Origin of the sequence: Parahaliea maris (assembly GCF_008064665.1) — a bacterium.
GTDB classification, from domain to species: Bacteria; Pseudomonadota; Gammaproteobacteria; order Pseudomonadales; family Halieaceae; genus Parahaliea; species Parahaliea maris.
Genome location: NZ_VRZA01000003.1, coordinates 343918 through 400420, shown reverse-complemented (window position 1 = coordinate 400420; position 56503 = coordinate 343918). Strand labels below are relative to the sequence as shown.

56 protein-coding genes (2 of these 56 running past the window's edge) are annotated in these 56503 nt (G+C 63.2%); 26 read left to right on the top strand and 30 right to left on the bottom strand.

The annotated features are described in order from the left end of the window. The 5 genes in view from gorA to FV139_RS10195 are tightly spaced (at most 44 nt apart) and all read left to right on the top strand, a layout consistent with a single transcriptional unit that may run on beyond the window. On the top strand, positions 1–1150 hold the 3' portion of the coding sequence (gene gorA / locus FV139_RS10215) for a glutathione-disulfide reductase (RefSeq protein ID WP_148068332.1). Its footprint begins 209 nt before the window's first position; 1150 of the gene's 1359 nt are visible here — the last part of the coding sequence; its start codon lies off the left edge, out of view; it ends in the stop codon at positions 1148–1150. 44 nt (positions 1151–1194) lie between these two features. After that, complete coding sequence (locus FV139_RS10210) at positions 1195–2127, top strand: ABC transporter ATP-binding protein (protein WP_148068331.1); 933 nt, start codon at positions 1195–1197, stop codon at positions 2125–2127. Then, complete coding sequence (locus tag FV139_RS10205) at positions 2124–4955, top strand: Gldg family protein (RefSeq protein ID WP_148068330.1); 2832 nt, start codon at positions 2124–2126, stop codon at positions 4953–4955. Before FV139_RS10210 ends, FV139_RS10205 begins: the two co-directional genes overlap by 4 nt. Continuing rightward, entirely contained in the window at positions 4952–5893 is a 942-nt protein-coding gene (locus FV139_RS10200; protein WP_187276476.1) for a DUF4340 domain-containing protein, read from the top strand. Before FV139_RS10205 ends, FV139_RS10200 begins: the two co-directional genes overlap by 4 nt. Positions 5894–5905: 12 nt before the next feature. Then, a complete protein-coding gene (locus tag FV139_RS10195; protein WP_148068328.1) occupies positions 5906–6091 on the top strand; it encodes a hypothetical protein in 186 nt (61 codons plus the stop codon). Positions 6092–6098: 7 nt separating this feature from the next. On the opposite strand, the gene mmsB is transcribed toward FV139_RS10195, so the two are convergent. From mmsB to FV139_RS10165, 6 genes are all read right to left on the bottom strand, one after another. Further along, complete coding sequence (gene mmsB, locus FV139_RS10190; protein WP_187276475.1) at positions 6099–6983, bottom strand: 3-hydroxyisobutyrate dehydrogenase; 885 nt, start codon at positions 6981–6983, stop codon at positions 6099–6101. Between the two features lie 21 nt (positions 6984–7004). Continuing rightward, positions 7005–8117 carry an enoyl-CoA hydratase/isomerase family protein gene (locus tag FV139_RS10185; protein WP_148068326.1) on the bottom strand — a complete coding sequence of 371 codons (1113 nt, stop codon included), beginning with the start codon at positions 8115–8117 and terminating at the stop codon, positions 7005–7007. Between the two features lie 9 nt (positions 8118–8126). Then, the gene (locus tag FV139_RS10180; RefSeq protein WP_148068325.1) at positions 8127–8915 is read right to left on the bottom strand and encodes an enoyl-CoA hydratase; all 789 of its coding nucleotides are present in this window, start codon (positions 8913–8915) and stop codon (positions 8127–8129) included. Further along, entirely contained in the window at positions 8912–10072 is a 1161-nt protein-coding gene (locus tag FV139_RS10175) for an acyl-CoA dehydrogenase family protein (protein ID WP_148068324.1), read from the bottom strand. The genes FV139_RS10180 and FV139_RS10175 overlap by 4 nt, the downstream gene beginning before the upstream one ends. A gap of 102 nt (positions 10073–10174) precedes the next feature. Further along, on the bottom strand, positions 10175–11674 hold the full coding sequence (locus FV139_RS10170) for a CoA-acylating methylmalonate-semialdehyde dehydrogenase (protein WP_148068323.1): 1500 nt from the start codon (positions 11672–11674) through the stop codon (positions 10175–10177). 170 nt (positions 11675–11844) lie between these two features. Next, positions 11845–12231 (bottom strand): cupin domain-containing protein, encoded by a 387-nt coding sequence (locus FV139_RS10165; RefSeq protein WP_148068322.1) that lies wholly within the window; start codon positions 12229–12231, stop codon positions 11845–11847. A gap of 191 nt (positions 12232–12422) precedes the next feature. Here FV139_RS10165 and FV139_RS10160 point away from each other — a divergent pair, with 191 nt between their 5' ends. Further along, entirely contained in the window at positions 12423–13304 is an 882-nt protein-coding gene (locus FV139_RS10160; protein ID WP_148068321.1) for an AraC family transcriptional regulator, read from the top strand. A gap of 10 nt (positions 13305–13314) precedes the next feature. On the opposite strand, the gene FV139_RS10155 is transcribed toward FV139_RS10160, so the two are convergent. Further along, positions 13315–14298, bottom strand: coding sequence for a LysR family transcriptional regulator (locus FV139_RS10155; RefSeq protein ID WP_148068320.1), 984 nt, complete (start codon positions 14296–14298; stop codon positions 13315–13317). A 157-nt stretch (positions 14299–14455) separates the two neighbouring features. Here FV139_RS10155 and FV139_RS10150 point away from each other — a divergent pair, with 157 nt between their 5' ends. Further along, the gene (locus FV139_RS10150) at positions 14456–15034 is read left to right on the top strand and encodes a DUF4136 domain-containing protein (RefSeq protein WP_148068319.1); all 579 of its coding nucleotides are present in this window, start codon (positions 14456–14458) and stop codon (positions 15032–15034) included. Between the two features lie 22 nt (positions 15035–15056). On the opposite strand, the gene FV139_RS10145 is transcribed toward FV139_RS10150, so the two are convergent. After that, positions 15057–16025 (bottom strand): 2-hydroxyacid dehydrogenase, encoded by a 969-nt coding sequence (locus FV139_RS10145; protein WP_148068318.1) that lies wholly within the window; start codon positions 16023–16025, stop codon positions 15057–15059. A 569-nt stretch (positions 16026–16594) separates the two neighbouring features. Here FV139_RS10145 and FV139_RS10140 point away from each other — a divergent pair. Next, positions 16595–17323: a cupin domain-containing protein gene (locus FV139_RS10140; RefSeq protein WP_148068317.1), complete on the top strand. Its 729-nt coding sequence runs from the start codon at positions 16595–16597 to the stop codon at positions 17321–17323. 9 nt (positions 17324–17332) lie between these two features. On the opposite strand, the gene FV139_RS10135 is transcribed toward FV139_RS10140, so the two are convergent. Together FV139_RS10135 and FV139_RS10130 are read right to left on the bottom strand one after the other, a co-directional pair. Continuing rightward, positions 17333–18097, bottom strand: a complete 765-nt coding sequence (locus tag FV139_RS10135) for an SDR family oxidoreductase (protein WP_148068316.1) — start codon at positions 18095–18097, stop codon at positions 17333–17335. Between the two features lie 94 nt (positions 18098–18191). Continuing rightward, complete coding sequence (locus FV139_RS10130; protein WP_148068315.1) at positions 18192–19364, bottom strand: MFS transporter; 1173 nt, start codon at positions 19362–19364, stop codon at positions 18192–18194. Between the two features lie 169 nt (positions 19365–19533). On the opposite strand from FV139_RS10130, the gene FV139_RS10125 reads away from it, so the two are divergent. Continuing rightward, positions 19534–20055 carry a GNAT family N-acetyltransferase gene (locus tag FV139_RS10125; RefSeq protein ID WP_148068314.1) on the top strand — a complete coding sequence of 174 codons (522 nt, stop codon included), beginning with the start codon at positions 19534–19536 and terminating at the stop codon, positions 20053–20055. Positions 20056–20100: 45 nt separating this feature from the next. Here the strand turns inward: FV139_RS10125 and FV139_RS10120 are convergent, their stop codons facing one another. From FV139_RS10120 to FV139_RS10110, 3 genes are all read right to left on the bottom strand, one after another. Next, positions 20101–22191 (bottom strand): TonB-dependent receptor, encoded by a 2091-nt coding sequence (locus FV139_RS10120; RefSeq protein ID WP_148068313.1) that lies wholly within the window; start codon positions 22189–22191, stop codon positions 20101–20103. A 42-nt stretch (positions 22192–22233) separates the two neighbouring features. Beyond that, positions 22234–22533 (bottom strand): hypothetical protein, encoded by a 300-nt coding sequence (locus FV139_RS10115; protein ID WP_148068312.1) that lies wholly within the window; start codon positions 22531–22533, stop codon positions 22234–22236. A 74-nt stretch (positions 22534–22607) separates the two neighbouring features. Next, positions 22608–23423 carry a YbaY family lipoprotein gene (locus FV139_RS10110; protein WP_148068311.1) on the bottom strand — a complete coding sequence of 272 codons (816 nt, stop codon included), beginning with the start codon at positions 23421–23423 and terminating at the stop codon, positions 22608–22610. Between the two features lie 186 nt (positions 23424–23609). Here FV139_RS10110 and FV139_RS10105 point away from each other — a divergent pair, with 186 nt between their 5' ends. From FV139_RS10105 to FV139_RS10075, 7 genes are read left to right on the top strand one after another with little or no spacing between them, the layout of a single operon-like run. Then, positions 23610–24551, top strand: coding sequence for a mitochondrial fission ELM1 family protein (locus FV139_RS10105; RefSeq protein WP_148068310.1), 942 nt, complete (start codon positions 23610–23612; stop codon positions 24549–24551). Further along, the gene (locus tag FV139_RS10100) at positions 24517–25641 is read left to right on the top strand and encodes a glycosyltransferase family 4 protein (RefSeq protein ID WP_148068309.1); all 1125 of its coding nucleotides are present in this window, start codon (positions 24517–24519) and stop codon (positions 25639–25641) included. The genes FV139_RS10105 and FV139_RS10100 overlap by 35 nt, the downstream gene beginning before the upstream one ends. Then, positions 25641–26660 carry a glycosyltransferase family protein gene (locus FV139_RS10095; protein WP_148068308.1) on the top strand — a complete coding sequence of 340 codons (1020 nt, stop codon included), beginning with the start codon at positions 25641–25643 and terminating at the stop codon, positions 26658–26660. The genes FV139_RS10100 and FV139_RS10095 overlap by 1 nt, the downstream gene beginning before the upstream one ends. Then, the gene (locus FV139_RS10090) at positions 26657–27709 is read left to right on the top strand and encodes a glycosyltransferase (RefSeq protein WP_148068307.1); all 1053 of its coding nucleotides are present in this window, start codon (positions 26657–26659) and stop codon (positions 27707–27709) included. Before FV139_RS10095 ends, FV139_RS10090 begins: the two co-directional genes overlap by 4 nt. Further along, positions 27706–28410 carry a YrbL family protein gene (locus FV139_RS10085; protein ID WP_148068306.1) on the top strand — a complete coding sequence of 235 codons (705 nt, stop codon included), beginning with the start codon at positions 27706–27708 and terminating at the stop codon, positions 28408–28410. The genes FV139_RS10090 and FV139_RS10085 overlap by 4 nt, the downstream gene beginning before the upstream one ends. Then, the gene (locus tag FV139_RS10080; RefSeq protein ID WP_148068305.1) at positions 28410–29717 is read left to right on the top strand and encodes an O-antigen ligase family protein; all 1308 of its coding nucleotides are present in this window, start codon (positions 28410–28412) and stop codon (positions 29715–29717) included. Before FV139_RS10085 ends, FV139_RS10080 begins: the two co-directional genes overlap by 1 nt. After that, a complete protein-coding gene (locus FV139_RS10075; RefSeq protein ID WP_148068304.1) occupies positions 29714–30616 on the top strand; it encodes a glycosyltransferase in 903 nt (300 codons plus the stop codon). Before FV139_RS10080 ends, FV139_RS10075 begins: the two co-directional genes overlap by 4 nt. Here the strand turns inward: FV139_RS10075 and FV139_RS10070 are convergent, their stop codons facing one another. Then, complete coding sequence (locus tag FV139_RS10070) at positions 30617–32167, bottom strand: S10 family peptidase (protein ID WP_148068303.1); 1551 nt, start codon at positions 32165–32167, stop codon at positions 30617–30619. It lies immediately after the preceding gene. A 79-nt stretch (positions 32168–32246) separates the two neighbouring features. Between FV139_RS10070 and FV139_RS10065 the strand changes: the two genes are divergently transcribed. Further along, positions 32247–33305, top strand: coding sequence for a mechanosensitive ion channel family protein (locus FV139_RS10065; RefSeq protein ID WP_148068302.1), 1059 nt, complete (start codon positions 32247–32249; stop codon positions 33303–33305). An 8-nt stretch (positions 33306–33313) separates the two neighbouring features. On the opposite strand, the gene FV139_RS10060 is transcribed toward FV139_RS10065, so the two are convergent. Continuing rightward, the gene (locus FV139_RS10060; protein ID WP_235898613.1) at positions 33314–33745 is read right to left on the bottom strand and encodes a hypothetical protein; all 432 of its coding nucleotides are present in this window, start codon (positions 33743–33745) and stop codon (positions 33314–33316) included. Between the two features lie 213 nt (positions 33746–33958). Here FV139_RS10060 and FV139_RS10055 point away from each other — a divergent pair, with 213 nt between their 5' ends. Further along, the gene (locus FV139_RS10055; RefSeq protein WP_148068301.1) at positions 33959–35419 is read left to right on the top strand and encodes a coniferyl aldehyde dehydrogenase; all 1461 of its coding nucleotides are present in this window, start codon (positions 33959–33961) and stop codon (positions 35417–35419) included. 495 nt (positions 35420–35914) lie between these two features. On the opposite strand, the gene FV139_RS10050 is transcribed toward FV139_RS10055, so the two are convergent. After that, positions 35915–36100, bottom strand: coding sequence for a hypothetical protein (locus tag FV139_RS10050; protein WP_148068300.1), 186 nt, complete (start codon positions 36098–36100; stop codon positions 35915–35917). After that, complete coding sequence (locus FV139_RS10045) at positions 36097–37032, bottom strand: VOC family protein (RefSeq protein ID WP_148068299.1); 936 nt, start codon at positions 37030–37032, stop codon at positions 36097–36099. Before FV139_RS10045 ends, FV139_RS10050 begins: the two co-directional genes overlap by 4 nt. A gap of 164 nt (positions 37033–37196) precedes the next feature. Here FV139_RS10045 and FV139_RS21230 point away from each other — a divergent pair, with 164 nt between their 5' ends. The 5 genes from FV139_RS21230 to glk all read left to right on the top strand — a co-directional run bounded on the left by FV139_RS21230 (position 37197) and on the right by glk (position 41994). Beyond that, positions 37197–37466 carry a DUF3012 domain-containing protein gene (locus FV139_RS21230; protein WP_148068298.1) on the top strand — a complete coding sequence of 90 codons (270 nt, stop codon included), beginning with the start codon at positions 37197–37199 and terminating at the stop codon, positions 37464–37466. A 101-nt stretch (positions 37467–37567) separates the two neighbouring features. Continuing rightward, entirely contained in the window at positions 37568–38377 is an 810-nt protein-coding gene (locus FV139_RS10035) for a transporter substrate-binding domain-containing protein (RefSeq protein ID WP_235898612.1), read from the top strand. A gap of 3 nt (positions 38378–38380) precedes the next feature. Continuing rightward, positions 38381–39412, top strand: a complete 1032-nt coding sequence (gene glpQ / locus FV139_RS10030; RefSeq protein ID WP_148068297.1) for a glycerophosphodiester phosphodiesterase — start codon at positions 38381–38383, stop codon at positions 39410–39412. 171 nt (positions 39413–39583) lie between these two features. Next, positions 39584–41032 carry a pyruvate kinase gene (gene pyk, locus FV139_RS10025; protein WP_148068296.1) on the top strand — a complete coding sequence of 483 codons (1449 nt, stop codon included), beginning with the start codon at positions 39584–39586 and terminating at the stop codon, positions 41030–41032. Continuing rightward, positions 41029–41994, top strand: coding sequence for a glucokinase (glk, locus tag FV139_RS10020; RefSeq protein WP_148068295.1), 966 nt, complete (start codon positions 41029–41031; stop codon positions 41992–41994). The genes pyk and glk overlap by 4 nt, the downstream gene beginning before the upstream one ends. Here glk and FV139_RS10015 read toward each other — a convergent pair. Then, positions 41986–43386 (bottom strand): ATP-binding protein, encoded by a 1401-nt coding sequence (locus tag FV139_RS10015; protein ID WP_148068294.1) that lies wholly within the window; start codon positions 43384–43386, stop codon positions 41986–41988. The genes glk and FV139_RS10015 overlap by 9 nt on opposite strands. Then, positions 43386–44042, bottom strand: a complete 657-nt coding sequence (locus FV139_RS10010) for a response regulator (protein ID WP_187276474.1) — start codon at positions 44040–44042, stop codon at positions 43386–43388. The genes FV139_RS10015 and FV139_RS10010 overlap by 1 nt, the downstream gene beginning before the upstream one ends. A 271-nt stretch (positions 44043–44313) precedes the next feature. Between FV139_RS10010 and cspE the strand changes: the two genes are divergently transcribed. Further along, complete coding sequence (cspE, locus tag FV139_RS10005) at positions 44314–44520, top strand: transcription antiterminator/RNA stability regulator CspE (protein WP_148068293.1); 207 nt, start codon at positions 44314–44316, stop codon at positions 44518–44520. Positions 44521–44599: 79 nt separating this feature from the next. Here cspE and FV139_RS10000 read toward each other — a convergent pair whose 3' ends face one another. The 9 genes from FV139_RS10000 to lgt all read right to left on the bottom strand — a co-directional run bounded on the left by FV139_RS10000 (position 44600) and on the right by lgt (position 52110). After that, the gene (locus FV139_RS10000; protein ID WP_328592280.1) at positions 44600–45934 is read right to left on the bottom strand and encodes a tetratricopeptide repeat protein; all 1335 of its coding nucleotides are present in this window, start codon (positions 45932–45934) and stop codon (positions 44600–44602) included. Between the two features lie 21 nt (positions 45935–45955). Next, the gene (locus FV139_RS09995; protein ID WP_148068291.1) at positions 45956–46564 is read right to left on the bottom strand and encodes an energy transducer TonB; all 609 of its coding nucleotides are present in this window, start codon (positions 46562–46564) and stop codon (positions 45956–45958) included. A 9-nt stretch (positions 46565–46573) separates the two neighbouring features. Further along, entirely contained in the window at positions 46574–46978 is a 405-nt protein-coding gene (locus FV139_RS09990) for an ExbD/TolR family protein (protein ID WP_148068290.1), read from the bottom strand. Positions 46979–46991: 13 nt separating this feature from the next. Then, on the bottom strand, positions 46992–47519 hold the full coding sequence (locus tag FV139_RS09985; protein ID WP_148068289.1) for a MotA/TolQ/ExbB proton channel family protein: 528 nt from the start codon (positions 47517–47519) through the stop codon (positions 46992–46994). A gap of 1 nt (position 47520) precedes the next feature. After that, positions 47521–48915: a MotA/TolQ/ExbB proton channel family protein gene (locus FV139_RS09980; RefSeq protein WP_148068288.1), complete on the bottom strand. Its 1395-nt coding sequence runs from the start codon at positions 48913–48915 to the stop codon at positions 47521–47523. Then, complete coding sequence (locus FV139_RS09975; protein ID WP_148068287.1) at positions 48915–49700, bottom strand: DUF3450 domain-containing protein; 786 nt, start codon at positions 49698–49700, stop codon at positions 48915–48917. Before FV139_RS09975 ends, FV139_RS09980 begins: the two co-directional genes overlap by 1 nt. A 243-nt stretch (positions 49701–49943) precedes the next feature. Further along, complete coding sequence (locus FV139_RS09970; RefSeq protein ID WP_148068286.1) at positions 49944–50471, bottom strand: dihydrofolate reductase; 528 nt, start codon at positions 50469–50471, stop codon at positions 49944–49946. Beyond that, positions 50468–51301 carry a thymidylate synthase gene (locus FV139_RS09965; protein WP_148068285.1) on the bottom strand — a complete coding sequence of 278 codons (834 nt, stop codon included), beginning with the start codon at positions 51299–51301 and terminating at the stop codon, positions 50468–50470. The genes FV139_RS09970 and FV139_RS09965 overlap by 4 nt, the downstream gene beginning before the upstream one ends. Next, complete coding sequence (gene lgt, locus FV139_RS09960; protein WP_148068646.1) at positions 51298–52110, bottom strand: prolipoprotein diacylglyceryl transferase; 813 nt, start codon at positions 52108–52110, stop codon at positions 51298–51300. Before lgt ends, FV139_RS09965 begins: the two co-directional genes overlap by 4 nt. Before the next feature lie 167 nt (positions 52111–52277). Here lgt and FV139_RS09955 point away from each other — a divergent pair, with 167 nt between their 5' ends. Further along, the gene (locus tag FV139_RS09955) at positions 52278–53054 is read left to right on the top strand and encodes an NRDE family protein (protein ID WP_148068284.1); all 777 of its coding nucleotides are present in this window, start codon (positions 52278–52280) and stop codon (positions 53052–53054) included. On the opposite strand, the gene ptsP is transcribed toward FV139_RS09955, so the two are convergent. Further along, complete coding sequence (gene ptsP / locus FV139_RS09950; RefSeq protein ID WP_148068283.1) at positions 53055–55322, bottom strand: phosphoenolpyruvate--protein phosphotransferase; 2268 nt, start codon at positions 55320–55322, stop codon at positions 53055–53057. 5 nt (positions 55323–55327) lie between these two features. Then, positions 55328–55828 carry an RNA pyrophosphohydrolase gene (locus FV139_RS09945; RefSeq protein WP_148068282.1) on the bottom strand — a complete coding sequence of 167 codons (501 nt, stop codon included), beginning with the start codon at positions 55826–55828 and terminating at the stop codon, positions 55328–55330. Positions 55829–55979: 151 nt separating this feature from the next. Between FV139_RS09945 and FV139_RS09940 the strand changes: the two genes are divergently transcribed. Further along, a protein-coding gene (locus FV139_RS09940) for a histidinol-phosphatase (RefSeq protein ID WP_148068281.1) crosses the window boundary here: on the top strand, positions 55980–56503 show its 5' portion. Its footprint extends 130 nt past the window's final position; only the first 524 of its 654 coding nucleotides appear in the window; the start codon lies at positions 55980–55982; its stop codon lies off the right edge, out of view.

The following is a 56503-nucleotide window of genomic DNA, read 5'->3' as shown; positions in this document are numbered from 1 at the left end:
CGGCTGGGACAGTCACAAGCCATCCTTCGACTGGGCCACCCTGCGCGACAACAAGAAAACCGAAATCAGCCGCCTCAATGCCATCTACGAGCGACTGCTGGAAGGCCAGGACGTCACCATCGTCGAAGGCCGGGCCCGGATCGTGGACGCCAACACGGTCGCGGTGGGTAAACGCGAATACAGCACCGGCAAAATCCTGATCGCCACCGGCGGCTGGCCCCACGTACCCGACATTCCCGGCCGGGAGTTCGCGATCACCTCCAATGAAGTCTTCGACCTGGAGGAGTTTCCCGAGCGCCTGGTGGTGGTGGGCGGAGGCTATATCGCGGTGGAGTTTGCGGGCATCTTCAACGGGCTTGGCTCACGGGTTACCCAGCTCTATCGCGGGCCCCTGTTCCTGCGCGGTTTCGACCCGGACATCCGCGCCCACGCCGCCCAGGAAATCGCCAAGACCGGCGTCGACCTGCGCTTTGAAACCAACGTCACGGCAATACGCCGCAGCAATGGCGCACTAGAGCTGGACCTGACCGATGGCACCCGGATCGAAACCGACTGCGTGCTGTACGCTACCGGCCGCAAACCCCACCTGGAAGGGCTGGGGCTGGAAAACGTCAACGTCCGGCTCGACGAAGGCGGTTACATCGCCGTGGACGAGCACTACAACACCAGCGAACCCAGCATCTATGCCCTCGGTGACGTGACGGGCGGCGAGGAACTCACCCCGGTAGCCCTCGCTGAAGGCATGTCCTTTGCGCGCCGCCAGTTCGGCAAGCTGGAGCAGGCGGTGGACTACGACTACATCCCCACGGCGGTGTTCTGCCAGCCCAATATCGGCACGGTGGGCTACACCGAGGACGAGGCCCACGAACACTTTGGCAGGTTACGCCTTTACAAGTCGGCGTTCCGGCCCATGAAACACACGATCAGCGGCCGCGACGAACGCTCCTTCATGAAACTGATCGTCGAAGACGCGACTGATCGCGTGGTGGGGGCGCACATGGTGGGACCCGACGCCGGTGAAATCATGCAGGGCCTGGCCATTGCCATGCGCGCCGGGGCCACCAAGGCCATGTTCGATTCCACCATCGGAATTCACCCCACGGCGGCAGAAGAGTTCGTCACCATGCGTGACGAGTGGAGCGCGGGCTGAATTCCGGGCCCGGGACACATCCGCAGAAGATCAGCGCCAAGCCCATGATCGAGGCCCAATCACTCACTCGCCGCTACGGCAACACCACCGCCGTCAACCGGGTGAGTTTCCGCGTCGAACACAATGGCATCATCGGCCTGCTGGGCCACAACGGCGCCGGCAAGACCACTGTCATGAAGATGCTCAGCGGCTACCTGGAACCTACCGCCGGCAGCCTCGTGGTGGCCGGCCACGACTACGCCGGCGGTTGCCGTGCGGTGCAGCGCACCCTTGGCTACCTGCCGGAAGACCCGCCCGTGTACCCCGACATGATGGTGGCGGATTACCTCGACTACGTCGCCACCTGCAAGGGGATAGCGCGGGAAGAACGTTCGCGTGCCGTGCGGGACGCGCTGCTGGCGACGGAATTGGGAACGCGAGCCCTGGATCGCATCGACACTCTTTCCCGCGGCCTGAAACAACGGGTCGGGGTAGCCCAGGCGATTCTCGGAAACCCGCGCCTGCTGATTCTGGACGAGCCCGGTAACGGACTGGACCCGGAGCAGAATCGCCACATGCGGGAGCTCATCCAGCGCCTCGCCCGACGCGCCACGGTGATTCTCTCGACCCACATCCTGCAGGAAGTCGAGGCACTCTGCGAGCGGGTGCTGATCATGCACGAGGGACGGATTGCCCTCGATGCCGGCATGGCCGATCTGCGCCGCAGTTGCAGCCTGTTGCTGCGGGTAGACACACCCTCCGAGGCTCTGCGTCACCAACTGGAACGCCTGCCGGGGGTTGCCGGGGTCGAAAGCCGTCTCGCGGAAAACGGCTACCTGCTGCTCCTCGCCGAACAGGGGGAACTCGACACCACCGCGGGGCTGGCGGCGCAGTGCGTGCAAGCCAACGACGCCGGACTGATCACCCTGCAGGCGTCCCGGCGCGACCTCGAAACCGTGTTTCGGGAAGCCACTGGCAGCGAGGCGCCAGCGGAATGAGCGAGTCCGTGATCCGCCGGGTCGCCGCCAAGGAACTCGGCCAGTACTTCTCCTCGCCGGTGGCCTGGCTGTTCCTCGCCGGGTTCGCGGGCGCGACCCTGTTTGTGTTTTTCTGGGTGGAATCCTTTTTCGCCCGCAACGTGGCAGACGTCCGCCCCCTGTTCCAGTGGATGCCGCTGCTGCTGGCCTTTCTCTGCCCCGCCATCACCATGCGAGCCTGGAGCGAAGAGCGCAGTCGCGGCACCCTGGAACACGTGCTGACCCTGCCAATCGGTATCAGCCGGTTTGTCTACGGCAAGTTTCTCGCCAGCCTGGTCCTGTTACTCATTGCCCTGCTGCTGACGCTGCCGCTGCCGATTACGGTGGCCCTGATCAGTGAACTGGACCCCGGCCCGGTGGCCGCGGGCTACCTGGCCGCCGTACTGCTCGGGGCCGCCTACCTCGCCGCAGGGCTGTTCGTATCCGCCTGTACCGGGAATACCATCGTCGCCCTGCTGGGTTCGGTCGCGCTGTGTGGCGGCCTGTACCTGCTCGGCAGCCCGCTGATGACCGGATTCTTCGGCGACAGCGGGGCCGGCCTGCTGAGGGCCCTCGGTAGCGGTTCACGCTTCGAAAGTATCGGGCGCGGTGTCCTGGACCTGCGCGACCTGTACTACTACCTCTGCCTTTGCGGCCTGTTCCTGGCGTTGAATGTCTACGCCCTGGAGCGGGTCCGCTGGTCCCGGGCCCACAGCCGGCGCCACCGCGACTGGCGCGCCGTCACCCTGTTGCTGGTGGCCAACCTGTTGCTGGCCAACGTCTGGCTGCAACTCCTGCCGGGCCTGCGGCTGGATGTCACCGCAGACCAGCGCTACTCCCTGTCGGACACCACCCGGCGCTTCCTCGGGCGGCTGGAGGAACCCCTGCTGCTGCGGGGCTATTTCAGCGCCCGTCAGCACCCCCAACTGGCACCGCTGGTGCCCCGGCTGAGAGATCTGCTGGCCGAATACGCCGCGGTCTCCGGCGGCCGGGTGAAGGTGGAGATCATCGACCCCGCCGATTATCCGGAACTGGAACGGGAGGCGATCGACCGCTACGGACTTCGCGCCCGGCCTTTCCAGGTCGCCGACCGTCACCAGGCCTCCCTGGTGAACGCCTGGTTCCAGGTACTGGTGACCTATGGCGAAGAATTCGAGGCCCTGGGATTCAGCCAGCTGGTGGAAGTTCGCACTGCCGCCAATCGTCAGGCCGAGGTGCGCCTGCGCAACCCCGAGTTCAACCTCACCCGAGCCATTCGCGATGTACTGAAGCGGCAGCGGGCCGGCGGCGACCCTTTCACCGGACTGGACCGACCGGTACAGCTGGTGGCCTACGTCTCCAGTGAAGACAGCCTGCCCCCCCTGCTCAGCGCCTACCGGCGTTCGATCGCCGCGCAGCTCGAACAAAGCGTCGAGGCTTCCGGCGGTATGCTCAGCGTGCGCTGGGTCGACCCCGCAGACCAGAATGGCGCCATTGCCAACGTCCTGCGGGACAAGTGGGGCTTCCAGCCCATGGTGACTGCGGTGGGCGAAGGCGGTGAGTTTTATTTCTACCTGACCCTGGAGGATAGCCACCAGGTGGTGCAGATCCCCACGGGCAGCTTCGACCCCGATGATTTCCGCAAGACGCTCAATGCAGGGCTGCGCCGCTTTGCCGACAGTGTCACTCGCACGGTCGCCCTGTCACTACCCGCTGTGCAGGCGCGGATGGCAGAACACCACCTTGGCGCCCCAACCTTCAGGCAGCTGGAGCAGCAGATCAGCGAGGGCTACAGCCTGCGCATGGAACAGCTCGACGATGGCAGCGTCAGCCCCGAAGCCGACATCCTCGCGGTCATGGCGCCGCACAGCCTCGGTCCCCGGGCGGTGTATGCCATCGACCAGTTCCTGATGCGCGGCGGCACTGTCGTACTGGCCACCTCCCCCTTCAGTACCGAAATCTCCGATGCCGAAATGCGCCTGCTGCCCTGGCCCAGCGGCCTGGAGGAATGGCTCGAATTCCAGGGCATCAGCATCGATGACAGCCTGGTCATGGACCCCCAGAGCAGCCCCTTCCCGGTACCGGTAATACGCCAGCGCGGAGGGCAACAGTTCCGCGACGTACATCTGCTGGACTACCCCTACTTTCTCGACCTGAGGCCGCCGGGGCTGCACCGTGAACACCCGGTCACCGCCAGCCTGCCGCAGGCCACCATGGGCTGGGCTTCGCCCCTGCAGGTCACGCCTGCACGCGGGAGGAAGAACCTCACGCTCCTGCGCAGCTCCAGCGGCGCCTGGCTGTCACGCAGCAGTGACATCGCCCCCACCGTGGATGCCCAGGGCAGGACCCATTTCGAGCCCGGAGCGGAACGCGGCAGCTTCGCCGTCGGCACCATACTGCGCGGACGCTTCCAGTCCTGGTTCAAGGAGCACCCGCGCCCTGAATCCGCGGCAGACTCCGGGGCCAGCGCGCTGCAGCCCCTGCTGGAACACTCTCCCCATTCTGCACGGCTGGTGGTATTTGCCTCCAACGACTTCCTCGACGACCAGATGCTCAACGCCAGTATCGCCGCCAGTGGCACCCAGTACCACGGCAGCCTGGAAATGTTCATGAACACGCTGGACTGGGCGCTGCAGGACGATACCCTGCTCAGTATCCGCTCGCGCGGTCAGTACAATCGCACCCTGCCGGCCATGACCGACCGGGCCCAGAGCTTCATCGAGTATTTCAACTATGGTCTGGCGCTGCTGTTGCTCCTGCTGATAGCGGCGCTGAGCTGGTTGCGGCAGCGTCTGCGCCGCAGGCGCTACCGGCGGGAGCTGGCCCTGTGAACCGCACTATTCTCGCCCTGCTGTTCCTGCTGGCGGTGCAGGTTCTCCTGGCGGGCGTGCTGGCCTGGTCCGGCAAGAACGAGCTCGATGAACGCCAGCAGCTCCTGCCCGCCGGTCGGGAATTGCAGGTGGACGAGATCCGGATTGCGGACGCCGCCGACAGCGAGGTGGTGCTACGCCAGGTACACGGCCAGTGGCTGCTGCCGGAGCTGCAAAACCTGCCGGCCAGCCAGCAGCGAGTCACCCGCCTGCTGGAGACCCTGGCCCGCCAGCCCCACGGCTTCCCGGTTGCCAACTCCGCTGCCGCCCGTCAGCGCTATCGGGTGACGTCCTACCAGTTTCACCGGCGGCTTGGTTTCTACCACGGCCAGGAACTGCTGGAAACCGTCTACCTGGGCCGCTCCCCCGCCTACCGCCAGGTGTATGCCCGCAATAGTCGCAGCAACGATATCTACAGCCTGCGCTACAGCAATCACGACGCTCCGGCGACCGCCAACGCCTGGCTGGACCGCAACCTGCTACAGGTGGCAGCGCCCTCCCGGATGGAGATAGCCGGGCTCAGGCTGGAGCGCAGCAATGACCAGCAATGGCGCACCAGAGACGGTCACAGAGCAGACGGCAAGGCAGTGGAGCGACTCCTGAAACTGCTGCGCGAACTGAAGGTCACCGGCCTTGCCGACGAGGATATGCAGCGCAGCCTGGCCGAGGACGGCGCGGCCCAGCGCATTATTCGCCTGCGCCAGGGCGGCCAGGACCGGGTGCTTGAGCTGTTGGTGCTGGAGGGACAGTTCTACGCCAAGGACGCCCGCTATCCCCTGTTTTTTATCGTCGATCCGCGCCAGTACCTCGCACTGCTGCAGTTCGACCGGCAACGGCTGACTGGCGCAAGCGCCGCCCAGGTGGCACCATCGAAATCGATCGAGGAAACCGGCAACTGAAGGAGGCTGGCCATGAGAGCACTGAGCTTGTTGGTAATGGGCATTACCCTTGCGCTGGGCGCAGGTTGCGCCCGGGATGATCCCGAAGCAGGGCTGGAAGAGGCGATCAAGCGGCCCCTGGAAAAAGCCGAAAGCGTCGAGCAGACGCTCAAGGACTCCGCCGAGAGCCGGCTACAGGAACTCGACGGAGAAAACTGAGGACATCTCAGGCCTGCAGCTTCTGCAGGATACTGGAGAAATCCCGGGCGCCATTACCGGCGAACTGGTGTTCGGCATAGAGCTTGCGTGCAAGCTGCCCCATGGGGTTCTCGAACTCGCTCTGCTCGGCAATTTCCAGTGCCAGCCCCAGGTCCTTGACCATCAGGTCGACCATGAATCCCGGCCTGTAGTCGTTGCTGGCCGGGGCCTGCTCCATCACTCCGGGATAGGGGTTGTACACTTCCAGCGACCAGTTGCGGCCGGAACTGGCCAGCATGATTTCCGACAGCACTTTCGGGTCCAGCCCGTTGCGGGCCCCCATCTCCAGCGCCTCGCAGGTACCGATCATGTGGATCGCCAGCAGCATATTGTTGCAGCCCTTGGCGACCTGGCCGGCACCCGCCGGCCCGGCGTGAAAGATGTTCTTGCCCATATCGGCCAGGATCACCTTCGCCTTCTCGAAGGTGTCGGCACCCCCACCGCACATGAACGCAAGGGTACCCGCCGCTGCCGCTGCCACCCCGCCGGACACCGGCGTGTCCATGAAGCCGATACCGGCAGCGCTGGCGGCCTCCCCCACTTGCCGCGCAGTGGCGGCATCGATAGTGGAGCAATCCAGCACCGTGGTGTGCCCGTCCAACTGGGCCAGCAGGCCGTCTGCACCGAGATAGAGTCCGGCAACATGTTTGCCCGCCGGCAGCATGCTGATGACGTAGTCCACCTCACGGGCGGCCTCGGAAGCGCTGGCAGCAACGGTGGCACCGGCCTCGGCGAGGGTTTTGCACGCTACCTCGGATAGATCGAATACGGTAACCGAGTGCCCTGCCTTGACCAGATTGGCGGCCATCGGGCCGCCCATGTTGCCCAGGCCGATAAATGCGACATTAGCCATGTTGATAGTCCTTTTTGCTGGTTACAGATTGGCCAGGGGGTTTTCCGCCCAGGGGGCATGGAAAAATCCGTCCAGCAGTTCTTCGGGCACGGCCCGGGAGTTAGCGTATTGCCAGGCCGGGTTGCGGTCCTTGTCGATCAGCAGCGCGCGCACACCCTCGGCGAATTCCGGGTAGCGGACGATATTGGTGGCGAGCTGGATTTCGGCCTGAAAGACCTCTTTGAGCGAAGCGTGCCGGGTGGCGATCAGCTGGCGATCGATCCACAGGGCCGCCAGGCTGGAGCCGTGGGCGAGGCTGTCCCGCGCCCGGGCCAGCCAGGGGTCTTCGGTCTGCTGGCTGACGATGTTGTCGATCACTTCGTGCACGCTGTCGCCATCGCACAGCCGGTTGATGGTAGCCATGTGCGGCTCCACCTGGGCCGGCGGTACACTCCCCAGGCTGCGCTCGGCGAAGGGCCGCAGGCAATGGCGTACCAGGGCGTGATTTTCCGCGGGACTCAGGGTCCAGCCCTGCTCCAGCAGGGATGCCAGTACCGCATCCTTGTATTCGCTGGCGATGAAGCGATCCGCCAGGCCGGTGTACAGGGCGTCGGCGGCATTGATCGAGGCACCCGTAAGGGCCAGGAACTGGCCGGCCTTGCCGGGCATGTGATTGAGGAACCAGCTTCCGCCCACGTCGGGGAACAGGGCAATGGTCACCTCCGGCATGGCGATGCGGGTCGCCTCGGTTACCACCCGGTGGTTACAGCCGGCCATGACACCGAGCCCGCCGCCCATCACAATACCGTGTCCCCAGCACACCAGCGGTTTGGGGTAGGTGTGCAGGGTGTAGTTCATGCGGTATTCGCGGGTAAAAAAGTTCTCTGCATAGTCACAGGGCCCGCCGGGCTGCTCTACCGCCGAGCGGTGCAGGGCCTGCACGTCACCGCCGGCGCAGAATGCCTTGTCACCGCTGCCCTCGATAAAGATCGCGGCAATGCTGTCATCCGCGGCCCAGGCATCCAGCTGTCCCTGCAGCAGGTCTACCATGTCCAGGGTGAGGGAGTTGAGAGTACCGGGTACGTTCAGGGTGATCCGGCCGATCCGGCCCGCACTGGCGGGCAGTTCGTCAAACAGTACAGCTGCTTCGCTCATGGGGACTCCTCAGCGGTTCTTCCACTCGGGTTTGCGCTTCTCCAGGAAGGCGTTGACCCCTTCGCGCTGGTCTTCGGTGGAAAACAGCTCCACGAACAGGTCCCGCTCGCCGGCAAGGCCATCATCCAATGCCTTGTCGCGTGCACTGTGGATCAACGTCTTGCAGCGGCCGATGGAGGAGGGGCTCTGCTCACCCACCTGCTCCGCCAGGGCCAAGGCCTTCTCCAGCGCCTCTCCCCTGCCGACCACTTCTTCCACCAGGCCAATCTTCTCGGCGGTGGCAGCAGTGATCCGCTCGCCGCAGAGAATCATGCGCTTGGCCCAGCCCTCGCCCACCAGCCAGGACAGGCGTTGGGTGCCGCCGGCACAGGGCAGCAGGCCTACCTTCGCTTCCGGCAGGGCCATCTGCGCCTGCTCTTCGGCGATGCGGATATCGCAGGCCAGGGCAACCTCCAGGCCACCACCCATGGCAAAGCCATTGATGGCGGCTATCGACACGCCGCGAAAGTCGGCCAGGGTCTCGAAGGCCTCGCCAAAGTAGCGCGCCATAGCGCCTGCTTTTTCCGGGTCACCGTCGGCGAAAATTTTCAGGTCGGCACCCGCCGAGAAAAACTTCTCGCCAGCGCCGGTCAATACCAGCGCGTAAACATCGCGCTCTTCATTGAGGGTTTCCACCAGCGCCTTCAGGGCGGGCAGGCTTTCGGTATCCCAGGTGTTGGCGGCGGGATTGTCGATGGTGACCAGGGCGGTGTGGCCGCGCAGTTCCACCTTGATCTTGTCGGATGTGCTCAAGCTCATTTGATTATCTCCAGGGCGCCGTCCATCAGCATTTTGCGAGAGATGATGACGCGCATGATTTCGTTGGTCCCTTCCAGGATCTGGTGTACCCGGGTGTCGCGCACATGGCGCTCCATCGGGTACTCGCGGATGTAACCGTAGCCACCCAGCAACTGCAGGGCATCGTTACAGATAGTGAAACCGGCATCGGTGGCGAATCGCTTGGCCATGGCACAGTAGGTGGAGGCCTGACTGTCGCCCGTGTCCAGTTTGTAAGCGGCCAGCCGCACCATCTGGCGTGCCGCCACCAGCTCCGTCAGCATGTCCGCCAGTTTGAACTGGGTATTCTGGAACGCGGCGATCTCGCTGCCGAACTGCTTGCGCTCCTGCACGTAGGCCGCGACCTCCTCCAGTGCCTGCTGGGCAGTACCGACGCTGCAGGTGGCGATATTGATGCGGCCACCGTCGAGTCCTTCCATGGCGATGGCAAAGCCCTGTCCCTCTGCGCCGAGGCGGTTAGCCACCGGCACCCGCACATTGTCGAAACTGATCATCCGGGTGGGCTGGGCGTTCCAGCCCATTTTCTCTTCTTTCTTGCCGTAGCTAACGCCCTCCGCATCGGCGGGAATCAACAGCGCGGTAATGCCCTTGGGGCCCGCATCGCCGGTACGCAGCATGACGACAAGCGCGTCGGTTTCGCCGGCACCCGAGATGAACACCTTGCTGCCGTTGACGACATAGTCGTCACCATCGCGGGTTGCGGTCGTGCGCAGGGAAGCGGCGTCGGAGCCCGCACCGGGCTCGGTCAGGCAGTAGGACGCCAGCTTGCTGCCCATGGTCAGCTCATGGCACCAGGTTTCGATCAGTTCCTCGCTGCCGTACTTGCCCACCATGCTGGTGGCCATGTTGTGAATGGTGAGAAACGCAGCGGTGGTGGTACAGCCCTTGGCCAGCTCTTCCACAATCAGGCTGGCGTCGAGGCGGCCCATGCCGAGTCCACCGGCGCGCTCCGGCGTATACATGCCCATGAAGCCGAGTTCACCCGCCTGGGCGAGAACATCCTTGGGAAAATACGCTGTCGCATCCCACTCGGCCGCCATCGGCGCCAGTGCACCCTCGCTGAAGGCGCGGGCGCTTTCGACAAAGGCTTTCTGGTCGTCGCTAAGAGAAAAGTCCAAGCTTACCCCCGGTGTTATTGTCGGGCCGCGTGGCCCGCTGGGTGACAGAAACGATCGGGGCCGGTGATCTCAACCGGGCCCCGAGCGGATCCTTCAAGGGTATTAGCGCAGGTTAATGCTCATGTTGGGCTGCTTCGAGGTAGTCGCCTCGGAGTGAGTCCAGCGCGCGGTGATGGTCTTGGTTTCGGTATAGAAACGCACCGCCTGCTTGCCGTAAGCGTGCAGGTCGCCGCGGAAGGAGCCGCGCCAGCCAGTGAAGGAGAAGAAGGGCAGCGGCACCGGGATGGGAATATTGATACCCACCTGGCCCACCAGGATTTCGTGCTGGTACTTGCGCGCGGCGCCGCCGGAGTTGGTGAAGATCGAGGTGCCGTTGCCGTAGGGACAGGCGTTGATCAGCTCGATAGCCTCATCCAGGGTGTCGACGGTGATACAGCACAGAACCGGTCCGAAGATTTCTTCCTGGTAGATCGCCATGTCGGTGGTAACGTCGGCGAACAGGGTGGGGCCCACCCAGTTGCCGTCAGGCAAACCGTCGACCACGCAGTCGCTGCCGTCGAGCAGACAGGTGGCGCCCTCGTCCTTGCCTTTCTGGATGAGGCCGAGCACTTTTTCGTAAGCCGGGCGGGAGATTATCGGACCGTAGCTGGCGCCGGCGTCGTTCCAGGCACCCGGACGAGCCGTGGCCATGCGCTCGCTGAGCTCACCGATCCACTCTTTCGACTCGCCGACGAATACCGCCACGGAAATCGCCATGCAGCGTTGACCGGCAGCGCCCGCAGATGCACCGACCAACGCGTTCAGGGTGCCGTTCTTGTCGGCGTCGGGCATTACCACCATGTGGTTCTTGGCGCCCATCATGCACTGCACCCGCTTGCCGGCGTCGGTACCGGTGCGATAGATGTGATCACCTACGCGGGAAGACCCGACGAAGGAGATAGCCTGGATTTCCGGGTGAGTCAGGATCTGGTTAACCACATCGGCACCACCGTGCACCATGTTCAGCACGCCCTTGGGTGCGCCGGCCTCGATGAACAGCTCAACCAGACGCACCGGCGTCAGCGGATCCTGCTCGGAGGGCTTGAGTACGAAGGTGTTGCCGGCGGCAATGGCCAGGGGATACATCCACAGGGGAATCATCGCCGGGAAGTTGAACGGCGTGATACCGGCGCATACACCAATGGGCTGGATATAACTGTAGGTATCGATGCCATTGGCCACATTCTCGACGGTTTCACCCATCATGTTGGAACCGATATTGGCGGCCTGCTCGACCACCTCGATACCGCGCCAGACATCACCCTTGGCGTCCTCGAAGGTTTTGCCAGTGTCCTGGGACAGGATCTCACCCAGTTCGTCGTGGTGCTCTTTTAGCAGGGCCACGTAGCGCATCATCAGGCGCGCGCGCTCGGCCACGGGCACATTGCGCCAGGTCTTGAAGGCCTCACTGGCACTGGCGATGGCGGCTTCCACCTCGGACTCGGTGGCCATGGGCACTTCGGCCAGCAGCTGCTGGCTGGCGGGGTTGGTTACCGGCAGCTTGTTGCTGCTGGAGCTCTGGACAAATTCACCGTTGATGAACAGGGGGACCTGGACTGTCATTGTTAGCTACCTGCGGGTTTATCAGAATCGTTAAACTCTAAAGGTAGCAGGTCCCCGGAGAAGGGCATATTCACGAAGTTGCGATCTATATGGACTTTATTGCTGCCATATAACCCTTAAAGGGTGGATATAGGGATTATCGCTATCAAATCGGTCGATCAATAACCGTGTTATTCCACAAGCACCCGCACGGGCTGCCCCGAGGGGTGCACACGAAAGACCAGTAGCCGCACGCCCTCGGCTCCCGCGGTAGCGCTGTGCACCTGCTGCGGAGCGATGTGCACAAGCTCGCCCTCACTGACCTGCTGGTCATCCTTGTCCTCCTGTCGAAGGGTGACGGAGCCCCCAAGGATATAGGCGAATTCGTCCCCCGGATGAAGATGCTTCGACAGCCCGGATTGAGGTGACATGGTCACCCGGGTAACAATCACTTCAACCTCGGGATCCCGTTCGAGCGTGGTCTTCAGCAGCTGCTCCGGCGTGACTTCCGCCGCAAGCCATGGCGCAGCCATTGACAGCAATATCGCAAAAAACAGACCAGTCAGATTTTTGTTCATTCAGCCTTCTCTCCTTTGATCGATGCCAGGCAGCGCCGCAATCACAACCGCCATCTTCCGGTGTTTCGCGGTAACTCGAAGCCACTCGATAAGCATAGACGCTGGGGTGCGCAAAACCCAAAACCGGACGGTCTGGCGCCGGGCTGATACTATCGGCCCTGCGGCCTGAGAACGGATACCACAACGCCACCATGAGCAGCCCCTCCCAATGGCCCCTGCCCCCCCAGGGTGTGCGCCTGCTGACACCGGCCTTTCTGCTGGAGCAGTTGCACCGCCACCCCCTGACCCGGGACTGCTACCCCACCGCCATGGGTTACTACCCCCAGGCCAAAGGCCACCGCATGCGGCGCCCCCGGCACGACGACAACCTGCTGCTGTATTGCGTGGACGGCGAGGGCCGGCTTCGGGTTGGCGACACCCGCTACCCGATCACTGCCGGCGACCTGATGCTGTTGCCCCAGGGCCTGGCCCACAGCTACACCGCTGGCCGCAGCCATCCCTGGACGCTGTACTGGGTGCATTTCCAGGGTGTCAGTTCACGCCTGTTCACCGAGTACATGGGCTACCGGGAGGGCCGGCCGGTGGTGCGGGTGGGGTTGGCACCGGCACTGGCGGCGGGGTTCCACAGCCTGTTGGCGGTGGGCAAGACAGGCTACAGCAGCCGCGCCTTCATCAATGCCGCCAACCAGCTGCGGCACCTGTTTACCCAGTTTGCCCTGGAAGCCAACCGCGAACAGGCGAGTCACCCCACCGGCCTGGACCTGGAGGCCCTGCAGTCCTACATGCAGGACAATATTCACCAGAGTCTGGAACTTGACGACCTGGCCGAGGTGGCCCACCTGTCGAAATATCACTTTTCCGGCCGCTACAAGGCCCTGACCGGCTACTCCCCGATCAAGCACTTCCTGCACATGAAAATCGAGTACGCCTGCCAGTTGCTGGACGGCTCCGACATGAGCGTAAAGGCCATTGCCGCGGCTGTGGGCTACGAGGATCCGCTGTATTTCTCCCGACTGTTCCGGAAAACGATGGGACTCTCACCCCGGGACTACCGGAGCTCGGTACGCAAGTAAGCTACCACCTTCAGGCAGCGACGTGGCTGCCGTCGTCCGCTTCGAGGGCACTGCTGGTGAGGTGTTTCATCAGCAGCGAGCGCAACCACTGGTGGGGCGCGCTGCGCGAGGTCCGGGTATGGCGTACGAGGGACATCTTGCCGCGATGTTCGCTGTGGGTATTGCGAATCATGCGCTGCAGTTCCTGGGGCAGGTCGGCGCCGGTGATCAGGTCGCGGTATAGTCCGCTCTGCTCAAACCCGGCGTTGGCCACCAGCAGGGAATCGGTGCGGGCAAGTACACCGACTGCGGCCGCAAACTGGGTGGTTTCCAGGGCGATGGTACGGTGCACGCCGTACTGCCCCAGCACGTCGTCCACCATGGAGGAGTTGGCCCGGGTAAGCCCCGGCAGGTAGAGGCGGAGGTGGGGGTAGGCGAGAAATTCCTTCAGGCTGAATTCCGTGCCCATCAGCGGGTGGCCCATGCGCATGTAGCAGCGCGGGGGCCGGGCAGTGATCGGCTCGGCAAGAATATCCCGTTCGGTCTCCGGGACGACGAAGGCGGCAAAGTCCACTTCGCCCTTTTTCAGGCGCTCCTGGTAATCGGGCGTGACCTCCCCGGCGATAATCTGTATCTGCGGCGCGATTTCACGCAATTCCGCTACCAGTCCGGGCAGCAGGCCCTCGCTGACAATGGGGGGCAGCAACAGCTTGAAGCTGCCGACGAAGGTCTCGGGATTGAATTCGTCGCTGCCCAGTACCTGCTCGACACTTTCCAGCAGCGCCGGCAGGTCCCGCGCCAGCACTTCCGCGCGCGGTGTGGGCACAAGGCCGTGGGCGGTGCGTGTAAACAGTTCGTCTTCGAAAGACTCGCGCAGCTTCTGCAGGGTTTTACTGAGGGCCGGCTGCGATACCGAGAGTCGTTCCGCGGCGCGAGTGACATTGCGTTCTTCCAGGAGTATCTGCAGGGCGACCAGCAGGTTGAGATCGGTGCGGATCAACTTTCTGGAAATCATCGCAGGCCCAGTTTCGTTCTGTTGTCACCGATGCTACCAAAGCCCTCGCGGCCCTGCACCGCTTTTTCCTGCCTTCCGGCATCTGCTGTGGCTGCCGTACGGTGGTACTGCTACCATTTACCCGCCTGCCAGATACCCATCCATAAAGAGGCCCTTCATGCTGCGCACCCGACTTCTGTCCATCGCCTTGCTGATCCTTTCGATCGCCGCCTGCAGCGGCGTGGAAACACGTCCCGACGACACCGCCAAATTCGAAGCAGGCAACTATCGCTATTACAAGTGGCGCAGCGAACCCCTGGACAACAAACGCAACTCCACCGATCCGATTTATCTCGTCGATCCCATGCTGCGCCGCGCCGTGGACCGCGAGCTGCAGGCCAAGGGCTATGTGCTGGATCCCGGCCAGGCCCAGTTCAGCGTGGATTATGTCTACGCCCAAGGCCTGCGCATGGGGGCAACCGCTGAACAGGCCAGCAACATTTCGCCCTACCCCGGCCAGATTCCCAACCGCAACGTCGACCAGGCCAGCGTCGATAACGCCATCGCCCTGGGGGGCGTGAAGGAAACCAGTAACATCGGGCTGCAGTTCAACGATGTCGAGCGCAGGGAAGAAGTCTGGCGGGTAGTGGTGACCAAGATCATCGACCGGGTGAACCAGACCGACGTGGATGCAATGAAGAAAACCGTGAACACTGCCATCAAGCACGGCCTGCGACCGCTACCCAAGGCGGAGTGAGGGGCCTGCAGCCGACGGTGGGCTAGTAAACGGCGGGATTCACACAGTGGGGCATGGGCTCGCCGCCCAGTGCAGCGATGATATTTCCCACTGCCAGGTCCGCCATCCGTGCCCGGGTGATGGTGGTCGCGCTACCGATGTGTGGCGTCAGCACCACGTTGGGCAGATGCAGCAGAGGGTTGTCCGCGGGCAGGGGTTCGCGCTCGAATACGTCGATCCCGGCGGCGTAGAGGTGGCCACGCACCAGCGCCTCCGCCAGTGCGACCTCATCGACAATGCCGCCCCGGGCGGCATTGACCAGCACCGCACCCGGTTTCATGCTCGCGATTCGCTCGGCGTCGAGCATATGCCGGGTTTCCGGCACCAGCGCGGTATGCACGCTGACGAAATCGCTGCGCAATAACAATTCATCCAGCGACACACTGTTGACCCCGGGTACGTCACGCCCGCTGCGGGACCAGCCGAGCACTTCCATGCCGAAACCCTGGGCCCGCTTCGCCACAGCCTGACCAATCGCCCCCAGCCCGACAATCCCCAGGGTGGCGCCACTGACGTCCTTGCCGGTAAAGAAGTCCGGTGCCCAGGCATTCTCTTCGCGCCAGTTGCCCTGGCGCACGAAACGGTCTGCCTCGCCCACCCGGCGCGCGGCGGCGAGCAACAGGGCGAAGGCGGTGTCGGCGGTGGTATCTACCAGTACGCCCGGGGTGTTCCCCACGGGTATGCCGCGGGCGCTCATGGCATTGACGTCGATATGGTCGACTCCGACGGACATGCTGGAGACAAACTCCAGATGCTCCGCACCTGCAATGACGCTGCTATCGAGGCGATCGGTAAGCAGGCAGAGCAGGCCGTGGCAGTCTTCCAGTTCTTCCCGCAATTCCTCGGGCGGCAGCAGTCCGGGCCCCATCCACAGGTTGAGGTCGCACAATTCGGCGAGCTCGTGAATGCGCTCACCGGGAAGCTGATGGGTCACGAAAACTTTTTTGTTCATGCTTTGAGAATAACCCAAAGTGTTTTAACGGCAATAGCGTGAAGTCTAAAAACCCAACGGTTTCTCACTTCGTGTTATTCCATCATGAATCACCATTTTTCAGGTTTGGTGGCGTCGTGTCATGTGGAGGGCCTGCGCCAGACCCGCTGTGAATACATCCATGTACGCTTCTACTCGGCATCCATGCCTCATAGAGTCTGTCGCAGGCCCTCCACACGCCACGACTTCAATTTGGACTCAATTCCAGCGTCAGAAACTCATACAACGGGCTGCTTGCGAGGAACTCCGGCAGAAGTCGCGAAGTTTTGGGCGAAGGTGTGATTGCCGGGTGACCTTTCCCGGACTCTCTGCGACAAGGATGTCGCAGTGAAGCCTCCATGGATGGATTCACGGCGTGTCCGGGAAAGGTCACCCGGTGATCGCACCGCTACCCGACCACAAAGAACGCACTAGTCGAGATCATCCTACGAAGCTATCCTGATATTCAACGAGGGGAACCACCCCGCCCCACCAGAGTCCAAATACCATCAGCCGGGCACAAGACCCGGCCCCAACAGGTTAATCCCGCAATGACAGACGAAAACCAAGCCATCAATGGCGACCTCAGCAAGCGCGTGGTCGTCGATACACAGAGCATGCCCTGGAGCGCAAGCCCCGGCGCGGAGGTCTGGCGCAGGCGCGTGCACCGGGTCGGCCCCGCCGAATCCGGGCAGGTCACCTCCGTAGTGCGCTACGAACCCGGCGCCCGCTTCCCCAGCCACGACCACCCCCAGGGCGAGGAAATCCTGGTCCTGGAGGGCGTGTTTTCCGATGAACAGGGCGACTGGCCCGCCGGTAGCTATCTGCTCAATCCCGAGGGCTTCCGGCACGCACCGTGGTCGAAGGAGGGTTGTACCCTGTTGGTGAAATTGCGCCAGTACCCCGGCGCCGACCGCGACAAGGTGGCCATCCAGACCCTCGACCGCCCCTGGCAGCCCTCGGTGCGTCGCAATTCCCAGTGGAAGAAACTCTACGCCCAGGAGCCCTACACCGACTTCATGCGGCTGGAAGCCTGGGACTGCCCTGGCGATCTGGGGCAAGTCAACTTCCCCCGCGGTGCAGAGCTGTTTGTACTCAAGGGCAGCTTCGCCGACGCGCAGGGTACCTACGGCACCCACTGCTGGCTGCGGATTCCCGCCGGGGGTTCACTCACTCCCACCAGCAATGAGTACTGCGAGCTCTACATCAAGGAAGGTGGTTTCACCTACCTGCGAGAGGCCCCCGACGAGCAGGACGCCCCGCAGGCTGTCGGCGCCTGACCGTCACCCCTAGAGGGTGACGCCGCCGTCCACCACGATACATTCGCCATTGGTATAGCTGCTGGCGTCTGACACCAGGTAAAGCACCGTACCGGCCATTTCTTCCGGCTCCGCATGGCGACCCATCGGGATCTGGCTTTTTACGGTCTCGTAGATGTCTTCGTTATCAAACAGCGCACCGGCGAATTTGGTCCGGGTCAGTCCGGGCAGCAGGGCATTGCAGCGAATACCGAGCCCCCCGCACTCCTTGGCGAAAGCCTTGGTCATGTTGACCACGGCGGCCTTGGTAATGGAGTAAATCGCCTGCATGGCCCCGGGCTGCAGCGCATTGATGGATGCGGTGTTGACGATAACGCCGCCCCCCTGGTCGCGCATGATCCTGCCCGCCTCCACTGACATGAAGAAATAGCCGCGGATATTGACGTCGACGGTCTTGGTAAAGGCGGCCAGGTCGGTGTCGAGGACGTGGCCAAAGTAGGGGTTGGTCGCGGCGTTATTGACACTGATATCAAGCCGGGAATGAGTGCTGCGAATGTGTTCAAACAGGGCGGCGATATCTTCCATGCTGCCCACGTGACAGGGGAAGGCCTCGGCGCTGCCGCCGGCGGCGACAATCTCGTCGGCCACCCGCTGGCAATCGGCCTGCTTGCGGCTGGAGACGATCACATGGGCTCCCTGTTGCGCCAGCAATCTGGCAATGGCTTCCCCGATCCCGCGGCTGGCGCCGCTGACCAGGGCAACCTTCCCTCCCAGGTCGAACAGATTCGTGGACATGACTAACCTCCTTCAGTGCCAATTTGACTATGTCGGCTTTTTTTCCAACTTTGAGTATGTTTGCAGTCGCATCATACCACCCTATGGGCAAATGTCATCCGTTGCCAAGGGGTCGCCGGCGGGGGCTCACCAGCAGCGCCCAGCTCAGGTAGGCGCACAACACCAGCGCGCAGGCAATCCAGGCACCGGTATAACCAAACAGGAACAGGCACACGCCGCCCATCAGCGGCCCGCAAACCCGGCCCCAGGAGGCGGCTGCGCTGGTCGTTCCGAGCATGCGGCCGCGCAGGGCTGTTGGCGTGCGCTGGCTGGTGATGGTGTTCAGCAGGGGCATGCACAGGGTGCCGCCGGACATGGCGATAAACACGGCGCCGGCCATGGCGACTGCGCCGTTGGCAAAGAGGGCCAGCAACACGCCGCAAAGAAACTGGGTGATCATCAATCGCAACAGGCGCCACTCACCCAGCAGGCGTACCAGTGGCCCCAGCAGGCCCGCCTGCAGCACCACCATGATGCCACCCTGTATCCCGAACAGGATTCCTACCTCGCGCGCCCCCCAGCCCAGCAGGTCGCCGGTCCACAGGGGGACCAGGTAAGTGAAGCTGCTGGCCACCGTGTTGTGCAAGACGTATTGCAGCACCAACAGGCGGTTTCCGGTATCCCGCAGCATGGCCAGTGCGCCCCCGCGAGAGCTGCGCTGGGCCTCCCGGTTGGCGGCCCGGCGCTCGGCGCTGACGGACTCCGGCAGGAACAGCGCAGCGGCAATAATGGCCAGGGCAGACATCCCCCCCGCGGCAATACAGGGCAGGGTAAAGTCGCCGCTACCTCCGGCCAGCAGGCCACCCAGAAACGGCCCCAGCATGATCCCCAGCCCCCAGGCAGCCCCGATCATGCCCATGCCCCGGGCGCGTTGCTCCGGCCGGGTGAGGTCGGCCACCATGGCGGAGGCCACACCGAAGTTGCCGGCCATCAAACCGGAAAAGGCCCGGGCGGCATAGACCATCCAGAGTTCGCTGGCCAGGCCCAGGAAAACATAACCCAGCGCGGCGCCAGCGAGACAGATCATGATGACCCGCTTGCGACCGACCCGGTCCGAGAGGCGCCCCCACCAACCGCCGCAGAGCCCCGCGCCAACGGCGTAGGCGACGATGATCAGGGCAATGTCCATCTTGCTCGCCCCCAGTTCCGGGGACAGGAAGGGCAGAATGGGGATCACGATGCCGAACCCGATCAGGTCCAGCAATACCACGCCGAACAGGATGGGCACGGTCTAACGACCCGCCCGCCGATGCACCCCGGCCATTGCACCCCCTGGAGAGAACCGCGTCATGTCGCTGCCTTGCCTGTGAGAAATGTGCGCACTGTATCAGGGCAAAGCCATGAATTCACCGCAAGGCGCACCCCCGGGTTAAGCTGTGGCAAAGCCGGAGATTGCCATGCTGACCCTGACCACTGAACGCCTCCTCATCCAGTCACTCACCCCGGAAGACGCACCCCATATGCTAGCGGTACTCAATGACCCCGACTTCATTGCCAACGTCGCCGACCGCGGTGTACGCACCCTCGAACAGGCCCGGACCTATATCGAGGAAGGCCCCATGGCCAGCTATCGCGACCACGGGTTCGGCATGTATGCGGTGCGACTGCGCAGCAACGGCGAGTTTATGGGCCTGTGCGGCCTGGTCCGGCGACCACAGCTCGATGACGTGGATATCGGCTACGGTTTCCTGCCCGTCGCCCGCGGCCGTGGCCTGGCGATCGAGGCCGCCAGCGCAGTCCGGGACTACGCGGTCAACGAACTCCGCCTGGGCCGGATAGTGGCCATCGTCAACCCGGACAATGCCCCCTCCATTCGGCTGCTGGAGAAATTGGGGCTGCACTACGAGCGCGACATCACCCTGGCCGAGGGAGAGAAGCCGATCCACCTGTACGGCTGGAACCGGAACGAGGACAACTGAGTCGCGTCCGGCGGCGGCGTTCACCGCCGGACGCGAAGGACGCCATCAGAAGTTGTAGCGCACACCCGCCTCGACGCTGCGGCCCGCTTCCGGCGCAACATCGCGCAGGAAGGAGGTGCTCAGGCGAATCTCCTCGTCGGTCAGGTTGTTCAACGCGGCAAACACCGTGAGCTGGCCATCTCCGAGACCGAGGCGATAGTCCACGCCGGCATCCCAGCGGGTGTAGCCATCAGTGGCCTCCTCGTTCACGCCCGGTCGATCCTGCTCCGCCGCCTCCAGGACCTGCCCCCAGACCTCCAGGGCACCGGTATCCCAACCCAGGCGGGATCCAACCCGCATGGGCGGCAGACGTGGCACATCGTCGCCATTGGCCAGTTCGCCGCGAGTGGCGTCGCCGAATACCCGCAGCACAAACTCACCGCCCGCCAGTGAAGCCAGGGTAAAACTGGAGTCCACCTCGATGCCCCGGAACGTCGCGTCCTGCTGACCGTAGACCATGACCGGCATGTCATCGACCTCGAGGCCACTGTTTTGCAGGTCGATGTAATCGCTGAAGTCGTTGTAGAACAGGGTGACCGAGACAAAGTGTGTACCGCTGTCCCAGCGCAGGGACAGATCGGCGTTGTTAGACACCTCGGTATCGAGATCCGGGTTGCCGATCTCGATGGAGTTGGTAGCAGCGTGGGCAATCCAGTCCTCGGAGCCATTGTTCTCGACATTCGAGTAGAGCTCCTCAATGGCCGGCGCCCGTTCGGCGCGTGACAGGGACAGCCCCAGCTGCCACTGATCGGAGACGTCCCACAAACCGGATACCGACGCGCTGACAGAGTTAAAGTCGCGGCTTTCCGCAATGCCGGAGGGGTCCCGCTCGTCGCGGTCGAGGCGCAAACCGCCCTCGAAGGTCACCTCACCCAGGTGGTAGTCCTCAAGCAGGAACAGGCCGATGTCACGGCTGTCAGTGACCGGGATAAAGGCCTCTTCACCCAGGGCACTGAACTCCCGGGATTTGGCCTGCAGTCCCAGCACCCCGTGAAAGTCCGCCAGCGGCTGGTGTACCAGCTCCAGCCGGCCTTCCCAGCTGTCGCTGTTATAGCGGGTTCCCACTTCGCCACCCGGCTCGATTTCGCGGTGCTCGTAGTCGGTGTAGGAAACAAACCCCCGGGCCACCTCCAGCCCCGGCAGCGGTTCATGCAGGTGCAGGGCCAGGTCGTAACGGGTCTGGGTCATGTCGATGCGCACACCGCCTTCCTCGTGACCGTGTTCCTCCTCACCTTCATCGTGATCATCGAGGTCTTCCCCCTCGTCGTCGTGATGCTCGTGAGCGCCCGCAGGAATGCCGTAGTTGTTTTCCAGCCGGTTCACCGCCAGGCCGATAAAACTGTCATCGAAGTGGTAGCTGGCGCCGGCGGTCACGCTGCGAGTACGTCCGCCGGTGTTGGCGACATAGCCGTCGGTGGTTTCCTCCTCCGCCGCCTCACCTTCCTCGTGATCGTGATCCTCGTGGGCGTGCTCACTGGCGGCTTCACCGGGAATCTCGAGATCATTCCAGTCGCGGTAAAGGCCATCCAGATGGAAAGCGAAGTCGCCGCTGCCGCCCTCCAGCCGACCCACCGTGGTGTCCATATCCGAGGCGGCGTCGTGCCGGTACTCGGCGCCACCCTCGACACCGTCGATACGCCGGGTGGGGATGCGGTTGTCCACGACATTGACCACACCGCCAATCGCCCCGCCGCCGTACAGCAGGGTGGAGGGGCCGCGCAGGATCTCGATACTGTCGGCGAGCAGGGCCTCTACCGAGACCGCGTGGTCCGCCGACAGACTGGAGGCGTCGGCACTGCTGGTGCCATTCTGCAGCACGGTGACCCGGGGGCCCTGCTGGCCGCGAATCACCGGCTGGCCGACACCTGGACCGAAGGAGGCGTTGGCCAGTCCGGGGGCGTTGTTGAGGGTGTCACCGATCGTGGCGGCAGCAGCGCGACTCAGGGCGTCGCCACTCAGTACCGTGATGGGCAGTGCGGTTTCTGCGGTCTGCTTGTGCAAAGGCACTGAGACCAGTACGTGTTCCATTGGCAGTTGCTCGGCAACGGCCGCTTGCGCGCTGGCGACGGCCAGCGCGAGGGGCATAATGCGTTTCACTTTTTCTACTCCTGGGAAAAAACGGGATATTCCGGCGTTGTCTCAGGTGTAGCGGGGCGGCCCCCGGCTCTGGCGTGGCAGGTAGCGCTGCGCCAGGGCGGCGAGCGTGAGTCGTGGTGGTGCAATAGCGCGGTTGAGCGCCAGGAAAACGAGAGGGACTGCAGCGACAACCGGGGCAAGGGACGGACTCTTGCACAGCATGCAGTCCGCGTTGCCCTCACCGATCCCGTGCAGGTGAGCCGCTTCCACCACCGGTATGGCAGCCGCGCACAGCAACGCCACCAGCACCAGGATGCGGGCGAAACGGGCGTTACGCAGGGAGGAAGTGCGGAGTTGCCTCATCGGCTCAAATCGGAATAGCGGTCAAAAAACGCTCGAAGTTTACACCATGACCGCCGCCAGCTCCAGCTGGCCGATCACGGGGCAGGCTCGAATTCTGCGACCACATTGCCACCGGCTGCGAGTTGCAGGTGGCCGCTATCGGTCAGGCGAAAGTTGTCCACGGCACCCAGTGCATCGAGGAACCGGCGCTCCAGCCCGGTTCCCTCCGGGCAGGCCATCAGGGTCCCCGCCAGCGGCCCAAAGCGCAGGGCGGCGCCATGTTCGGATGCGCCATCACGACGGTAAGTCCCGTGATACCGGTTGCAGCCGGAGAAGCCGGACACGGTCTGCCCCTCCGCCTCCAGGGCCAGGTCCACCGGCTTGCCGCCGGCCCCGGCAGTAGCGGGCTCCCCGTCCAGGCGAACCAGTTGCCAGCGCACACCTTCCAGTTGCACATCCGCGGACCCGGAGTCCGCCCTGGCCGGCGCAGCGACCGGCTCCGGCACCCGGCGGACCATGATCTCGATGGGGGCGTCGGCGAAGGGATCGATGTGCTCGGTACTGGTAAACAGGAGTTTGCCACCCGCCTGAATCACCGCACGCAGGGTGTAGGTGTGGCGCTGGTCGATGGCCGCGCTGTCGTACTCGATACGGAACTGATAGGGAGGCCCGGCGTTGCCCGGCATAATGACCGTCGCCAGGGTATCCGCGGGCGCATCGGCGCGGGAGATGTCCTGCAACTCGACTTCCACCTCGGCACCGGGTGGCAACAGCATACGCTCCCGGTACAGCACAGTTCCTTCTATCCAGGTCACATCAGCCCCCTCGTTGCTGCCTTTGTCACTGCAGGCGCCAAGTAGCACGCCTGTTATTAACGCCACTGCCGTACTGCGCCAGATTCCCTGTCTCATATCTCCCCCTCTGTGCTGACTGATAGGCCATTGACCGTTCCGGCAGGTAAAAGTTGCGTGTCAGCACCTGGAACGTTAAGGTCCCCCCGAGCTCCAGGACCCCGTCACATTCACGTCATCCAGCACAGGCATCCTCGCCGCAATGATGCATAATACCCCCATCGTACACCGCGAGGGACTCAGCTCGTGCAGAATGCGCTCGCCATCTGGTGCGTCAGCGACGGCAAAGCGGGCCACAAAAGCCAGCTCAACGGTCTGCTCGATGCCCTGCGGCAACGCCAACAATGTGAAGTGCACTGGTTTGACTGCAACGCAAAACCACTGCGGCAGGCCGCCGCGCTCGACCGCTCACCACAGCTCATTCTCTGTGCGGGTCACAGCACCCATCGCTGCAGCCTCTACCTGAGATGGCGGTACGGAGGGAAGCTTGTGGTTCTGATGAAACCCAGCCTGCCGCGCTGGCTGTTCGACCTCTGCGTGGTTCCCCGACACGACGGCCTGGCCGGTGGCAAAAACGTCCTGCTCACGCGGGGCCCGATCAACGATATCCAGCCCTCCAGCCGACAGCGGGAGGACCGGGGCCTGATCCTCATTGGCGGCCCTTCCCGCCATCACGGCTGGGACGATGGGCAAATACTGGACCAGCTGCAACGCCTGCTGGACACCCGGCCGGGGCGACACTGGACACTCACCACCTCGCGGCGCACCCCGGGGAGCTTTCTGCCTGCTCTGGAGCGGCTCGGGCTCAGCGGCCTGGAGGTCGTCCCGGCGGAGCAGGGCGACCGGGACTGGCTGCGCGAGCAGTACGCCACCAGCGGCGTGATCTGGGCCACCGAAGACAGCGCCTCAATGGTCTACGAGGCGTTGACCAGCGGTGCCCGGGTAGGCGTGCTCGCGGTGCCCAGGCAGCACACCAGCCGGGTCAGTCGCGGCCTGGATCAATTACTGGAGGAGGGTATCGCCACCTCACTATCCGGGGCCATGGACTCGGACCCCGCACCACAAACGGATCAGGCAGCCCCGCTCTGCGAAGCGGACCGGGTTGCCCAATACCTGGTACAAATGATCGGCCTGCAGCAAGGAAACGCTACCCATGAAGGTTCTACAGGTATTACCCCGCCTCGATAGCGGTGGTGTGGAACGGGGTACACTGGACTTTGCCCGCGCCCTGATCGCCGCCGGCCACGAGTCGCTGGTGATGTCGGCGGGTGGCCGCCTGGAGCCGCGCCTGCTGCAGCAGGGTAGCCAGCACGTACGGTTCCCAGTGCACGCCAAGTCACCGCTCTCCCTGCTGCGAGTCCCCGCCCTGCGCCGCCTGCTGCGTGAGCTGGCGCCGGACGTCATTCATATGCGCTCCAGGGTTCCCGCGTGGATGGTCTGGCTGGCCCTGAAACCACTGCCGGCCGAACAGCGCCCCCTGCTGGTGACGACCTTTCACGGGCTTTACTCAGTGAGCCGGTACAGCGCCATCATGGGCTGCGGCGACCGGGTCATTGCCATATCCGACTGCGTTCGCGATTACATCAGGGAAAACTACCCGCAGGTGGACCCCGCCCGAATTCGCGTTATTCCCCGCGGGGTGGACACCAGCGAATTTCCCACCGTGACCGCCAGGCAGCGCGACCAGTGGCAGCGTGATTTCGAGCAAGACTACCCCCAGACCCGGGGCAAGCCGCTGCTGCTGATGCCCGGCCGCCTGAGCCCCTGGAAGGGCCAGCACGAATTCGTCGACCTGCTGGCCGACCTCAAGCGGGAGGGAGTGAGCTGTCACGGCGTGATCGCCGGAGAGCCGACGCCCGGCAAGGAACAATACCTGCGAGATCTGCGCCAGCGGGTCAGTGATCTCGGGCTCGGCGACCACCTGACATTTCTGGGACACCGCAACGACATGGACCGGCTGTATGCCCACTGCGCGATCACCCTCAGCCTGTCGCGCAAGGCCGAGCCCTTCGGACGCACGGTGATCGAAGCGCTGGCCACGGGTGTTCCGGTGGTCGCCTGGAATGCCGGCGGCCCCGCCGAGTCACTGCGCGAGGCCTTCCCCGCGGGACTCGTTCCACCGGGTGATCGCGCGGCCCTGACCGCCCGGGTGAGGGGCATCCTCGCAGCGCCGCCGGCGCCACTGGCGTTACCGCCGGAGTACACCCTCGCAGCCCAGGCAGAAGCCACCATGGCCGTTTACCGCGACGGCCTGGCAGAAAAGAGAGAACATCACTGATGCGAGTACTCCACGTCGCCCACCAGCAATTGCGAAAATATGGCTACACCCGGGTCAGCTGGGCGCGCAAGCTGCTGCACGGCCTGATCAAGAACGACTACCTGGTGCAAAGCTTTTCCGATCGCGACGTGGCGGCCTTCGAGGCTCCACTGGGTATCCGTGACCTCGGCGCGCGGCGTAGCAACCGGCGGCTGCTGCAGACAGCGGAAGCCTTTGCCCCCGACCTGGTACTGGTCGGCCACTGCGACATCATCAGCAACGAAACCCTGGAGGAGCTGCGCCGCCTGTGCCCCGGTGTGGTCATCGCCGGGCTCAACAACGACCCGCTGTTCGTCCCCGAGAACTTCGCCAAGATCATGCACCGCTGTGACACGGTGGATGCCATGTTCGTCTCCACTGGCACCCGGGAACTCACTCCCTTTGAGGGTCGCCGCGCCCGCCTGTTGCACATGCCCAACCCGGTGGATCCGGCGATTGAAAGCGCGGACTGCAGCACCCGCAAAGACTTTCTTTACGACCTGCTGTTCTGCAGCAAGTCCCAGGCTCACACCGAGCGCGGCAAGCTGGTGGCGGCCCTGCGCGACGGCCTGCCCCCCGACCTGCGCTTCCACACGCCCGGCAGCTTCGGCGTACCCGGGGTCTGGGGGCGGGATTACGACGAAACCCTCGCCCAGAGCCGGATGGGGCTCAACCTGAACCGGCAGGAGGGCGGGCACTGGTACTCCTCTGCCCGCATGGCGCAACTGGGCGGCAATGGACTGCTGGTATTCACCCATTCGGGGGCCGGTTTCGACAGCCTGTTCCCGGCGGAAACGCTGGCCTACTTCGACGACGAGGCGTCACTGCTAAAGGCGGTGAAGCAATTCCACGCCGACGATGACCAGCGCATGCACTGGGCGGCCAACACCCGGGACTTCTTTCACCGGGAGATCAACTGTACGCTCTACGCTCGCTATATCGTGGAGGCCAGTCTCGGCCTCCCCTTCAGTCACAACTACGTGTGGGATCAGGGAGAGTGAGCAGCACGCTGACCGTCGTTCAGGCCCTCGCCGGCGCCCCTTTCGGGGGGGCGGAGAATTTTTATACCCGGCTGGTTTGCGCCCTGGCGGAGGACCCGAGCCTGCGCCAGTTTGCCTTCACCCGGCCCAACAGCGAGCGCGAGTTACAACTGGCCAATGCCGGTGTGCCGGTACAGACCTTTCGCTTCGGCGGGCGCCTCGCCCTGCCCGGCCACTGGCGCTATCACCTGGCCCTGCGCAAGCTGGCCCCCGACGTGGTACTGACCTACATGAATCGGGCCAGCATCTGTACCCCCAGCGGGGATTACCAACTGGTTTGCCGGCTGGGGCATTACTATGACCTCAAGTACTACCGCCACGCGGACCACTGGATAGGCATCACCCGTGGCCTCTGCGACCACCTGGTACAGGGCGGCATGCCCGCCGCAAAGGTCCACCAGATTCCCAACTTTGCCGCTGAGACCAACCCGGAGCCGGTCTCCCGGGAAAGCCAGGATACGCCCGCGGATGCGCCCTTGCTGCTGGCCGCCGGTCGCCTCCACCGCAACAAGGCTTTCGATGTGCTGCTCCAGGCCCTCACCGAGCTGCCCGAGGCCTGGCTGTGGCTGGCAGGAGACGGTCCCGAGAGAGACGCCCTGGAACAGCTCAGCCGCGAACTGGGCCTCAGCTCGCGGGTGCGCTTCCTGGGCTGGCGCAAGGACGTTGACGCCCTGATGCGCAGCGCCGACCTGTTTGTCTGCCCTTCGCGCCACGAAGGCCTCGGCAGCATCGTCGTGGAAGCCTGGTATCACGGCTGCCCGATCATCGCCACCGACTCCCAGGGCCCCGGTGAGCTGATAGACGATGGTGAAACCGGCCTGGTGAGCCCGGTCGATGACGCCCCGGCCCTCGCCGGCAGCATTCGTCAGCTGCTGGCCGACCCCCCCGCCGCCCGCACCCTTGCAGACAACGCCCGGGCGCACTACCACAAACACTACAGCCGCGAGACCATCAGCCGCAGCTACCGGGACCTGCTGTTCGACATCGCCGGCAAGGACAAGCCTGCGTGAGTGATGATCAACCGGTCATGCTGTCAGGCGAACAGGACGCCTTTGCCCGCGGCGGCAACCGACTGTGTTTTGTGGACCCGCGCGATGCCGGCCGCTGCATTAAGCTGCTGCGCGCGGATCGCTCTCCCGGGCAAAAGCGCCGCGAAGCGCCGTGGATCAAACGGCTCAAACCCCTGAACGCCTTCGATGACAACTGGCAGGAAGCTGCGGTGTATCGCCGTATCGAGCGCCGCATAGGCCCCGCGGCCTGGGACCTCGTGCCGCGACTGTTCGGCCCGGTCGAAACCAATCTTGGCCCCGGGCTGTGCTCCGAGTTGCTGCGCGACAGCGACGGGCGCATTGCCATCACCCTGAAGCAGTACCTCTGGCAATACGGTGAGACCACTACCCTCAGCCAGTTGCTCGACAGCTTCAGCGCCCGCTGGCAGGCCCTGGGGATGCCCTCCCGCCGGCTGCTGCTGCACAATGTGGTCGTGCAATGCCAGGAGGACCGGTACCCGGTAGCCCTCAAGGTCATCGACGGCCTCGGCTGGCCCGACCTGGTGCCTCTCGCCTGGTACCTGCCGGCCCTCGCCCGCCACAAGGCCGGGCGCCGGGCGGTGCTGCTGCGCGAAGCCATGAACGCCCTGCTGGCCAAGCAGGCCCGTGGCGATGACTACGGCGTCCACGGCTGGCTCGAGGACGCGCAGCGCAGTATCTGATGACGCCTATCACCACTACTGACCTGCGTTCCTGCCTACCCCAGGGCGCCCTCTCCCTGGGCGGTTTCGCCCTGCTGCTGGTATGGACCCTCACCCGCCTGTGGCAGGACGACCTGGGCGACATCAGCGGTCAGTTGCTGGTCCTGCTCAGTGCTGGCTGGCTGCTGACGGGGGGTCGCGCGCTGTGGCGCTCCCGGCTGCTGCAGCTGCTATTGCTGGCCCTGCTGATACAGCTCGCCAGCTGGGGCCTCAGCCACCTGTTGCACCCGGACCTGGCGGAGCGCTCGCCCAAGCTCGACCGCCTGGCGGCCTGGTTTTTTCTCATTCCCGTCGCCCTGTTCTGCGCCGCCTCGCGACAGCGGGTAATGATTTGCTGGGCCTGCGCCCTGGGTGCCCTGCTCCTGAGCCCGTGGCTGAGCGGTGACGGCTGGAAGGAGCTGCTGCAGGGCCTGAATGGCGAGCGCGTACACTTTGGACTCCTCAACGCCCAACACAGTGGCATGCTGTTCGGCATCGGCCTGCTGGGTGCCCTGATGCTGCCTGCGCCGGTCCCGGCCACCACCCGCCGGGGCGTGGTGCTCGGGCGCCTGCTGCGCCTGCTGCTCATCACCGCTACCGCGTTCGGTATGCTGCTGTCCCAGACCCGCGGTATCTGGCTGGCACTGCTGTGCAGCGTGCCGCTGGCCCTGCTGTTGCGCTCCCGCCTGCGGCAACAGCAGCAGGCGGACTACATCAGCCGCCCGCTGCGCCGCCTGGCGTGGTTCAGCATGACCTTCGTTGTCATCATCATCACACCGCTGGGCGGGATCATCGAGGACCGCCTGCGCAGCGAGGGTCCTCTGGCCGGGTACGACGGGGAAGGCTTCGTACTGCAGGAAAACGTACGGGTGCGCCTGTCCACCTGGCACACGGCCATGGACTGGATCGTCCAGCGGCCGCTGCTCGGCTGGGGCGGCAAGGGCCGCGCCGCCGTGGTGCAGGACACCGAAGCCCTGAGCGATAACGAACGTCAGCGCTTCCGCCACCTGCATAGCACCTACCTGGACACGCTTGTCAACTGGGGCCTGGCAGGCCTGGCCGTACTGCTGGGCCTGTTTGCCTGGCTGGGTCTGCGCCTGCGCCGGAGCTGGCAACAGGGCAGCCTGGATACCAACCTGCTGTGCTTCGGCGTGGCTTTTGGCTTATATTGGGGCGTCGCCAACGCTTTCGAATCGTTCATGTTCTACCAGTCGGGCCTGTACGCCCTGGCCCTGATTGCCGGTGGCCTGCTGGCCCTGTGCAATACCCCTGAGGAGGTCTCCCCGTGATCGCCCCCCTGCGCCGCGCTCTGGAACGGCGGCGCCTGCGCTCGCGCCGGCGCCAGGCCAGTGAGCAGCGCCACGCCGACCTGCATCGACTGGCATTGAGCGACCGCTCCATTGGTATCGGCAACACCGAACCGCAGGAGATTGTGGTATCACTCACCTCCTACGACCGTCGCATTCCCTTCACCTACCTCTGTGTTGAGAGCCTGCTGCGCCAGTCCCTGAAACCGGATCGCCTTGTGCTGTGGCTGTCGCGGAAGGACTTTCCCGACGAAAAGCTGCCGGACCCGTTGCTCAACCAGGTGGAACGGGGACTGGAGATCATCTTCCACGACGAAGATCTCGGGCCCTACAAGAAAGTGATCTACGCTCTGGAACAGTGCCCCGACAGCCTGCTGATCACCGTGGATGACGATACCCTCTACCCGCCCGACCTGGTGGAGAGCCTGTACCGCGCCTACCTGGCCCGGCCCGACACCATCCACTGCCACCGCGGCCACCGCCTGCGGACCGACTCAACGGGCCGGCCGCTGTCCTACGCCGAGTGGGGCCTGGGGCAAGGTGGACACAGCCCGTCGCCACTGGTGTTCCCGACCGGTGTGGGCGGCGTGCTGTACTTCCCCGGCGCCCTCCATCCGGAGGTACTCAACCGTGAGCAGTTCATGCGCCTGTGCCCGCGGGCCGACGATATCTGGCTGAAAGCCATGAGCCTGATGCAGGGGGTACCCTGTGCCGTGGTGCCCGATGAGACGCACTGGAAAGATCGCTTCCTGACGATCCCCGGCAGCCAGGGTGAGTCATTGAAGCGGGAGAACTGGGACCGAAGGCTCGGCAACGACAGCAAGATCGCCGCCGTATTCGAAGCCTACGACCTGTTTCACTGCGTGAACGGGAAAAGCTGATCAGCCCTCGGCGGCGTCAATGAACGCCGCCAGATCTGCCTTGAATTTCTCCATCGACGCCGGGTGAATGTACATCATGTGTCCGGCCTCGTAATGCTCCACGGTCACGTGCTCCCGCAACCGGGCCGGAATCTGCAAGTGATTGAGGAAGTGGTCGGTGGCACCGTAGGGCGTAGCCAGGTCGTAGTAACCCTGCTGCACCAGCAGGCGCATATTGGGGTTCTGCACCAGCGCATAGGCCAGGTCCACCGCCGTATTGGCATAGGGAACCTTGCCGTACTGGGTCTGCCCCGGCTGGGCGTGGCTGTTGTCCCAGTTCTGGTAGAGACCGCCCGAGGTGATGTATTTGCGGTCGGTCTTCACACCCAGCACTTCGCGGTAATAGTCGTTGAAGGTGGCGACAAAGGCCGGGCCCACCGCGGGAAAGAAGGGGTCGTAAGTGAACGATTCCCCAATGTGATTGAGACCGTCATTGACGAAGCGCGCATCGATGCGGCCCGTGGTCTGGCGGCGGTCCCGCAGCAATTCCTTGGCGAAGCGGGCTTCGTCGATCCGCAGGTTGGCGCGGTCCCAGTAGTCGGCACTGATCCCGGTAAAGCGCTCCATGCCCTCGAGCACCTGTTGCCGTTCCTGCTGGCTGGCGCTGGCGCCCTTGAACAGCAGGGGAGCATATTCATTGACGGCGAAGGCCTCGGCCTCCCGCAGGAAGGCCTGCAGGCTGTCCGGCCGGTTGTCGATGGCTTTGTGATACCAGGCGGTGGCGGCATAAGTGCTGAAGTAATTGACGTAGGGCAGGTCCATGGCGAGACCGGCGTTACCGGCGGCGAAGTCCATGTAGGGCGATACCAGGATGACTCCGTTCAGCGCCAGGGAGTGGGCGGTGAGCAACTTGTAGGCGACGCCGCCACTGCGGATGCCGCCGTAGCTCTCGCCCAGCAGGTACTTCGGTGACTGCCAGCGACCGTTATCGGTGGTCCAGCGCGCGATGAAGTCTGATACCGAGGCGATGTCCTGGTCCACGCCCCAGAAATCCTCGCCCTTGGCCTCGCCCACCGGGATGGAGAAACCGGTACCCACCGGGTCGATCATCACCAGGTCGGCGCGATCCAGAATGCTGAATTCGTTGTTGACCCGGCGGAAAGGCCCGACCGATTCGAAGGCGCCATCGTCCACCACGGTACGCTGGGGCCCCAGAATACCCATGTGCAGCCACATGGAAGCCGAACCGGGGCCGCCGTTATAGGCAAACATCACAGGGCGCGTACGCGGGTCGGCGTCTTCCTTGATATAGGCCGTGTAGCCAAACAGGGCGATGGGCTCGTCCTTGTCATTTTTCATCAGCAGCTGGCCTGCCGTCGCCTTGTAGGCGATGGTCCTGCCATCGATCCTGACCCGGCCAGTGGACTCGGCGAGCAACGGTTCGGGAATGTCACTGGCGGCCGACTCGGCGGCGGCCTGCTGACCCTTAGCGGCATCTTCCGCCTGCAGGGCGGGCGCCACAAGCAGCAGGGAAAACAGGGGAAGCAGGAGCAGTCGTTGTAATACGGGCATAGGGAATCCGGTTTATTTCACGGTTGAGACTGGATAAGCTGGCTGGCATTTAATCATAAACGAACCGGGGACGTCCCCCATGAGCGCAGTGCAGGCCCTGTTCGCCGATTTCTGGCCCAGTCTGTTGGTACTGGGCCTGGCCAGTGCGGTCCTGTTCGCGGCCAATCGCATCGCTCGCCACAGCCGCCAGGGCACCGACGGAGTCCTCTACCAGCTGCTGAACTGGGCGATCGCCTCTGCGGCAGTACTCGTCGTTGTGATCGTACTGCCCATCTCGGACGACACCCAGGGCCAGATTCTCAGCCTGCTCGGTGTGGTGCTGACAGCGGTGATCGCCCTGTCATCCACCACCTTCGTGTCCAACGCCATGGCCGGAATCATGCTCAAAATGACCACGCCGTTTCGGCCCGGAGACTACGTACGGGTCAACGGCGAGTTCGGCCGGGTGGCCCGTCACTCCCTGATCAACACCCAGATACAGACCGAGTGGCGCGACCTCACCACTCTCCCCAATCTGTACCTGGTGAACAACCCGGTCACCGTGCTGCACCGCGATGGCACCATTATCTCGGCCGAGGTATCTATCGGCTATGACGTGCCTTACACCCAGGTCCAGAAGTTGTTGCTGCTGGCTGTGGAGGAGGCCCAGCTGAGCGAGCCCTTTGTGCTGGTTCAGGAGCTGCTCGATCACGCCGTGGTCTACCGGGCCTGCGGCTTCCTGCCGGAAATGAAGCAGTTACTGACCTCCCGCTCCAACCTGCGCAAGAAAATCCTGGAGCAATTACACGGCAACGGTGTGGAAATCGTCTCTCCCGCGTTCATGAATCAGCGCCAGCTGGACCCCGCCGCCAGGATCATTCCGCAGCAGCCGGTGATGCACGACCGGCAGGCCACCACACCCCACGAACCGGCGCCGGAGGAGAAGATCTTCGATCAGGCCGAGGCGGCGGCCGGCGTAGAGGAACTGCGCCAGCAACGGGAACTGGCACGCCAGGCGGTCAAACGGGAAAAGGCTCACCTTAAAACGGTCCCGGAAGCGGACCGGGACAGGGTGGAACGGGAGCTGGAACGCCTCGAACTGGAAGAGCAGCGCCTGGCAGAGCGCCTGGAACAGCTGGAAAACGCCGAGCCGCGGTAGTAGTTCCTCTAGATATCCACCTCGCTGCGAAACTCCCGCTCCACCTGCTGTTGCAGTTCGTACCGGGCGCTTCCCGTATTGCGCCGCTGGGCCTCGTTCAGGCGCTTCTGGTAACGCTGGCGTCGATAACGGGCCACCAGGGCGGGAAAGCGCTGGGGCTCCTCCTCACCGGCGATCAGCGCTTCGATAAAAGCGATATCGATACCGACCCGATAGGCGATGCGACTGGGGCGAATCTTGTTGGCGTGAAACTCCGCCACGATGTGGATCTGCTTTTCCCGATCGTAATGACACTCCCGCGAATAGCCGTAGGGCGGCGAGGGTGTGCGCGTATCGTTGTGTGTGCTGGATTCGCTCATGCCTTTGTTGTAGCAGTGCCGGCAGGACTTGCCAAGCCAGACCTCCGTTGCTGGTGGATCGGCGCAGATGGCGGCGACCATACCACAAGCCAGCCGGTACGATCAGCACGCGCCCAAAAAGTGTTCGCCGGTTGTGCTGTGTCGCGGGTGCCGTGAGCGGCCCGGGAAGCATTCAACTGCCCCGCCCGCGGACAGATTTTGGCCGGAATTAACCCCGTTTTGCAGTTATTTCGCTACCGGGCCACGACTATACTGGTTGCCCGGCACTACGCTTTCCGACAGGAGAACAGAATAATGAATGCACCACTGACGGTTCAGGAACAGAGCGAAATCGAGGCGCAAATGCAGGCTGTGCTGGAAGCTCAGCGGGCCAGTTATATCGCCGAGGGCAAAGTTGCCGCCGAAACCCGTATCGACCGCCTGGAGCGCGGCATCGACGTCCTGCTGCGCTACCAGGACAGGGTCATTGAAGCCCTGAATGCAGACTTCAGCTGCCGCGCGCGCGAGGTCACCCTGCTCACCGATGTGGCGGCCTCCATCACGCCGATGAAGCACGCCAAAAAACACCTGCGGAAATGGATGAAAGGTGAACGCCGCCCCACCATGTTCCCACTCAACCTGCTGGGTGGCCGCTCCCGGATCGAGTACCAGCCCCTGGGCGTGGTGGGCGTCATCTCGCCCTGGAACTTCCCCGTCAACCTGACCTTCGGGCCCCTGGCCGGGATTCTCGCCGCGGGCAACCGCGCCATGATCAAGCCCTCGGAGTTCACCCCCGCCACTTCGGAAGTGATGGCGGAAATGGTCGGTGAGGCCTGGGACGAAAGCGAGGTCGCCATCTTCACCGGCGGCCCGGAAGTGGGCGTAGCCTTTTCCGGCCTGGCCTTCGACCACCTGCTCTTCACCGGGGCGACCTCTGTCGCCCGCCACATCATGGCCGCCGCCTCACGCAACCTGGTACCAGTGACCCTGGAGCTGGGCGGCAAATCCCCGGTGATCATTTCCCGCAGCGCCGACCTGGAGCAGGCCCTGAGCCGGGTGATGCTCGGCAAGACGCTCAACGCGGGCCAGATCTGCCTGGCCCCCGACTACCTGCTGGTCCCTGAGGAAAAGCTGCACGAGGTCATCGAGGCTGCACAGAAGGCGGTGGCCACTATGTATCCGAAGCTGCTGGACAACCCCCAGTACACGTCGGTGGTGAACGAGCGCCACTACGAGCGCCTGCAAGGTTACCTGAGTGAAGCCGAGGAACGCGGCGTGAAGGTCATTCCGCTGAACCCGGGCAATGAGGACTTTGCCGACCAGCAGGGCACCCGCAAAATCCCCCCCACTCTGGTGCCGGAACCGGCCGACGACCTGAAGGTGATGCAGGAGGAGATTTTCGGGCCCCTGCTGCCGATACGGACCTATCGCGATTTCGAGGAGACGATCGCTTTCGTCAACGCCAACCCCCGGCCTCTGGCAGCCTACTATTTCGGCCAGGATGCGGCGGAAGAGGATGCGGTGCTCTCTCGCACGACGTCGGGCGGTGCCTGTGTGAACGATGTCATCATGCACATCATGCAGGAGGAGCTGCCCTTCGGCGGTGTCGGCCCGAGTGGCATGGGTGCCTATCACGGACACGAAGGCTTCAAGACGTTCAGCCATGCGAAGTCGATCTACAAGCAGGCCAATGCGAATGTCGCCAAGCTGGGTGGGATGTTGCCGCCCTACAACAAGGCGACGGAGAAGACGATCAGGATGCAGGTGAAGAAGTAGCTTCTACTGATCGGTGATCACTGATCAGGGGAGTGGAGCTCACCGTGGTTGGGAGCCCATTTTCCCCAAAGTGTATCGTCCAGCGTTACGAACCAGTGAGTGGCGCCACGGCCACGGGAGGGCCTCACCAGACACGCTGTGGATACGTCCATGTACGCTTCTGCTCGACATCCATGTCTCACAGAGTCTGGTGAGGCCCTCCCGTGTCCATGGCTTCTCTTCAGCCCCCCACGCAGAACCATCACCTTGTACACGCCTGACATGATGCTCTTGGCCAATAGAATCTGAATATCTCATCGACAAGCACGGAGCCGACGACGTGAGGTAAGCCCCGTAGGGACTCTTTGCGACATGGATGTCGCAGAGAAGCCCCCATGGACGGGTTCACGGCGTGTCCCGGAGGGGCTTACCTCGCGGCGTTGGCGGACCACTAGAATCTACTCGAGGCGATCGCAACACCTCTATCCACCGTAAGCACCGTTAAAACAGGCTTGGTTAGTGAATCCGCCCACCAATCGAGATACTGGTACCGATACCTCCACCCCAGCCCCCATGCCCCCAGGAGCTGTACCCCGTGGAAATCCCGATATTCCCGTAGACATGCGGGTCCGAGCAGCCCGACAGGCCGAGCACCAGTGCCGAAAGCAACGCCAGTCGCAGCCAAACCATCACCCGCTTCATAGTGCACCTCCATTGGCACTCACCAGCTCACTGTCATCCCAGGTCTGCAGCGCAATGCCCGCGCCGGAGGGCCCGGCAATCAGCGCCACGCGGCCGCCTGCGGGCCGGTCCGTGGCGGGCACCAGGATGCGCCCGCCCAGGCCTTCGACTTTAGCCAGTACCCGGTCGAGTTCGGCGGCATCCGCCACCCTCAGGTAACTCACCCAGGTGGGCTTGATGTCATCGGCAGGGTTTGTACGCAAGCCCGCTCGCGGCCGGCCCGAGCCGTTCAGCACACCGTAGGTAACCGGCGCTTCGGCGCTTCCGAGTTCGCGTTGTTCGAGTTGGTAACCCAGCGCCCGCTGGTAGAAGGCGCCGGCGCCAGGGGCATCGGCGGCCCACAACTCATCCCACAGGAAATCGCCTGTGGCGGCAGGATGGCTGCCGTCGGCAGGGTCGCCATCGCGGGTTTCCAGCAGGGCGAAGGCGGCGCCTTCGGCGTCGGTCACCACGGCGATATGGCCGCGATCACCGAGGGATGTAGGCGGGGTCAGCACCTTGCCACCCGCGCCGTCGACAGCGGTTACCGCAGCATCGATATCCGCTACCGAGATGACCACCACCCACTGGGAGATATCGTCCCGGGTTGGCAGCTGGTTCTGGTCCACCATGCCGCCGATCAGCCGCCCCCGATGCCGGATCAGGGTGTAGTTGGCAACGCCCAGTGGCAGGTCCTCGAACTCCCAGCCAAACAGGCCGCTGTAGAACGCCTCGGTCTGGGCCGGGGTCTCGCTGAGAAGATCGTGCCAGATCACCTTGCCTGCGAGGTGCCGGCCACTGGGGTCGCCGGACACTCCCGGCAGGCTGAACTGGGTCGTGGCACAGCCGGCCAGTAAGGCCACGCCCAGCGCGCCCGCGCTGGCGAACACTCGCCATCTTCCGGATTTGCTCATCGCCTGTCCTGCCTCCTGGATTGGGTTGCCGCGCCGGCCCGGGGGGGCCTCGAGGCACTGGTATCGATCAAGAACTCGGTAACCAGCATAGTGTAATTGTCACAGATGCGCAGAACGATGCCATACTGGGTGACATCGTTCTCTACCGGTGCGAGGAAACTACAATGAGAAACTGGCGTGTACTGTTGTTGGCAGGTGGCTTGTCGCTTGCGGGCTGTAGCAATGAACCCGGCAGCGAGGGGTGGTGTGAGGACAAGAAGGCCCAGTCCAAGTCCGAGTGGACTGCAGACGATGCTGTCACCTTTGCCAGCCACTGCGTGTTTGAGGGCACCACTGTGGGCTCGGAAGCCTGGTGCGAAGCACTGGCAGAGAAGCCCAAGGGTGACTGGAGCAGCAACGAGGCGGCAGACTACGCCAAGCACTGCGTGTTCTGACCGGCTACAGACCAACTGCCTTCAGCTACAGGCCAGCGCGCCTGCCTGAGGGCATTCATACCCGGGCGCTGGAAGTGCCCGCAAGCTATTGGGAGACCCACATGCCCGGAATGATCCGACGTCTTTTCCTCACCAGCCTCACCGTCCTGGCACTGGCGCTGCCTGCGGTCACTCACGCGGGGCAGACTCTGCAGCGCGTGATTGACTTCAAGACCCTGAAAGTGGGCATGACAGCCGACCAGCCCCCCCTCAACATGCTGAGCCGGGACAAGACGCTGATGGGCTTCGACGTGGATCTGGCCAGGGCGCTGGCCAACGCCATGCGGGTCAAGCTGGAGATCAAGGTGATGCCCTTTGGCGACCTGATGACCTCGCTGGACGACGGCACCATCGACCTGGTGATCTCGGGCATGGCCATTACGCCGGAACGCAGTGAGCAGGCGGCGTTTGTGGGTCCTTACATGATGTCCGGCAAATCGCTGCTGACCCGCGATTCCGTGCTCGCGAAGGTATCGGGCTCGGAGGAGTTCAATCGGGGAGACCTGACTCTGGCGGCCCTGAAAAATTCGACCAGTGCCGACTTCGTGCGGGAGGCTGCACCCGAGGCAGCCCTGATTGAGGTCGACCACTACGACGAGGCGGTCAAGCTCATACTCGATGGCGACGCCGATGGCATGGTGGCCGACATGCCGGTGTGCCGGCTCTCGGTACTGCGCTTTCCCGAACGGGGGCTGGTCACTCTCGACAACCCACTGACGGTGGAGCCGATTGGTATCGCCCTGAACAAGGATGATCGCGAGTTCTTCAATCTGGTGGATAACTATGTCGAGGCCTACACCCGTATCGGCGTACTGACCAAGCTGCGCAAGCAATGGCTCGAAGAAACCAGCTGGCTTGCCGCCCTGCCCTGACCGATGGCCGCCAAGCACTGGCGCGCCGGTCTCCTGGCCCTGCTTCTGCTGGCGGGCGATAAGGCCATGACTGAGCCACGCACGCCGCTGGTTATCGCCCACCGGGGCGCCAGCGGTTACCTGCCGGAGCACACCCTGGCGGCCAAGGCGCTGGCCCACGGCATGGGGGCGGATTTCATCGAGCAGGATGTGGTCCTCACCCGGGATGGCGTGCCCATCGTACTGCATGACATCTACCTGGACGCCACCACCGACGTCGCCAGCCGCTTTCCTGCGCGGGCCCGTAACGACGGCCGCTTCTACGCCATTGATTTCGATCTCAGCGAAATTCGCCAGCTACAGGCACTGGAACGCCTTGAGCCCGACGGCAGCCCGGTGTTTCCGGGCCGCTTTCCCCCGGGGCCGACCGGCTTGGCAGTCCCCACGCTGGCCGAGGAAATCGCCCTGATCAGCGGCCTCAACGCCAGCCGGAGCCGGGAAGCGGGGTTATATATCGAACTCAAGGCACCGCGCTTCCACCGCCGTGAAGGCCAGGATATCGCCGTGCGCATCCTCGAGGTGCTTGCCGCCAGCGGTTACGCTGAACGTTCCGATGCGGTTTTCCTGCAGTGCTTTGACGACGCCACCCTGCGCTATCTGCGGGAAGACCTGAAGACGCCCCTGCCCCTGATTCAATTGATCGCCGACAACAGCTGGGGCGAAGACAGTGAGGTGGATTACGCCCATCTCCAGACCGACCAGGGTCTGGCAGAAATTGCCCGCTATGCGGATGGTATCGGCCCCTGGCTGATGCAGATCTACCAGGGCCCGGGCCCCGACGGTGAACCCCGGTTTACCGACCTGGTGGCACGCGCCCACGCCCGGCAACTGGCAGTCCACCCCTATACCTTTCGCCGCGACCAGCTGCCACCGGGCATCGCGAGTTTTGAGCGCCTGCTGGAATTGTTTATCGAAGAGCTGGGCGTAGACGGCCTGTTCACGGATTTTCCCGACCTGGCCCGGGAACATATCGACCGGATCGACAAAACCCGCTAATCCGAATCCCTCCGGCGGACACCACCGTGAAGCCACTGCCTCTGGCGATCAGGCGTCGAACAGGGCATTATTCTCTCCTGACAGCTGACATGTTCACGCGCAACCCCTACAAATCCTACAAGCGCGTGTACGTTCCCGAATTCGCCGCCCCCGCACATAAAGGACAGGAGTGTGACACCCAAGGTTAATCGCCGCACCAAGATTGTGGCGACGATCGGCCCCGGCAGTGAGTCGGAGACCATGCTGGCCAAACTGATTGCCGCCGGAGTGAATGTCTTCCGGCTCAACTTCAGTCACGGCTCCGCTGAACACCATGCCGAGGTTGCCCGGCGCATCCGCAAACGGGCCGCTGCAGCGGGCCAGTATGTCGGTATCCTCGCGGACCTGCAGGGCCCCAAGATCCGTATCAGCACCTTTCGCGATGGCGCCGTAGACCTCGCGGCGGGCGATCGCTTCTCGCTGGACCTGAACATTCCCGAGGGAGAGGGCAACGCCCAGGGAGTGGGGCTGGACTACCGCGAACTGTGCGACAACGTGCGGCCGGGCGATACCCTGCTGCTGGACGATGGCCGCCTGCGCATGCAGGTGGATGCCGTCGCCAGTGGCGTCGTGGAATGCACCGTGACCCAGGGAGGCAAGCTCAGCTCTCGCAAAGGCATCAATCGTCTTGGCGGGGGCCTGGCCGCTCCAGCCCTGACTAGCAAGGATATCGCTGATATCGACAGCCTCGCCCAGGTGAAACCGGACTTCGTGGCTGTGTCATTTGTCTCCAGCGCCGCAGATATCTACCAGACCCGGGACCTGCTGGCGCAACACAACCTGAGCCCGGCAATTATCGCCAAGATCGAGCGCGCCGAAGTGGTCGCCGACGAAGAGACCCTCAACCACATCCTCGAAGCGGGCTTCGGCATCATGGTCGCCCGGGGTGACCTGGGCGTGGAGGTGGGCGACGCCCAGCTCATCGGCATCCAGAAGGACCTGATCTCCCGGGCCCGCAAAGCGGACAGGGTGGTGATTACCGCCACCCAGATGATGGAATCCATGATCAGCAATCCACTCCCGACCCGGGCCGAAGTATTTGACGTGGCCAACGCCGTACTGGACGGCACTGACGCCGTCATGCTCTCAGCGGAGACGGCGGTCGGCAGCTTCCCTGTGGAAGTGGTGAGCGCAATGGCCGATGCCGCCCTCGGCGCCGAACGCCACCCGGTTGCGCGCACCTCGCGCTATCGCCTCGACCGGCAGTTCTCCAGCGCCCAGGAAACCATCGCCATGTCGGCGATCTACGCCGCCAATCACTACCCCAATGTGCGCGGCATCGCCTGCCTGACTGAGTCGGGTACTACCCCACGGCTGATGTCCCGACTCAGCTCCGGGCTGCCTATTTTCGCGCTCAGCAGTCACAGCGAAACCCTGCAGAAGCTGAGCCTGTGCCGGGGTGTGGTACCGCTTTACTTCGACGCCGAGGCCTTCGGCCAGGAAGAGATCGAGACCAGCGCCATCGAGTTTCTCCGCGGCGAGGGCTACCTCCAGGGGGGAGACTCCATCCTGTTGACCTTCGGGATGGTGATGGGTCACCCGGGTGCCACCAATATCATGAAAATTCTGCCGGTCACATGAGCAGTCAATGGAACGAGGGCACCCGCCTGGTTGCCGATATCGGCGGCACCAATTCGCGGCTCGCACTGTACGATGCCAGTCGCGACGAGTATCGCGCCCTGCGCACCTATATCAACCGCGACCACGCCCGATTTGAGGATGTTATTGCCAACTGGCTGGACCAGCTCAATGAGCCGCCGCCGCTGGCGGCATGCTTTGCGATCGCGGCGCCACTCGAGGGCGACCGTGTTCACATGATCAACATGGACTGGTCTTTCTCCCGCAGCGAACTGACTTCCCGCTTCAACTTCACCACCTCGGGCTGGATCAACGATTTCGAAGGCAATGCCTACGCACTGCCCCACCTTCGGGAAAACGACCGGCAGCTGCTATACCCGGGGCGACCCGGCACCTCCCGGCGCCTGGCGGTGGTCGGCCCGGGCACGGGGCTCGGCGGCGCCACCGTAGAGTTGATCCGTGGTGGCTACCACGCCACGGCGTGCGAGCCGGGACACATGAGCCTGTCACCCAATACCGCAGAGGAACTGGAGCTGTTTCGGCTGCTGCTGGCTCGCCATGACAATATATTTACCGAGTTGCTGGTCTCCGGCCCCGGCCTGCAAAGGCTCTACCAATCCCTGGCGGAACTGCGGGATACCGCGCCCGAGGCCCTGTCACCGGCCGATATTTCCCAGCGCGCTCTCAGCGGTGAGGACCCCCTGTGCCGGGATGCGCTGGTCCATTTCTGCAACCTGCTTGGCTCCACCTGCGGCGACTTCGTGCTGGCCACAGGCAGTTACGGCGGCTTGTTCCTGGCCGGTGGCATACTGCCGCGATTAGTCGGATTCCTCGAGAACAGCCAGTTCCTGGCCCGCTTCCAGCACAAGGGAGCAATGACCGAGCATCTCCAGGGCGTTCCAATCTACCTGATCACCACCGCCCAGCCCGGACTCATCGGTGCCGCCCACGCCCCACTAGGCTGACGGCTGCGCAAAGCGAACCCGCGCAACGAACCCCCTACCGTCCTGCCCCGCCCCGGTCGACAATTGCGCCCTGTGCAGCGCGGCGACCCGTTCGACAATCGACAGGCCGAGGCCAGCACCGGAACCCGGGCTGCCGGGAACCCGGAAAAAGCGCTGTGCCAGCCGCTCGAATTCATCGTCTGACAACGGCTCGCAATCGTTACTGATGCGCAACTCCACCTCGCCCGAGTCCATCGTCGCCAGGGCCACCACGACTTCACTGCCCTGGCTTGCATAGCGCAACGCATTGGTCAGCAGGTTTCGCAGCAGGATGGACAGCGCCTCACGGCTGCCCGTCATCGAAACCGGCTCCACTCCTTCGGTGTTGATACCAAGCTGTCGCTCCGGCGCCAGGTGAGCCGTTTCCGCCACGACTTCCCGCACCAGGTGCTCCAGGTTCACCCGCTCGGTCTCTTGCGGACGATCCGGGTCAAGACGAGCCAGGGTCAACAACTGCTCCACCGTGTGATGGGCACGATCGACTCGCGCGGCGATCCGGTCAAGCATCCCCCGTGCCTTGTCGTCCTCCAGCAGGCGCTGGCACAGCTGGACTTCGGCCTTGATGGCCGCCAGCGGCGTTGTCAGCTCATGGGCGGCGTTGGCGGTAAACCGCTGCTCGCTTTCCAGCGCTGTCGCCAATCGCTCCAGCAGTGCGTTGAGCGCCGCGATGACCGGCTTGACCTCTATCGGTACCGCCCTCACCTGCACCGGCTCCAGAGCCTGGGGGCTGCGCCGACCGATCTGTTCGGTCAGTAGCCGCAAAGGCCGCAGGCCCCGCTGCACGCCGAAGTAGAGGATCACCAGGGTCAGCGGCACAATGATCAGGAGGGGAAACAACACCCGGGCCAGGGTGCCCAGCATGGACCAGCGAGCCTGATCCATGTCGATGCCCACCACAATCCACAGGCCGACTTCCGGGTCCAACCGGCTGTAAAGTCGCCAGTGGCTACCGTCGTGCCCCAGCCGGCGGAAGGAAAACCCGGGCTGCTCCGGCATCGGAAATCGGGGGGAGTCCTCGAACACCGCCAGCAGGCGACCGTCCAGCCAGACATTGAGCGCAGGAGCCACCTCGTTTTCAACGCCTCCGGCACCATCCATTACCAGCGGTTCACTGTGTTGCGCCCGCAGGTGCTCGTCCAGCCAGGGTTCCGGCAGCGGCAGGCCGGCATCGAGTTGACGCTCGAACACGTCGGAAATATAGCTCACCAGGCCCGCATACTGCTCCAACTGGCGATCCACCTGCGCCACCAGCACCCGGCCTGCGTAAAATACCGTGACCACTGCAGAACCTATCCAGGAGAACAGGATCAGGCCCAGCAGAATCCAGGTAAGTCGACGTCGCAGCGAGCGCATCAGCGGTTCATCCGGTAGCCGACTCCGCGCATGGTTTCGATACTGTCACTGCCAAATCGTTTCCGCAGCCGGGAAACATAGACTTCGACGGTATTGGACCCCACCTCTTCCCCCCAGCTGTAGATACCCTCTTCCAGCCGCGCCCGGGACACGAAACGGCCGGCGTTACGCACAAGAATTTCCAGAATGGCGAACTCCCGGGCAGTGAGAGAGACAGGCTCCCCGGCAAACTCGACATGACGGTTCACCGGGTCCATCTGGATACCCGCCGCCTCGAGTTGCTGGCTGCGCAGGCTGGACTCTCGCCGCAGCAGTGAGCGCAGCCGGGCGAACAGTTCATCCAGTTCGAAAGGTTTGGCCAGGTAGTCATCTGCGCCACTGTCCAGGCCGTCGACCTTGTCTGCCAGGGTATTGCGGGCGGTGAGCAGCAGCACCGGAAGGCGGTGCTTGTCGGCGCGCAACTGGCGCAGCACCTGCATCCCCGGAACCCCCGGCAGGCCGAGGTCCAGAACCAACAGGTCGTAGGGTGTCGCGCTCAGTGTCGAGCGCACCGGCTCCCCGGAGGTGAGCCAGTCCACCGCATAACCCTCCAGGCGCAGGGCCGCTTCCAGAGACTCACCCAGTTGCTGGTCATCTTCTACAAGCAGTACGCGCACAAGGTCCTCGATGGTATCCAATAACGACGGGCAGTCTCTCCCTCACAGATGAAGCCGGGCTGAAGCTGGCCAGAAAATCCGCAATATTCCCAAAATAAGTACTGGCCATGCTTCTGGACGGTTCGCACAGCAGTGATACACTCAAAGATGCTGAGTGATCAGCGGTATTTATGCATGCGGTCGAAGTTCCCAAAGTTCCTCGGTTCGTTGATCATAAATAATGACTAATCCCGGCATCCACAGGAATGCCAACGTAATACAGGTAATACATATGGCTACAGAAACCGGCACCGTAAAGTGGTTCAACGAAACCAAGGGCTTCGGCTTTATCGAGCGCGAGAACGGCCCTGACGTTTTCGTTCACTTCAGTGCCATCCAGGGGGATGGTTTCAAAACCCTGGCAGACGGCCAAAAGGTCGAGTTCAACGTGACTGACGGACAGAAAGGCCCCCAGGCTGAGAATGTTGTCGCTATCTAAGCGGATCGCACCCACGATCCCATAAAAAAAGGAGCCTCACGGCTCCTTTTTTTCGTTCAGCTAACGGGATGGCTGGATATCAGCCACCGTCCGCAAGCTTCTTCTGACGATCCAGTTCGGAATCCATGTACTTGATCCATTGACTCGCGAACTTCTCGGAGCGCTTGTCGCGGCCCGCGGCCTGGAAGGCCTCCCGCGCCTTGGCGTACTGCTTCTTCTCGAAGTAGGCCATGCCCAGCACCAGGCGAGCATTGTCGGGGCGTTTAACACCACCGCGCTGCAGGCCCTTGTTGATGGCGTCGATGGCCTGGTCGTACTGCTCACCGTCGAGGTAGATATTCCCAAGACGTGCGTACAACTCGCCGTCGTCTGACTTGGCTGCGGCCTGCTCCATCGCGGGGATGGCCTTGTCCACTTCCTGAGCCTGACGGAAGGCGTTACCAAGAATTTCATAGTTCTTGGAGGTCGGGTCGATGCTCTCGTTCTTGAGACCTTTGTCGATCACCTTCGCCGCCTTCCAGGGCACCTCACCATTCAGGTAGAGATAGGCCATGGTGACCTGTTCGGTACCGTTGGCAAGCAGATCCTGGACGTAAGCAGTTTCCATCGCTGCAAGTTGCACAGACTCTTTCTTCTGCTCGCCGTACATGTGCGACAGCTGAACCCAGTAGTCCTTCTTCGGGTAGTGGGTCAGCAGCTCTTCGAGAACAGCGACGGCATTGTTGACGTCGTTCTTGTCGAAGTAGAGGAAGCGAGCCAGGTTCAGCCACTGCTCTTTGGGAATCTTGCCATCGGCACGGTACATGTCGATCGCTTTGTTCACATTGGCCAGCGACTGGTCGTAGTCCTTGATCTGGTAGTAACCCTGGGCCAGCAGCACGTAGGCGTTGGCGTTGGGGGTATCCGTCATCTCGAACCACGCCTTCAGGGCGGTGATACCCTTTTGCCACTGCTCCTGCACGAAGTACAGCTGAGCTACGGTGTAACGGGTGTTGATCTCCATGGCCAGCGGGATATCGGGCTGCTTGATCACGTTTTCGTAGGCCTGCAGGGCCTTGTCGTAATCTTCCCGCGAGTAGTGGATGAACGCGTACAGGTTGTACACGTTGGCCAGCTCGTAGGAGTTCAGCTCGTTATCACGGCGGCCCGCCAGCATCTCGTCGAGAACTTTGGCGGCAGTGTTGAAATCCTGGGCTTCCGCGGCCGTCTGGGCCTCGGCCAGTTTCTCATACACCTTGTTGCGCAGAGCGGGCGTCTTACGCGTTTCACGCGTATCGGCCTGCTTTTCCTGGGCCACGGCTGCAGCCAGTGGCACAAACCCCAGATCGGCCTGCAATTGGGAAACAGCGACCTGGGCTGCGACCACGGGTACCGCCAACAGAGCGGACCGAAGCCAGGTTTGGGGGTTAGACATTTTCATAACGCTTCAACCGTTCTACTGTTCCAGCTCGTAGGTGAACTTGTTCTGTACACCCGCCACTTCGATAGCTTCGCCATCCACCACGCGGGGCTTGTACTTGAACTTCTCGGCGGCCTTGACCGACGCGCGTTCGAAAACCCCTGAGGGCTGGCAGTCCACCGGGCGCGGGTCGCGGATGGAACCGGACTTGGTCACCGTGTATTCCACGATGCAGTAACCGGTGATACCGCGGGTCTGCGCACGACGGGGGTAAATCGGGGCGACCTTCACGATGGGCAGGTACTCACCGTCAGTTGCCGCCATCCCGCTGGAGCTGATTTCGATGGCCACTTCCTGGGCCGGGGCGGTGTTAACCACGTCCGTGTCCATGTCCATGTCCATGTCGGGTGTATCCAGATCCGGCGGCGGCTCCTCGGGATCCTCTACCTTGTCGGGCTTCTTCTCAGTACGCTGAGTTTCGATCTCGCGTTCGGGCATGTGGATATCAGCCAGCTTGCGCTGCTTGGTATCGTCGATTTCCGGATCGGCGGAAGCGATCAGGTACTGCATAATGAAGAAGAGACCGCCAGCGACGGGGATTGCGAGTAGCGCCCCAAAAATCAGTCTGACTAGATTTCGACTCATAATGAATTACTACTTGTCTTCTGTGGCCAGAGACACGTCATACACACCGGCTTCACGCGCGGCATCCAGAACTCCGGTCACTGTCTTGGTGTTGGATTCATTGTCGGCCTGAATGACGACGGCGCCCTTGGGGTTCTCGGCGTGGAGACGCTCGATGTTCGCCCGTACGGCACGGACATCGATACGACGCTGATCCATCCAGATTTCATTGGTAGCGGTAATGGCCACCAGGATGTTCACGTTCTCCTTGGGCTGGGCCGTGGAGGCCTCGGGGCGGTTGACCTCGACACCGGCTTCCTTGATGAAGGAAGCGGTGACGATGAAGAAGATCAACATGATGAACACGACGTCCAGCATGGGCGTCAAGTCGATCTGGGCTTCGTCTTCCGCAGCTGCTTGATTGTTCCTGCGCATTGGCTTTGCTCTCTCAGTGATCGGTGGTCAGGTTGTCTTCCAGGAACGCGTTTTCACGCTGGGCAACACGGGTGACGTAGGTATTGGCAAATACCCCCGACAGGGCGGCAACCATGCCCGCCATGGTGGGGATAGTGGCCCGCGATACACCGCCGGCCATGGACTTGGCGTCACCACCACCGGTAACCGCCATAATGTTGAATACCTCGATCATCCCGGTCACTGTTCCCAACAACCCGAGCAGGGGGCACAGGGCCACCATGGTTTTGATAACAGGCAGATACTGGTTGATTTGCATCTGCGCTTCGGAAATGAGCTTTTCGCGAATCCGGTGAGCGGCCCAGGACTTACGTTCCGGGCGCGCCTCCCAGGCGGAAATGGCTTTCGCCACGTCTTTCTTCCACCCGGCTTTAAAGTACCAGACTCGTTCGAAAATCAGCGCCCACATCACGAATAGCAGGATGGCGATCAGCCAGAGTACGTTGCCGCCCATATCCATGAAGCGGGCAACGGCCTCGTAAGCACTATCGAACCAGACCATATCAGTTACCTCGGCTGCCCTCGGTGTGCTCCGCGATGATGCCGGTGCTCTGCTCGTTCAGCACGTGGATGATGCGCTGGGCGCGGCCATTCACGATGGTGTGCAGCAGCACGGTCGGGATCGCAACCAACAGACCCAGTACGGTGGTTACCAGAGCGCCGGAAATACCGCCAGCCATGGCCTTGGGATCGCCCGCACCGAAGATGGTGATGGCCTGGAAGGTAATGATCATACCGGTCACCGTACCCAGCAGACCCATCAGCGGGGCTACCGCGGAGATGATCTTCAACAGGGTAAGACCACTTTCCAGTTTCGGAGTTTCCTTGAGGATCTGCTCGTCGAGCTTCAGCTCCAGGGTTTCGGTGTCCATGCTGGGGTTCTCTTCGTGTACTTTCAGTACGCGGCCCAGCGGGTTGTTGGTGTTGGCCTTGTCGGATTTGAGCTGGCTGCTAACTTTCGCGCTCACGCCGGTCAGGACAATCAGGCGCCAGATGGCCAGCAGGAAGCCGAAGACACCCACCGCGGTGATCGCGTAGCCAACATAGCCGCCCTGGTGCCAGCGCTCTTCCAGGTTGGGGCTGTTAATCAGAGCCGCCAGGAAGGAGCCGCCAGTCGGGCCGGTCGGGTCAACACCAAACTTGTGGAAGCCTTCGCCACCGGTGGAAGCCACCAGCTCTTTGGCCCAACCCTGGTAAGGACCACCCGGCTGACGGGACAGTTCTTCCAGAGAACCCTTGGCCGGTACGTACTGCAGGTACTTACCTTCTTCGGAAACCACGTTGAACAGACCAATACGGGTAACCTGCTGCTCGACCTTGTCACCGTTGGGCTTGGCCACTTCGGTGCTGAAGGTGACAACCTTGCCGGATTCGATCATTTCACGCTGCAGCTCGTACCACACGCGCTCGATCTCTTCGATGCTCGGCAGCTTGTCGCTGTCGCTCATCTTCTTGATCAGGGAGTCCAGGAACTCTTCACGGTTCGGGTACTGGGCGCTGGTCAGCGAGTTGTTCAGGTTGGAGGACAGGTCTCCAGCGGTAGAAGTCAGGTGACCGAACAGCTCGGCGAGGGTACCGAGACGCTCTTTCAGGACCTGCTGCTTGTCCTGTACCAGCAGTTCGTTTTCTTCGAACTTGGCTTCCAGGTCAGAGGACAGCTGCTCCTGGCGGGTGCGCTCGTTCTCGGCCTGCTTGAGCATGTTGGCCTGCTCGGCTTTGGCCTGGGCGAAACGCTGCTCGCGGGCACTGTTTTCCTTGGCCTCGGTTACCTGGCCTTTCTTGACGAAGTCCAGCAACTGGTCCAGAGACTGGGCTTCCTGCGCCAGGGCGGAGCCGGCGGACAGGGTCAGCGCTCCGCTCAATGCTACGGCGGCGGCCTTTACAAACTTGAATTTCATTACTGGGCCTCCGGCGCTTCAACGGGCAGGTTCATCAGGTCGATCGATGCTTCTTTACGGGCAATGCGCAGGCCTTTCATGATGGCGTTGCGGTACTCGCCGCTGTCCAGGGAAACCCAGGAACGGCTGGCCTGATCCCAGGCACCGGAAACTTCGGTATCGGTAGTCTGGTAGAGCAGGGCGATACGGCCCACGCGGAAGAAGTTCACGTCACGCTCTACGCCGTCGATCTCAACACTGCCTTTGTAGGCGTCGAGTTTACGGCCGTACTCGGCTTCGATTTTGTAAGCCTCGAGTACCTGACGGAATTTCTCAGCCACGCTGACATCGGAACGGTCGAGGTTGGCGCGGAGGAAAGCAATGCGCTGGCTGCGCTCTTCCATGTGGAAGGGCACGTCCAGCTCAACGAACTTTTCCAGGCCGTCGATCATGCGGATGACCAGCGGGGTCATCTGGCGCTGAATGACGGTAACCTGGGCGATAGACTCATCGATATCACCGATGCGGGCGACCTGGTTGTCGATCTGCTTCTGCAGACGGGCGTTGTAGACCTTCAGGCCGTCGATCTGCTTGTTGACCGTTTTGTAGTCGTTCAGCAGGTCGCGAGTTTCATCGGCGAGGCGGTCGATCTTCTGCTGCGACTTACGCGCAGCATCGTTCTTGGCTTCGCCCACCTCGAGAATGGAGTCCAGTGTATTGGCTTGCACGGCTGCTACAGAACCGAGAACGGCCCCTGTAGAAACCATGGCAGCGATCAATACATTCTTGAATCGATGCATAGTCATGGGAGTTGTGCTTCCTTCCAACAGAGTGAATCAGAGCTGAGTGAAATGGTGACTCGGTACTTCTATATAGTGGAAAAGTGAGAGTCGGTAAACCGAGGTGCAGAATTTAAACCCAACACCCCTCCTTTTTCAACGAAAGCAGAAAAGCGCTTGTGGTGCCAGACAACTTTGTGTAGTTACGTTACAAAAATAATTTGTCACTGCAGCCAAAGTAACACTTATCACCAGAGATGGCACCTCCAACTAACGACTAGTAGGCTGTTCGCGCTCAAATACCACGAAACTGTAGTCAAAAGGGTTGGAGTCACAGGCATTATGGTGGTCTCGCGACAGTTCCCGCCAGGCCGACCAGTCTACCGGTGGCAGGCAGGCATCGCCCTCTACCTCGGCGTGCACTTCGGTAACATAGAGGCGGTCAGCCTGCGGCAGGGCCTCGGCGTAGAGCTGGGCTCCACCGATTACCATCACCTCACCGACGCCGTCCTCGGCCGCGCGCTCGCGGGCCAGGCTCAGGCCAGCCTCCAGCGAGTCGACCACCGCAGTACCTGCGGCGGCAAAGTCGGGGTTGCGGCTGACCACGATATTGAAACGACCGGGCAGGGGCCGGCCGATGGATTCGAAGGTCTTGCGGCCCATCACGATTGGCTTGCCAAGCGTGGTGCGCTTGAAATAGGCCAGGTCTTTCGGCAGGTGCCAGGGGAGTTCGTTGTCACGCCCCAGTACCCCGTTGCTGGCCACCGCCACGATGACCCCGACAGCGACCTGGTTCACACGGCTACCGGCGCCGCGATATGGGCATGGGGCTGGTAATCGTGGATGGCGAAGTCTTCGAAGCGGTAGTCGTAGATACTCTCGGGACGTCGCATCAATTCCAGCCGCGGCAGTGGGTGAGGCTCCCGCCCCAACTGCTCGCGAACCTGGTCGATATGATTGCTGTAGATGTGGGAGTCACCGGTGGTAATGATGATCTCCCCCGGCTCCAGCGCGCATTGCTGGGCCAGCATGTGCACCAGCAGCGCCAGGCTGGCAGTGTTGTAGGGCAGGCCCAGGAAGGAATCCGAGGAGCGGATGTAAAGCTGGGCCGACAACCTGCCGCCCGCCACGTAGAACTGGTACAGCAGATGACAGGGAGGTAGTGCCATGCGGCCTGCGCGGACATTGTCCTGGGGGCTCATGGATTCGTCCGGCAGGTATTCCACGTTCCAGCCGTGGAACAGGATGCGGCGGCTGTCAGGCTTGTTACGCAGACAGTCCACCACGTAGTCAATCTGGTTGATGGCACCGCCGTCACGGGTGGGCCAGGCCGTCCACTGGGCGCCGTAGAGCGGCCCCAGGTCGCCGGACTCGGTGGCCCACTCATCCCAGATACTGACCCCGTTCTCCTTCAGCCAGCGGGTATTGGTGTCGCCACTGAGGAACCAGATCAGCTCGTTGGCAATACTCCTGAAGTGCAGTTTCTTGGTGGTGAGCAGGGGGAAGCCATCCGCCAGGTTGTGACGAAACTGGCGCCCGAACACCGACAGGGTACCGGTTCCGGTGCGGTCATCTTTGCGATGCCCGTTGTCGAGTATGTCCTGCAGCAGGTCCAGATACTGTTTCATGAATGGGCGTCCTTGGCGTGTGGGGCAGTGCCCTGCCGGTGGGCATACCACAGCAGGAACAGCCCGAGGGCAATCATCGGCAGACAGAGGATCTGCCCGCGGGTGACCCAGCCGAGAGCCTGGAAGCCGAGATGGGCATCGGGCTCGCGGAAAAATTCAACAAAGAAGCGCAGGCAACCATAGGCCAGCGAAAAGACCCCGGACACCGCCCAGGCCGGGCGCGGCTTCGACGAGTAAATCATCATGATGACGAACAGGACCACGCCCTCCAGGGCGAACTGGTACAGCTGGGAGGGGTGGCGCGCCAACTGCAGGGGGTCGCGGGGAAACACCATGGCCCAGGGGACATCACTGGCCCTGCCCCACAGCTCCTGGCCGATAAAGTTGCCCAGGCGGCCGAGACCAAGCCCCACGGGCACCAGCGGAGCCACAAAATCCATCAGCGAGCCAAACCGAATCCGCTGCCGACGGGCATAGAGAAACATCGCCAGCAGCACCCCGAGGAAGCCACCGTGGAAGGACATGCCGCCCTGCCAGACCCGCAGCAGCCAGCTGGGGTCCGCGGCCAGCTGCTCACCACCGTAGAACAGGGCGTAGCCCAGTCGCCCGCCCAGCACGACCCCCAGGGCGCCGTAGAAAATCAGATCATCCACCTGCTCCCGGGCCACCGGACTGTCGGGCCGTGCACTGCGGCGCACCGCCAACCACCAGGCGAAGGCGAGGCCTGTGAGGTAGGCGAGGCCATACCAGTGAACCTTGGCAGGCCCGATTGCAAAGGCGACGGGGTCGATCTGGGGATAGGGCAGCATGGCGCTCGCAGTCAGGCAGATGGATGCAAGGGGCAGATCAATGCGGGCTGCCCGGGAAACACGGCGGCCATTATCGGCCAGCGCGGGGCGATACACAAACGCACAGGCAGGGCGGCAACCCGGCCAAGGGGATAGCTATTTATGCGCCGGATACATAGCATGGCCGGATGTGCCTGATCATCTTCGCTTACCGCGTCCATCCCGAATTCCCGCTGCTGATGGCCGCCAATCGGGACGAATTCCACCGGCGCCCCACCGCGGCGACACAGTTCTGGCCCGAGCTGCCTCAGCTGCTGGCGGGGCGGGACCTGCAGGCCGGCGGCACCTGGATGGGCATAACCCGCCAGGGACGCTTCGCTGCCATCACCAACTTTCGCGATCCATCGCGCAGCGCCGCGGCGCCGCGCTCCCGGGGCGAACTGCCCATCGCCTGGCTGGAAGGCCGTGAGGCGCCCGCCCCCTGGCTGGAATCGCGGCTGGCTGCCGCCGACCAGTACGCCGGATTCAACCTGCTGTTCGGGGACCGGAGCGGCCTGTGGTACTGGAGCAACGCCGGCGACCGGGGCCGACGCCCACTGGAACCCGGCATCTACGGCCTGAGCAACGCCAGCCTCGACACGCCCTGGCCCAAGGCGCTGCTCGGCAAAGCCCGCCTGGAAAAAGTACTCGAGCAAGAGATCAGTCACGAGGCATTGCTCGACACAGTACAGGACCGGAGCCTCGCTGAGCCGGAGGACCTTCACCCCCTGGAGCTGCGGGAGGCCATGGATCGCCAGTTGTCCGCCCAGTTCATCCGCACACCGGAGTACGGTACCCGCTCCAGCACGACACTGACCTGGTCTGAAGACGACCGGGTAAGCTGGCAGGAACACAGCTACGACGCCGGGGGCCGTGAACTGGAGGTGCGTCGGGAGGAGTTCGGGCTGGAGTCGCCCGCGGACTGATCAGCTCACCGAACTGCGGCCCACCTGGTGCAGGCCGTGTTCGCGCATCAGGCGCTCCAGCCGCTCCACCACCAGGTCGGTGTCTTCCATGCCCATTACCTCGGCCAGTACGTCGCAGGCCTCGGTGTACGCCAGTTTGCGCAGCGCCTGCTTCACCCGCGGCAGGCTGGTGGCATTCATCGACAGCATGGTGTAGCCCATGGCGAGCATCAGCACTGCCCCCATGGGGTCGCCGGCCAATTCGCCGCAGATGCCCACTGGCCGCCCCTCCAGCCGCCCCGCTTCCGCCACCGCCTGCAGCGCCTGCAGTACTGCCGGGTGGAAAGAGTGGTAGAGCTCCGCCACCCGCGCATTGTTGCGGTCCACCGCGAGCAGGTACTGGGTGAGGTCGTTGCTGCCGACCGAGAGAAAGTCCACCCGCCGCGCCAGGGCGCGGGCCTGGTAGACCGCCGAGGGCACCTCCACCATCACCCCGATGGGCGGCAGACTGCCCCTGAAGCCCTCCTGCTGTAGTTCCTGGTGACTGCGGCCGATCAGGCTGAGGCCCTCTTCCAGCTCCGCCAGGTTACTGACCATGGGCAGCATGATGCGCAGGTTGCCCAGCCCCTCGTTGGCCTTGAGCATCGCCCTGACCTGGGCCAGGAAGATTTCGGGGTGATCCAGCGTTACCCGGATACCGCGCCAACCGAGGAAGGGATTGTCCTCCTCAATGGGAAAATAGGGCAGGGCCTTGTCACCGCCGATATCCAGGGTGCGCATGGTCACCGGCCGCGGGGCGAAGGCCTCCAGCTGTTCGCGGTAAATCTGGCGCTGCTCTTCCTCACTGGGGAAACGGTCACGCAGGAGGAAGGGCACCTCGGTGCGGTACAGGCCGACCCCTTCCGCCCCCTGCTCCAGCGAACGGCTGACGTCCACCATCAGGCCGGTATTGACCCAAAGTGGCAGGCGGTGGCCGTCGAGCGTTTCGCAGGGCAGGTCACGCAGGGACTCGAGGTCCTTGGTGATCGCCCGGTCCTCGTCCACCAGGTTCTGGAAGCGCTGGCGCACCTCTGGCGGCGGATTGAGGTGCACCGCGCCCCGGTACCCGTCGACGATGACCTCGCGGTCCTGGAGCCGCGCGTAGGGCAGGTCGACCGCCCCCATCACCGTGGGAATGCCCATGGCCCGGGCGAGGATGGCGACGTGGGAATTGCCAGAGCCGCGCACGGAAATGAGGCCGACCAGCTTGTCCCGGGGTATCTCGCCCAGGGCCGACGCGGTCAGTTCCTCGCCGACCAGCACGCACTGGTCCGGGTAACTCTGTTCACTGCGGGTTTCGTGTGCCTGCAAATAGGCCAGCACCCGCGTGCCGAGGTCCTTGACGTCCACCGCCCGCTCCCGCAGGTAGCTGTGCTCCATGCGCTCGAAGTGGCGAATATGCTGGATCATCACGTGGCTCAGGGCACCCTGTGCCCAGTGTCCGGCCTTGATCATGGCGGCCACCTCGCCGCCAATGGCGGAATCGTCGAGGATGCCGAGGTAGACATCGAACAGGGCGTGATCTTCCGGGCTCATCTCGCCGCGCAGATTTTCCGATACCGATCGAATATCGGTCTGCACGGCCGACAGGGCCTCGCGGAACGCGCGCAGTTCGGCACGGCGGTTTTCCACCATGCGCCGCGGTACGGCGTAGAGGTCGGCACCCGGCGAGACCACCGCCACGGTCCCGATAGCGATACCGGGCGCCCCGGCAATGCCACTGATCTTGGCGGGCGTCGCGGCGTCGAGCAGCTCCTCCTGCACCGCGCCGGTGACCTGGGCATGGGCAATCACCCCCGCCAGCTGGGCCGACATGGTCACCAGGAAAGCTTCATCGTCCTCGTCAAAGCGGCGGCGCTGGGCCTGCTGTACTACCAGGACGCCAAGGACATCGCGCTGATGAATGATCGGCACACCGAGAAAGGCGTGAAAGGCCTCTTCACCGATACCCTGCAGAAACTGGAAACTCGGGTGCGTTTCCGCGTCTTCCAGGTTGACCGGCTCCTCCCGGGCAGCCACCAGCCCCACCAGGCCCTCACCGGGAGCAAGGCTGGCATGACCCACCTCATCCTTGTTCAGGCCCTCGGTCGCGCGAAAGATGTAACGGTCGGAGGCGGGGTCCCGCATGTAGACACTGCACACCTCCGTGCCCATCGCATCCCGTACCCGGCGCACAATAATGTCCAGGGCTTCATTCAAACCCTCGGCGGCGTTGACCTCCTGGACGATCTGGCGAAGGGTCTCGAGCATCGTGTCTAGAGTCCCTCGGGCCGTTGGATTCGATGCCCCACCACGTGGGCCATTTCCTTGAGCGCGCGGCGATACACCTCGCGCTTGAACGCTACCACCTGGTCGAGGGGATACCAGTAACTGACCCACTCCCAGTGGTCGAACTCGGGCTTGTCGTTGGCGTCGAGGCGAACCGCGTCGTCGTCCGCCAGCATGCGCAACAGGAACCACTTCTGCTTCTGTCCGATACATAGCGGTTGCTGGCCGCGGCGGATGAAACGCTTGGGCAGGCGGTAGCGCAGCCAGCCACGGGTAGTCCCGAGAATTTCCACCGCGTCCCGCTGCAGGCCAACCTCCTCCCACAACTCGCGGTACAGGGCCTCCTCGGCGGACTCACCCCGATTGATACCACCCTGGGGAAACTGCCAGGCGTCCTTGCCACCCACCCGGCGCGCCCACAACAGGCGACCTTCGCGGTTGGCGAGCATGATGCCCACATTGGGCCGGAAGCCTTCCGAATCTATCACCCTGCCTACACTACCTTTTTTATTTGGGCCGGCTATTGTTCCACACTTTACAGCACCTGAGAAACGCCGCACCCGGCACTCAGGCGCTACACAAGGCGTTTTACAGCGCGGCTTCCCGCGGCTATCCTGCGCCGCAAACCGGGAGAGCCCTGTGACCCTAGCCATCTTCGATCTCGATAATACCCTCATCGCCGGCGACAGCGACCACCTCTGGGGCTGTTTCCTCTGCGACCGCGGCCTGGTGGACAGCACTGAGTTCGCCGCGCGCAATGAGCAGTTCTACCGCGACTACCAGAGCGGCCAGCTGGATATCATGGCCTACCTGCGCTTTGCCCTCGGGCCGCTGGCGGGCCGGGAACCGGCGGAGCTGGAGGCCTGGCACGCGGACTTCATGCGCTCGGTGATCGAGCCGATCATGTTACCCGCGGCGAGCGAGCTGATTGAGCATCACCGCCGCCAGGGCCACCGCCTGCTGGTGATAACGGCCACCAATGAGTTCATCACCCGCCCGATTGCCAGCGCGCTGGGTATCCATGAACTGCTTGCCTGTGAAGCTGAGCGTGTTGACGGCTATTACACGGGCGAACCAACGGGCGTACCTTCGTACGGTGCGGGCAAAGTGACCCGGCTGGAGGCCTGGCGGGCGGAGCACGGCGAGTCACTGGACGGCGCCTG

Bases quoted from the DNA above. Each gene is read 5' to 3' on its own strand.
- FV139_RS10210 (WP_148068331.1), top strand. From the start codon at position 1,195: ATGATCGAGGCCCAATCACTCACTCGCCGCTACGGCAACACCACCGCC.
- FV139_RS10205 (WP_148068330.1), top strand. From the start codon at position 2,124: ATGAGCGAGTCCGTGATCCGCCGGGTCGCCGCCAAGGAACTCGGCCAG.
- FV139_RS10195 (WP_148068328.1), top strand. From the start codon at position 5,906: ATGAGAGCACTGAGCTTGTTGGTAATGGGCATTACCCTTGCGCTGGGC.
- mmsB (WP_187276475.1), bottom strand. From the start codon at position 6,983: ATGGCTAATGTCGCATTTATCGGCCTGGGCAACATGGGCGGCCCGATG.
- FV139_RS10185 (WP_148068326.1), bottom strand. From the start codon at position 8,117: ATGAGCGAAGCAGCTGTACTGTTTGACGAACTGCCCGCCAGTGCGGGC.
- FV139_RS10180 (WP_148068325.1), bottom strand. From the start codon at position 8,915: ATGAGCTTGAGCACATCCGACAAGATCAAGGTGGAACTGCGCGGCCAC.
- FV139_RS10170 (WP_148068323.1), bottom strand. From the start codon at position 11,674: ATGACAGTCCAGGTCCCCCTGTTCATCAACGGTGAATTTGTCCAGAGC.
- FV139_RS10165 (WP_148068322.1), bottom strand. From the start codon at position 12,231: ATGAACAAAAATCTGACTGGTCTGTTTTTTGCGATATTGCTGTCAATG.
- FV139_RS10160 (WP_148068321.1), top strand. From the start codon at position 12,423: ATGAGCAGCCCCTCCCAATGGCCCCTGCCCCCCCAGGGTGTGCGCCTG.
- FV139_RS10155 (WP_148068320.1), bottom strand. From the start codon at position 14,298: ATGATTTCCAGAAAGTTGATCCGCACCGATCTCAACCTGCTGGTCGCC.
- FV139_RS10150 (WP_148068319.1), top strand. From the start codon at position 14,456: ATGCTGCGCACCCGACTTCTGTCCATCGCCTTGCTGATCCTTTCGATC.
- FV139_RS10145 (WP_148068318.1), bottom strand. From the start codon at position 16,025: ATGAACAAAAAAGTTTTCGTGACCCATCAGCTTCCCGGTGAGCGCATT.
- FV139_RS10140 (WP_148068317.1), top strand. From the start codon at position 16,595: ATGACAGACGAAAACCAAGCCATCAATGGCGACCTCAGCAAGCGCGTG.
- FV139_RS10135 (WP_148068316.1), bottom strand. From the start codon at position 18,097: ATGTCCACGAATCTGTTCGACCTGGGAGGGAAGGTTGCCCTGGTCAGC.
- FV139_RS10125 (WP_148068314.1), top strand. From the start codon at position 19,534: ATGCTGACCCTGACCACTGAACGCCTCCTCATCCAGTCACTCACCCCG.
- FV139_RS10115 (WP_148068312.1), bottom strand. From the start codon at position 22,533: ATGAGGCAACTCCGCACTTCCTCCCTGCGTAACGCCCGTTTCGCCCGC.
- FV139_RS10110 (WP_148068311.1), bottom strand. From the start codon at position 23,423: ATGAGACAGGGAATCTGGCGCAGTACGGCAGTGGCGTTAATAACAGGC.
- FV139_RS10100 (WP_148068309.1), top strand. From the start codon at position 24,517: ATGAAGGTTCTACAGGTATTACCCCGCCTCGATAGCGGTGGTGTGGAA.
- FV139_RS10095 (WP_148068308.1), top strand. From the start codon at position 25,641: ATGCGAGTACTCCACGTCGCCCACCAGCAATTGCGAAAATATGGCTAC.
- FV139_RS10080 (WP_148068305.1), top strand. From the start codon at position 28,410: ATGACGCCTATCACCACTACTGACCTGCGTTCCTGCCTACCCCAGGGC.
- FV139_RS10070 (WP_148068303.1), bottom strand. From the start codon at position 32,167: ATGCCCGTATTACAACGACTGCTCCTGCTTCCCCTGTTTTCCCTGCTG.
- FV139_RS10065 (WP_148068302.1), top strand. From the start codon at position 32,247: ATGAGCGCAGTGCAGGCCCTGTTCGCCGATTTCTGGCCCAGTCTGTTG.
- FV139_RS10060 (WP_235898613.1), bottom strand. From the start codon at position 33,745: ATGGTCGCCGCCATCTGCGCCGATCCACCAGCAACGGAGGTCTGGCTT.
- FV139_RS10055 (WP_148068301.1), top strand. From the start codon at position 33,959: ATGAATGCACCACTGACGGTTCAGGAACAGAGCGAAATCGAGGCGCAA.
- FV139_RS10050 (WP_148068300.1), bottom strand. From the start codon at position 36,100: ATGAAGCGGGTGATGGTTTGGCTGCGACTGGCGTTGCTTTCGGCACTG.
- FV139_RS10045 (WP_148068299.1), bottom strand. From the start codon at position 37,032: ATGAGCAAATCCGGAAGATGGCGAGTGTTCGCCAGCGCGGGCGCGCTG.
- FV139_RS21230 (WP_148068298.1), top strand. From the start codon at position 37,197: ATGAGAAACTGGCGTGTACTGTTGTTGGCAGGTGGCTTGTCGCTTGCG.
- FV139_RS10035 (WP_235898612.1), top strand. From the start codon at position 37,568: ATGCCCGGAATGATCCGACGTCTTTTCCTCACCAGCCTCACCGTCCTG.
- glpQ (WP_148068297.1), top strand. From the start codon at position 38,381: ATGGCCGCCAAGCACTGGCGCGCCGGTCTCCTGGCCCTGCTTCTGCTG.
- glk (WP_148068295.1), top strand. From the start codon at position 41,029: ATGAGCAGTCAATGGAACGAGGGCACCCGCCTGGTTGCCGATATCGGC.
- FV139_RS10015 (WP_148068294.1), bottom strand. From the start codon at position 43,386: ATGCGCTCGCTGCGACGTCGACTTACCTGGATTCTGCTGGGCCTGATC.
- cspE (WP_148068293.1), top strand. From the start codon at position 44,314: ATGGCTACAGAAACCGGCACCGTAAAGTGGTTCAACGAAACCAAGGGC.
- FV139_RS10000 (WP_328592280.1), bottom strand. From the start codon at position 45,934: ATGTCTAACCCCCAAACCTGGCTTCGGTCCGCTCTGTTGGCGGTACCC.
- FV139_RS09995 (WP_148068291.1), bottom strand. From the start codon at position 46,564: ATGAGTCGAAATCTAGTCAGACTGATTTTTGGGGCGCTACTCGCAATC.
- FV139_RS09990 (WP_148068290.1), bottom strand. From the start codon at position 46,978: ATGCGCAGGAACAATCAAGCAGCTGCGGAAGACGAAGCCCAGATCGAC.
- FV139_RS09985 (WP_148068289.1), bottom strand. From the start codon at position 47,519: ATGGTCTGGTTCGATAGTGCTTACGAGGCCGTTGCCCGCTTCATGGAT.
- FV139_RS09980 (WP_148068288.1), bottom strand. From the start codon at position 48,915: ATGAAATTCAAGTTTGTAAAGGCCGCCGCCGTAGCATTGAGCGGAGCG.
- FV139_RS09975 (WP_148068287.1), bottom strand. From the start codon at position 49,700: ATGACTATGCATCGATTCAAGAATGTATTGATCGCTGCCATGGTTTCT.
- FV139_RS09965 (WP_148068285.1), bottom strand. From the start codon at position 51,301: ATGAAACAGTATCTGGACCTGCTGCAGGACATACTCGACAACGGGCAT.
- lgt (WP_148068646.1), bottom strand. From the start codon at position 52,110: ATGCTGCCCTATCCCCAGATCGACCCCGTCGCCTTTGCAATCGGGCCT.
- FV139_RS09955 (WP_148068284.1), top strand. From the start codon at position 52,278: ATGTGCCTGATCATCTTCGCTTACCGCGTCCATCCCGAATTCCCGCTG.
- ptsP (WP_148068283.1), bottom strand. From the start codon at position 55,322: ATGCTCGAGACCCTTCGCCAGATCGTCCAGGAGGTCAACGCCGCCGAG.